General features: G+C 28.1%; 48 protein-coding genes and 2 pseudogenes (2 of these 50 cut by a window edge). 34 read left to right on the top strand and 16 right to left on the bottom strand.

Annotation, left to right across the window (positions count from 1 at the left end):
- The 7 genes and pseudogenes from BFL38_RS01620 to BFL38_RS01595 all read left to right on the top strand — a co-directional run.
- Positions 1-565, top strand: partial view of a hypothetical protein gene (locus tag BFL38_RS01620; RefSeq protein ID WP_069725421.1) — the 3' end only. Its footprint begins 584 nt before the window's first position; the window shows 565 of its 1,149 coding nt (coding positions 585-1,149); the start codon falls outside the window, past its left edge; its stop codon occupies positions 563-565.
- A 201-nt stretch (positions 566-766) separates the two neighbouring features.
- The gene (locus BFL38_RS01615) at positions 767-3,328 is read left to right on the top strand and encodes a polysaccharide pyruvyl transferase family protein (protein ID WP_256097166.1); all 2,562 of its coding nucleotides are present in this window, start codon (positions 767-769) and stop codon (positions 3,326-3,328) included.
- Positions 3,304-3,366 (top strand): annotated as a pseudogene (locus BFL38_RS15895) (hypothetical protein); the annotation flags it as partial. The gene BFL38_RS01615 and the pseudogene BFL38_RS15895, both read left to right, overlap by 25 nt.
- A gap of 108 nt (positions 3,367-3,474) precedes the next feature.
- Positions 3,475-4,395: a hypothetical protein gene (locus BFL38_RS01610; RefSeq protein WP_069725420.1), complete on the top strand. Its 921-nt coding sequence runs from the start codon at positions 3,475-3,477 to the stop codon at positions 4,393-4,395.
- Between the two features lie 71 nt (positions 4,396-4,466).
- Complete coding sequence (locus BFL38_RS01605; protein WP_069725419.1) at positions 4,467-5,297, top strand: hypothetical protein; 831 nt, start codon at positions 4,467-4,469, stop codon at positions 5,295-5,297.
- Positions 5,298-5,383: 86 nt separating this feature from the next.
- Positions 5,384-7,096, top strand: a complete 1,713-nt coding sequence (locus BFL38_RS01600; protein ID WP_069725418.1) for a hypothetical protein — start codon at positions 5,384-5,386, stop codon at positions 7,094-7,096.
- 129 nt (positions 7,097-7,225) lie between these two features.
- Positions 7,226-7,600, top strand: a complete 375-nt coding sequence (locus BFL38_RS01595) for a hypothetical protein (RefSeq protein WP_069725417.1) — start codon at positions 7,226-7,228, stop codon at positions 7,598-7,600.
- Between the two features lie 309 nt (positions 7,601-7,909).
- Here the strand turns inward: BFL38_RS01595 and secA are convergent, their stop codons facing one another.
- The 6 genes from secA to mrdA form a co-directional block, all read right to left on the bottom strand.
- Positions 7,910-10,852 carry a preprotein translocase subunit SecA gene (gene secA / locus BFL38_RS01590; RefSeq protein ID WP_069725416.1) on the bottom strand — a complete coding sequence of 981 codons (2,943 nt, stop codon included), beginning with the start codon at positions 10,850-10,852 and terminating at the stop codon, positions 7,910-7,912.
- A gap of 349 nt (positions 10,853-11,201) precedes the next feature.
- Positions 11,202-11,927 carry a periplasmic-type flagellar collar protein FlbB gene (locus BFL38_RS01585; RefSeq protein WP_069725415.1) on the bottom strand — a complete coding sequence of 242 codons (726 nt, stop codon included), beginning with the start codon at positions 11,925-11,927 and terminating at the stop codon, positions 11,202-11,204.
- Positions 11,928-12,150: 223 nt separating this feature from the next.
- Complete coding sequence (locus tag BFL38_RS01580; protein WP_069725414.1) at positions 12,151-12,768, bottom strand: acetate uptake transporter; 618 nt, start codon at positions 12,766-12,768, stop codon at positions 12,151-12,153.
- Between the two features lie 159 nt (positions 12,769-12,927).
- Positions 12,928-14,079 carry a SpoIIE family protein phosphatase gene (locus BFL38_RS01575; protein WP_069725413.1) on the bottom strand — a complete coding sequence of 384 codons (1,152 nt, stop codon included), beginning with the start codon at positions 14,077-14,079 and terminating at the stop codon, positions 12,928-12,930.
- 11 nt (positions 14,080-14,090) lie between these two features.
- Positions 14,091-15,407: an FtsW/RodA/SpoVE family cell cycle protein gene (locus BFL38_RS01570; protein ID WP_069725412.1), complete on the bottom strand. Its 1,317-nt coding sequence runs from the start codon at positions 15,405-15,407 to the stop codon at positions 14,091-14,093.
- Positions 15,400-17,400, bottom strand: coding sequence for a penicillin-binding protein 2 (mrdA, locus tag BFL38_RS01565; RefSeq protein ID WP_069725411.1), 2,001 nt, complete (start codon positions 17,398-17,400; stop codon positions 15,400-15,402). Before mrdA ends, BFL38_RS01570 begins: the two co-directional genes overlap by 8 nt.
- A gap of 331 nt (positions 17,401-17,731) precedes the next feature.
- On the opposite strand from mrdA, the gene gatC reads away from it, so the two are divergent.
- Complete coding sequence (gene gatC / locus BFL38_RS01560) at positions 17,732-18,055, top strand: Asp-tRNA(Asn)/Glu-tRNA(Gln) amidotransferase subunit GatC (protein WP_008726241.1); 324 nt, start codon at positions 17,732-17,734, stop codon at positions 18,053-18,055.
- Between the two features lie 36 nt (positions 18,056-18,091).
- Complete coding sequence (lepB, locus tag BFL38_RS01555) at positions 18,092-18,823, top strand: signal peptidase I (protein WP_069725410.1); 732 nt, start codon at positions 18,092-18,094, stop codon at positions 18,821-18,823.
- 46 nt (positions 18,824-18,869) lie between these two features.
- Here lepB and BFL38_RS01550 read toward each other — a convergent pair whose 3' ends face one another.
- Positions 18,870-20,627: a hypothetical protein gene (locus BFL38_RS01550; protein ID WP_069725409.1), complete on the bottom strand. Its 1,758-nt coding sequence runs from the start codon at positions 20,625-20,627 to the stop codon at positions 18,870-18,872.
- Positions 20,628-20,975: 348 nt separating this feature from the next.
- On the bottom strand, positions 20,976-22,229 hold the full coding sequence (trpB, locus tag BFL38_RS01545) for a tryptophan synthase subunit beta (protein WP_069725408.1): 1,254 nt from the start codon (positions 22,227-22,229) through the stop codon (positions 20,976-20,978).
- 165 nt (positions 22,230-22,394) lie between these two features.
- On the opposite strand from trpB, the gene BFL38_RS01540 reads away from it, so the two are divergent.
- The 7 genes from BFL38_RS01540 to uvrC all read left to right on the top strand — a co-directional run bounded on the left by BFL38_RS01540 (position 22,395) and on the right by uvrC (position 31,862).
- Positions 22,395-24,449 (top strand): tetratricopeptide repeat protein, encoded by a 2,055-nt coding sequence (locus tag BFL38_RS01540; RefSeq protein ID WP_069725407.1) that lies wholly within the window; start codon positions 22,395-22,397, stop codon positions 24,447-24,449.
- A gap of 52 nt (positions 24,450-24,501) precedes the next feature.
- Positions 24,502-24,819 (top strand): hypothetical protein, encoded by a 318-nt coding sequence (locus BFL38_RS01535; RefSeq protein ID WP_069725406.1) that lies wholly within the window; start codon positions 24,502-24,504, stop codon positions 24,817-24,819.
- A gap of 39 nt (positions 24,820-24,858) precedes the next feature.
- Positions 24,859-25,665: a DUF4037 domain-containing protein gene (locus tag BFL38_RS01530; RefSeq protein ID WP_069725405.1), complete on the top strand. Its 807-nt coding sequence runs from the start codon at positions 24,859-24,861 to the stop codon at positions 25,663-25,665.
- Positions 25,666-25,774: 109 nt separating this feature from the next.
- A complete protein-coding gene (pheS, locus tag BFL38_RS01525) occupies positions 25,775-26,794 on the top strand; it encodes a phenylalanine--tRNA ligase subunit alpha (protein WP_069725404.1) in 1,020 nt (339 codons plus the stop codon).
- Between the two features lie 114 nt (positions 26,795-26,908).
- On the top strand, positions 26,909-29,332 hold the full coding sequence (pheT, locus tag BFL38_RS01520; protein ID WP_069725403.1) for a phenylalanine--tRNA ligase subunit beta: 2,424 nt from the start codon (positions 26,909-26,911) through the stop codon (positions 29,330-29,332).
- Between the two features lie 26 nt (positions 29,333-29,358).
- Positions 29,359-29,757, top strand: coding sequence for a phosphoribosyltransferase (locus BFL38_RS01515; protein WP_069725402.1), 399 nt, complete (start codon positions 29,359-29,361; stop codon positions 29,755-29,757).
- Between the two features lie 263 nt (positions 29,758-30,020).
- On the top strand, positions 30,021-31,862 hold the full coding sequence (gene uvrC, locus BFL38_RS01510; RefSeq protein ID WP_069725401.1) for an excinuclease ABC subunit UvrC: 1,842 nt from the start codon (positions 30,021-30,023) through the stop codon (positions 31,860-31,862).
- A gap of 23 nt (positions 31,863-31,885) precedes the next feature.
- Here uvrC and BFL38_RS01505 read toward each other — a convergent pair whose 3' ends face one another.
- A complete protein-coding gene (locus BFL38_RS01505; RefSeq protein WP_069725400.1) occupies positions 31,886-33,004 on the bottom strand; it encodes a radical SAM/SPASM domain-containing protein in 1,119 nt (372 codons plus the stop codon).
- Between the two features lie 104 nt (positions 33,005-33,108).
- On the opposite strand from BFL38_RS01505, the gene BFL38_RS01500 reads away from it, so the two are divergent.
- The 13 genes from BFL38_RS01500 (at position 33,109) to BFL38_RS01440 (ending at position 49,617) form a co-directional block, all read left to right on the top strand.
- The gene (locus BFL38_RS01500) at positions 33,109-34,146 is read left to right on the top strand and encodes an ABC transporter substrate-binding protein (RefSeq protein ID WP_069725399.1); all 1,038 of its coding nucleotides are present in this window, start codon (positions 33,109-33,111) and stop codon (positions 34,144-34,146) included.
- 20 nt (positions 34,147-34,166) lie between these two features.
- Positions 34,167-34,940 (top strand): ABC transporter permease, encoded by a 774-nt coding sequence (locus BFL38_RS01495; protein ID WP_069725398.1) that lies wholly within the window; start codon positions 34,167-34,169, stop codon positions 34,938-34,940.
- Complete coding sequence (locus tag BFL38_RS01490; protein ID WP_069725397.1) at positions 34,934-35,725, top strand: ABC transporter permease; 792 nt, start codon at positions 34,934-34,936, stop codon at positions 35,723-35,725. The genes BFL38_RS01495 and BFL38_RS01490 overlap by 7 nt, the downstream gene beginning before the upstream one ends.
- The gene (locus BFL38_RS01485) at positions 35,707-36,477 is read left to right on the top strand and encodes an ABC transporter ATP-binding protein (protein ID WP_069725396.1); all 771 of its coding nucleotides are present in this window, start codon (positions 35,707-35,709) and stop codon (positions 36,475-36,477) included. Before BFL38_RS01490 ends, BFL38_RS01485 begins: the two co-directional genes overlap by 19 nt.
- A 22-nt stretch (positions 36,478-36,499) precedes the next feature.
- The gene (locus BFL38_RS01480; RefSeq protein WP_014488308.1) at positions 36,500-37,243 is read left to right on the top strand and encodes an ABC transporter ATP-binding protein; all 744 of its coding nucleotides are present in this window, start codon (positions 36,500-36,502) and stop codon (positions 37,241-37,243) included.
- 6 nt (positions 37,244-37,249) lie between these two features.
- Complete coding sequence (locus BFL38_RS01475) at positions 37,250-38,746, top strand: sulfatase (RefSeq protein ID WP_069725395.1); 1,497 nt, start codon at positions 37,250-37,252, stop codon at positions 38,744-38,746.
- 21 nt (positions 38,747-38,767) lie between these two features.
- Complete coding sequence (locus tag BFL38_RS01470; RefSeq protein WP_069725394.1) at positions 38,768-40,111, top strand: sulfatase family protein; 1,344 nt, start codon at positions 38,768-38,770, stop codon at positions 40,109-40,111.
- 82 nt (positions 40,112-40,193) lie between these two features.
- Complete coding sequence (locus BFL38_RS01465; RefSeq protein ID WP_069725393.1) at positions 40,194-41,105, top strand: helix-turn-helix domain-containing protein; 912 nt, start codon at positions 40,194-40,196, stop codon at positions 41,103-41,105.
- Positions 41,106-41,447: 342 nt separating this feature from the next.
- On the top strand, positions 41,448-43,649 hold the full coding sequence (gene fliD / locus BFL38_RS01460; protein WP_069725392.1) for a flagellar filament capping protein FliD: 2,202 nt from the start codon (positions 41,448-41,450) through the stop codon (positions 43,647-43,649).
- A 67-nt stretch (positions 43,650-43,716) separates the two neighbouring features.
- On the top strand, positions 43,717-44,487 hold the full coding sequence (locus tag BFL38_RS01455; protein WP_069725391.1) for a patatin-like phospholipase family protein: 771 nt from the start codon (positions 43,717-43,719) through the stop codon (positions 44,485-44,487).
- Between the two features lie 197 nt (positions 44,488-44,684).
- Positions 44,685-47,780, top strand: a complete 3,096-nt coding sequence (locus tag BFL38_RS01450; protein WP_069725390.1) for a DEAD/DEAH box helicase — start codon at positions 44,685-44,687, stop codon at positions 47,778-47,780.
- A gap of 242 nt (positions 47,781-48,022) precedes the next feature.
- A complete protein-coding gene (locus BFL38_RS15060; RefSeq protein WP_069725389.1) occupies positions 48,023-48,817 on the top strand; it encodes a restriction endonuclease subunit S in 795 nt (264 codons plus the stop codon).
- Between the two features lie 17 nt (positions 48,818-48,834).
- Entirely contained in the window at positions 48,835-49,617 is a 783-nt protein-coding gene (locus tag BFL38_RS01440) for a hypothetical protein (protein WP_069725388.1), read from the top strand.
- On the opposite strand, the gene BFL38_RS01435 is transcribed toward BFL38_RS01440, so the two are convergent.
- Complete coding sequence (locus tag BFL38_RS01435) at positions 49,550-50,176, bottom strand: variable surface family protein (RefSeq protein ID WP_256097186.1); 627 nt, start codon at positions 50,174-50,176, stop codon at positions 49,550-49,552. The genes BFL38_RS01440 and BFL38_RS01435 overlap by 68 nt on opposite strands.
- A 59-nt stretch (positions 50,177-50,235) precedes the next feature.
- Here BFL38_RS01435 and BFL38_RS01430 point away from each other — a divergent pair.
- The 3 genes and pseudogenes from BFL38_RS01430 to BFL38_RS01420 all read left to right on the top strand — a co-directional run.
- Positions 50,236-50,670, top strand: a pseudogene (locus BFL38_RS01430) (terminase TerL endonuclease subunit); the annotation flags it as partial.
- Positions 50,671-51,190: 520 nt separating this feature from the next.
- Positions 51,191-51,412, top strand: a complete 222-nt coding sequence (locus tag BFL38_RS01425; RefSeq protein WP_008727272.1) for a DUF6290 family protein — start codon at positions 51,191-51,193, stop codon at positions 51,410-51,412.
- 136 nt (positions 51,413-51,548) lie between these two features.
- A complete protein-coding gene (locus BFL38_RS01420) occupies positions 51,549-52,019 on the top strand; it encodes a hypothetical protein (protein ID WP_069725385.1) in 471 nt (156 codons plus the stop codon).
- Positions 52,020-52,022: 3 nt separating this feature from the next.
- Here the strand turns inward: BFL38_RS01420 and BFL38_RS01415 are convergent, their stop codons facing one another.
- Genes BFL38_RS01415 through BFL38_RS01405 form a run of 3 tightly spaced genes read right to left on the bottom strand, consistent with a single transcriptional unit; the run spans position 52,023 to position 55,305 of the window.
- A complete protein-coding gene (locus BFL38_RS01415; protein ID WP_069725384.1) occupies positions 52,023-53,273 on the bottom strand; it encodes a DNA cytosine methyltransferase in 1,251 nt (416 codons plus the stop codon).
- Entirely contained in the window at positions 53,270-54,181 is a 912-nt protein-coding gene (locus BFL38_RS01410; protein WP_069725383.1) for a hypothetical protein, read from the bottom strand. Before BFL38_RS01410 ends, BFL38_RS01415 begins: the two co-directional genes overlap by 4 nt.
- A gap of 14 nt (positions 54,182-54,195) precedes the next feature.
- Positions 54,196-55,305 (bottom strand): ParB N-terminal domain-containing protein, encoded by a 1,110-nt coding sequence (locus BFL38_RS01405; RefSeq protein WP_069725382.1) that lies wholly within the window; start codon positions 55,303-55,305, stop codon positions 54,196-54,198.
- A 158-nt stretch (positions 55,306-55,463) separates the two neighbouring features.
- On the opposite strand from BFL38_RS01405, the gene BFL38_RS01400 reads away from it, so the two are divergent.
- Together BFL38_RS01400 and BFL38_RS01395 are read left to right on the top strand one after the other, a co-directional pair.
- A complete protein-coding gene (locus BFL38_RS01400; RefSeq protein ID WP_069725381.1) occupies positions 55,464-55,772 on the top strand; it encodes a hypothetical protein in 309 nt (102 codons plus the stop codon).
- A complete protein-coding gene (locus BFL38_RS01395; protein ID WP_069725380.1) occupies positions 55,773-56,195 on the top strand; it encodes a hypothetical protein in 423 nt (140 codons plus the stop codon).
- Positions 56,196-56,238: 43 nt separating this feature from the next.
- On the opposite strand, the gene BFL38_RS15305 is transcribed toward BFL38_RS01395, so the two are convergent.
- The 3 genes from BFL38_RS15305 to BFL38_RS01385 form a co-directional block, all read right to left on the bottom strand.
- Entirely contained in the window at positions 56,239-56,367 is a 129-nt protein-coding gene (locus BFL38_RS15305) for a hypothetical protein (RefSeq protein WP_008729085.1), read from the bottom strand.
- Positions 56,367-57,296: a tyrosine-type recombinase/integrase gene (locus tag BFL38_RS01390; RefSeq protein ID WP_069725379.1), complete on the bottom strand. Its 930-nt coding sequence runs from the start codon at positions 57,294-57,296 to the stop codon at positions 56,367-56,369. Before BFL38_RS01390 ends, BFL38_RS15305 begins: the two co-directional genes overlap by 1 nt.
- A gap of 78 nt (positions 57,297-57,374) precedes the next feature.
- Positions 57,375-57,671, bottom strand: the 3' portion of a protein-coding gene (locus BFL38_RS01385; protein WP_069725378.1) for a single-stranded DNA-binding protein. Its footprint extends 90 nt past the window's final position; only the last 297 of its 387 coding nucleotides appear in the window; the start codon falls outside the window, past its right edge; it ends in the stop codon at positions 57,375-57,377.

Here is a 57,671-nt window from a genome sequence, read left to right as displayed (position 1 = left end):
TTTATATACTGTATCTAGTATATTCGATTGGGGGGATGAATTTATAGCGCTATTTATATCTTTAATGATGTTATATCAAGATATTTATAATAATTTAATAATTGCTTCAGATGAGTTTATTGCCCAAGATTCTATAATGGTACCACATGGTTCAAATCCTATATCAAACAAATTTATTAAATCTAACTGTTTTAATCTTATTACAGATGGAGAATTTTTAACTAGAATAGATAAAATGAACGTTATAAAAGATTGGAAATATGCATTAAATAAACTTGATGCATGTGATTCTTACAGATCAAGAGAATACAAATTATGTGGTAGATGCAAAAAATGCATGATAACAAAATTAAATTATAAAATAATTAATGCTGATGTTAATTTTAATGATATATATGATTATCCTAGTTTTAATTTAGATGACTATTCTTCTTTAGGCGAATATTTTAATATATTTTATAGAGAAATATTATATTATGATAAACTTCATAGTAATGTTCCTAAATACATTATTAATAACCTAAATAATATATTAAGCCACAAAAAAAATATCAAAATCAGATGAATTTATAAAAAAATTAGCTTGGTGGATACCAATAAAAAAACTAAGAGATAAGTTTAGAAATTATTACTTAGAACAGAACAGTGAATAAATATAGTTGCAATAATATAATAGTATTTAATAAATTTCAATATTTAAATATGAAAAATATTTGTTTAATTATATTTTGCAATATAAATAATAATTATATATTAAGAGTTTATCATGAAAAATAATAATATTGATATACTATCTAAAAGTGAATGTACTGGATGTTCAGTTTGCTATCATATATGTCCGCATAATGCAATTAATATGATAGAAAGTGAAAAAGGATTTTATAATCCATCTATAGATAAGGAAAAATGCACTAATTGTGGTATATGTGTAAAACAATGCCATGCTTTAAATGATAATTTTAATACAGAATATGAACAAGAAATATATGATGTAAGAGCTAATGATTACATAAGAATGAAAAGTTCATCTGGCGGAGTATTTACACTTATTTCTAATTACATATTAGAAAACAATGGTTATGTATGTGGTGCTAGCTTTACAAATGACTGGCTTGAAGTTGAACATATCATAATTAATGATAAAAAAGATCTTGATAAATTAAGAAAATCAAAATATATAGAAAGTAATTTAAATAATACATTTCTAGAAATAAAAAAATTACTTAAAGAAAAAAAGAAAGTTCTATTCACAGGATGTCCATGTCAGGTATCAGCTTTAAATTTTTATCTAAATAAGAAATATGATAATTTAATTACAATTGATATACTTTGTAATAGTGTACCAGCACAAAAAATATGGAAAAAATATTTAAAAGAATTATTTAATGATGAAGATATAAGAAATATTGAGTATATAAGTTTTAGAGACAAATCGAAATTTGGTTGGAATATAGATCATAAAATATATATAAAATTAAAAAATGGGGAATATTTAGTAAAAGGACTTGAAAGCATATATTTAAAATTATTTTTTAATCATATTTCTATTAAAGATCAATGTATAACATGTAAATATAGAAATTATAAAAGAGTTGGGGATATTACTATAGGAGATTACTGGTCTGTAGAAAATAATGATAACAAAGGAGTATCTTTAGTTTTAATTAATACAGAAAAAGGAAAAAGTACATTCAATAATATAAAAAAAGACTGTATATATAAGGATATAACTGAATATAAAAAAACAAAATATGAACAATTAAATTGGGCATTATATGGAAAAATAAAAAAATCTGAAAATAGAAAATATTTTTTTCAAAATATTGACAATAAGTCATTAAATGATATTTATGATAAATATGATGTTGGTCTTATTGGATTATGGTTCGTAAGTAATTATGGGGCAGTACTAACTTATTATGCATTATATAAATTACTAAAAAAATTTAATTTATCAATTTTAGTTATAGATTCTATGGAAAATAGCTGTAATGTAGATTGGTGTATAAATGGTTTTGCTAGAGAATTTGCATCAAAATATTATAATGATATAGAACTATTAGATGAAAAAACAAATGACAAATGTTCAACTTTCATAACAGCTTCTGACCAATTATGGAATATATATACAATGGAAAAACAAGGAATAGTAACAAATCTTGAAAAATATAGATATTTTTTAGATTTTGTAGATAATGATAAAAAGAAAATTGCTATTGCAACATCTTATGGAGATGATAATGACAATTTAATAGATAATGAAAATACTAAAAAAAGACTGTTAATAAATCACTATCTTTCACAATTTGATTACTTATCAGTAAGAGAAAAAGAATGTGCAAATTTTATTAATGAAAATTTAAATTTAAAAGCAGAATTTATATTGGATCCTGTTTTTTTAATTGATAAAACAGAATATATTAAATTAATAGAAAATACTGAAAATAAAATTCTAGAAAAAGATTATATACTAGCATATTATTACAAAGTAGAACATATTGAAGCTACAAACAATATAGCAAATAAATTAAATAAGAAAATAATATACACTACATTTAAAGAATCTCCTGAAGAATGGTTATCATTAGTGAATAATGCATCATTCATAATTACAGATGGGTTTCATGGCATATGTTTTTCAGTAATATTTAATAAGCCATTTGTATGTATAAGGGATGATTATTATTCTTCACAACTTTATAGAATAAAAACTATATTAGAGTTACTAAATATATCTGAAAGATTAATATCTGACACTAAAATTTTAGAAAGTAATATATACAACTTTTTATATCTTGATTTTAATGAAATAAATAAGAAATTGAATTTAGAAATAGAAAGATCATTAAAGTGGATAAAAAATGCCTTAGATAGTGAAAAAATATTGAAAAAAAATTCATATAAAAATGATTTATTAAATTTGTTAATATCTGAAAACAAAAAATTAATTAATATAACTAATAATATATATTCTAATATAGATAAAATTAGTAATGGTATTTATTCGGATATGGATAAAATTAGTAATGGTATTTATTCGGATATAAATAAAATTAGTAATGGCATTTATTCGGATATTGATAAAATTAGTAATGGTATTTATTCGGATATGGATAAAATTAGTAATGGTATTTATTCGGATATGGATAAAATTAGTAATGGTATTTATTCGGATATAAATAAAATTAGTAATGGCATTTATTCGGATATTGATAAAATTAGTAATGGTATTTATTCGGATATTGATAAAATTAGTAATTTTATCCATATCCGAATAAATACCATTACTAATTTTGAAATAAAATACCTTCAGAATTTGAAGCTATAGAAAAACATGGTGATTATGATTTTTATGAATATGATCCTATAGGTTATGTAGAATCAGATGGTTCTGTTGTTTTATATCCAGATTATCAACAGGAGTTTGTACTCGCTCCTACTGAATACGCTCCTAAAGTTCATGGGTATTCTTCTATGGCTACTCATACTTCATCAGGAAAAGGACATTCACCTTATTATGTTATGTCTGATGCAGAAGCAGGTGAAGATGATCAGCAAAAATATAAAGATGATATTAAAACTTTAAATGAAAAAGTATATCAATGGCGTGATTACAGCGGATACGAGGCTACTTCTCCTAGCAGTAAAACACAGATTAATTTAGAAGATTGGATTAATTCAGGATATGCAGGAAAGAGTCTTATATTATATACTTACAGTATAAGTGATAATGGTGAAAAAATAACAGTTTCACAGAAGGAATTTCAAAGCAGCAGTATAAATATCAGTAAGGATTATTCTTTAAGTAAAATTACATCATCAGAGCAAGCTGTATATACAAATGCAGATGGTTCTTCTTTATATGTAAAAATTACAGAAAGTAACAGCAAAAAGACAATTTCTGTAGACGGAAATATATTAGATGAAAATTTCCAAGATTACGGACCAATATTTGTGGATAGAGTAAGAAATGCTAGATTTGAATATAATAGTAAATATTTACCAGCAGGTAATACTTATATTCCAGGTATTATTGGAACTATGTTTGGCGGAACTATTGAAAAAATAGTATATAAGTTTAATGCTGACGGTACTTCATTTACTTTAACTTATAATTATGATGGAAAAGAATATAAATATGAAAATAAGTTAGCACGATTTGATTCTGATGCTGAAAATACTTGGACAGCTAAGTATGAAAGTACTCCAGATGGTAGTATGGGAGCTTATACAAGAGTTGTATTGAGAAATGGAAGCGGAACTTCAAATCCGGGGCCTGATGAAATAGGTACTGTTATACGCTCTAGTATGACTTTACATGGAATAGATTTATCTACTGATGATCCTACTTCTAATTTGGGGCTTGAGATGATTGGTAATATAGTGCAACCTTAAAATAGTTAATATAAAATAATTAAGCAGTAGAAATGTAAAATATTTCTCTGCTTTTTATATTTGAGTTATATATGAAAAAAATACTAATATTTATCATTTATTGCTTTTGGGCAATATTATTATTAAGTTCTTGCGGAGGGAATTTCTTTAATCCTAGATATTATTACAATAAAAAAGAAAGACAGGATTATGTTGAAATAAACGGAGGATTTACAGATTATGTTTCTTCTAAAATATTTAAATACAGAGATACTTCTCAATGGACTTCTTCTTATCCATTAGATGATAGTTATAGTCCTGATGTAAGAAGTTTGATATTGAAAACTTACACTTTTTCAGAAGGAGGTAAAACTCTAGAAATTAAAGAAGAAACTTGGAATAAACCAGAAGCTACTAAAACAACAAGTTATAATTTAACTCAAGCTAATGATAAATCAGCTAGTTATACAGGTAATGGAGGAACTATATCATTAGGAATAAATTACAGCGGAAATTTAGTTCAAAATGATACTGTAGTTGGAATAATAGCCTCTTCATTTGTAGATAATGGTCCTATATTCCCAGACAGAGTTAGAGGAGCTGTATTCAAAGATGGGTATATAATATATACATTTAATGAAGATGGTACTTCTCTTACATTGCAATTTAAATATTTGTTTAGTATAGTTAGACATACTTACAAATTAGTGCGTTTAGATAATGATATTTCTATGAATTACACTGGTATATATCATGATTTAGATTGGTGGACACAATTGACTCCTTATAAAAGGTTAAAATTGAATAAGGATGGTAATGACAATACTATAGTTTCTAGTACGCAAGGTGGTATTATAAATGGTCTTGGAAGTGCTGATTCAGATTTTGGTCTTGGTATTAAAGCTTATAGAGTAATTAGGTAAACAGTTTATAATTAAAAAATCAATCGGTGAGGGAATTAAAAAACTCTCCCCGCTTTTTTGCTAAAAATTTAATTTAAGGAAAATGTATGAAAAAGAGTTATTTATTATTTTTAATAATAATATCTGTTTTTATGATGTCATGCGGAGGGCATTTCTTTAATCCTATGTATTATTATAATAGAAGTGCTAATAAAAGCAGTAGTGAAACAAGCATACCAGATACAGCTCCTGAAAAACTTCCTGATGAAGTTCCTGCTGAGAACGATCCTTTTAAAATTCCTGAAGAATATAATGATCCTAATTATCAGTTCCCTGCTGATAATTTTAAGAGCTGGTTATTTAAAGCTAGTTTCCAAAAGAATAAGCTTCCTATATATAATTTCTTTAATGATAATACTAGAAATTGGATATCAGGAGGAGCTGATTGGAATAGTATAGCAGCTGATTATTATGAAGGTAAAGATGGGGAAACTTATGCTGGAAGTATAGTAGGAAATGTTGATATTACTGATTTAAAAGTTTATAGATATACTGCTAATAACCCTCTCTACAGCAGTTTAGGATATTTAGCTGGAAGAATGGATAGATTTAATTTTTATTCTATACATGGAAATGCTTCTGTGGCCGAATTAAAACAATATCTGATAGCAGTAGATACTTATTCTAAGTTTATATTTGCTTTCGGAGCTATTACAGCTACAAAAAGTATAGCAGGAGATGAAGTGCCGATTGCATTTGAGGCTGTAGAAAAATATGGGGATAAAGCATTTTATGAATATGATCCTATAGGTTATGTAACAGCAAGTGGCTCTGTTATTTTATATGATCATTATAAAACTGAGTTTGTGAATGCTCCTACTAAATATATGCCTTCAGATCATGGATATCCTACTATGGCACAGCCTACTCCTACAGGTCAGGGTTATTCTCCTTACAGACCTTTGAGTTCATCCTCTACAGAACCTGCTTCAGAAGAAGACCAGAAAACTTTTAAAGATAATATAAATATAATTAAATCTAATAATTCAAGCGGATTTAAATACCGTAATTATTCTGGATATATGGTTGACAGCAAAAATCAATTAGATTTAGATTTATGGAAATCTGGTAATTACGGTGGTCTTAGTCTTAAATTATATACATATACATTTGAAAATGGTACTGGAACAGATGTAAATGTACCTGATATAAAAGTTGTAGTAGAAACATATAATAATGATAGTGCTAGAGAAGAAAAAACATATAAAGTTAAAACTATAACTTCTAAGTATAAGGCTATATATGAAAATATTACAGATCCTAATGAAACTGTAACAGTATCATTAATAAAAGTTAATAATAAAGACTCTATATCATTTAATGGTACTTCATTAGATCCAGACTTCATAGATTATGGTCCTATATTTACAGACAGAGTTGCAGGTCTTACATTTACTAATAGTGAAAGTAAGTATTATTTCTTTTTAGCACAAACAATTTATGATGTAAAATATGAATTTAGTGCAGATGGAAGTGAGTTTACATTATCATATATGGTTTATAATTTGTTTACAGCAGACCATAAAGAAACTTATAAATATAGACTTGCTAGATTTGATGATTCTCTAAGTCAGCAATTTACGGCTATATATGAAGTACCAGAAGAATCTGGTGATGATAGATATGGACGTGTTAATGTATATAGTGAGAATGGTAAAACTGATAATAGAGTAAATACAAGTCAAGTTTTATTCTATATAGGTGCTCTTGGTACAGCTGATACTGAAATTGGTTTAGGACTTGATGCCTATAGAGAGTAGTTTATAATAATTAATAAAATTAGTGTGGAGGGAATTAAAAACTCTCTGCACTTTTTATTAAAAATTACTATTTACAAAAACTATATTTTTTATATAATATATATACTATATAATGTTAGGATGAATAAAATGTATAAAAAAATTATTTTATTATTAATAGCTTTGTTTTTATTTTCATGTAGTTCTCCTTATGGCTCTTCAGGAAGTACCAAATTTAAAAGCAGAAAAGGTATTTATCAAAATGAGGCTCAGAATGTTGCTGTAGAAATTACTGATAAGGATAGTAATAATTTAACTGTTAAAGTTACTGGAAATACTCCTATTGATGAAACTTTAACTCTTAATTCTGAATCTGCTGGGACATATTTTACGGTTAAATCTGCAAAATATACAGGTTATGTTTATGATATGAATTTTGGTAATAGTCTAAATACTATATTTATTACTATAAAAGACGGACAAAATAATAATGTTGTATTTAATGAGAAATTATCAAAACAATAGTAAAACCTTATATTATAAAAATAAGCTATTTTATTGATTTTTTGGGCAGGGAAATAAAATTATTTAATTTCTCTGCTCATTTTTATGATTCTTTATAATATTCTATATTAATAATAAATGATTAATCATATTCTATTAAAGAAAAAAACATATATAGATGCATTAATATAAATATTATTGTCATAATTTATTTATTAATGATTTTTCTTATAACTTATTTAAATTGAATATCTAGTATAAGATAAAAGGTATATATAAAATTAATTATATATACCTTTTATTTTTGCATTAATTATTTGTTTCTTTTACTCACTGCACATTATCCTTTCCATGACAATGCTTGTATTTTTTTCCGCTTCCGCAAGGACAAGGATCATTTCTTCCTATTTTCTGAGTCATTTTTACATTAGCCTGAGCAGTTTTTACTTTGCTTTGTATGTTTTGAGTATTGTTTCCATTCATAGCACTAGCACTGCTTTTCTCTTCAACTCCTCCATCAAAAGCACTTTCTCTCTCCATAGCATCAAATGAATTAGGTATAATACGAACTCTCATAATTAAGTTTACAAGCTCATTATGTATTACATTCATAGTAGCTACAAACATTTTATAGCCTTCAAGCTTATATTCAGTAAGCGGATTTTTTTCAGCATATCCTCTTAAACCTATACCTTCTCTTAAACTATCCATAGCAAATAAATGATCTTTCCATCTGTTATCTATTATTGATAGGAATATGTTTTTTTCTACTTCTCTGAATATTTTTTCATTTACTTCCAAAGATTTTTTTCTATATGCTTCTAAAAGTAAATTAGTAAGATTTTTCACAGCATTATCAACACCGCCTTCTACAGCTTTATTTGCTGCATCTTCATCTATTGATATTAAATAACTGTTAAACCATTTAGTTACTTCCAAAGGATCAACATGTTTTTTATTGTCGCTTATATCTTTAATAGTATCTTCTGTTACTTCAGCTATGATTTCTTCTACCCTAGGAGATATATCATCAGAATAAAGTATATAATCTCTCTCTCCATAAACTGCCATACGCTGCTGATTCATAACATCATCATACTCAAGCAAATGCTTTCTTATATCAAAGTTTCTGCCTTCTACTTTTCTCTGAGCATTTTCTATGGATTTATTAAGCCATTTATGACCAAGTTCTTCTTCTTCACCCATTCCCATAGCAAGCATCATTCTTGACACTCTCTCTCCTCCAAATAAACGCATCAAATCATCTTCAAGCGATAAGAAAAATACGCTAAGTCCCGGATCTCCCTGTCTTCCGCTTCTTCCTCTAAGCTGATTGTCAATTCTCCTTGCCTCATGTCTTTCGCTTCCTATAACATGCAAACCGCCTGCTGCAAGCACTTTTTCTTTGTCTGCTTTAGATTTTTCATTTATTTGAATAATTCTGTCAATTTTTTCTATCATTTCATCGGCATTATTTTTTTGAGCCAATTCTTTAGCTTCATCTATTTTTCCAGAAATAACACTCCTTACAAATGCCTCTTTATAAAGGTCTATTGCTTTAACTTTTTTTGTTAATTCTTCTTTTTTGTAAGGATCTCTTTCTTTAAATGCTTTGTCTTTCATAAGTACAAGCACCTGTTCTATTTCAGCTACACCTTTGGCAACAGGGTTTCCTCCAAGTACAATATCCGTACCGCGTCCTGCCATGTTTGTAGCAAGAGTAACAGCTCCCGGTTCTCCAGCCTGTGCTATTATTTGAGCCTCTCTTGAGTGGTTTTTAGCATTTAATACTTCATGATTAATTTTATGCCTTTTGAATACTTTAGAAAGCTCTTCGTTCATCTCCACTGATACAGTACCAACAAGAGCAGGCTTTCCGGCTTCCTGAAGTTCTTTTATATATTTTGCTAACGCTTCAAATTTTGCCTTTTTAGTTCTGTATATTTTATCTGATAAATCCTGTCTTGCTATAGGTTTATTAGTAGGTATAACTGCTACATCCAATTTATATATTTTATAAAACTCTTCTGCTTCTGTTTCTGCAGTACCTGTCATACCAGAAAGTTTAGGATACATTCTAAAATAGTTTTGGAATGTAATCGTAGCATAGGTTTGGGATTCATTTTGTATAGCAACTTTTTCTTTAGCTTCTATTGCTTGGTGAAGTCCATCGCTGTATCTTCTTCCTTCAAGAACACGCCCTGTAAACTCATCTACAATCAAAACTTCTCCGTCTGTAACCATATAATCAACATCTTTTTTGAATACTTTATGAGCCTTTAAAGCCTGATTAACATGGTGAACTATTGTACTGCTTTGAGCACCGTACAAGTTTTCTACATTAAGGAGTTTTTCTACTTTATGTACGCCTTCTTCTGTAAGATATACATTTTTATCTTTTTCATCAAGTACATAATCACCTGTTCCCGCAACCTCACGCATTCTCTCATCAACTTCAGCCTGTTTAAGCATAGGTATTATTTTGTCAATTTCATAATACATTTTTATGTTTTTCTCAGCTGGTCCTGATATTATAAGAGGAGTTCTAGCTTCATCTATTAAGATACTGTCTACCTCGTCCACTATTGCAAAATAGAATTTCCTCTGAACTTTATCCTCTTTTCTTGTAACCATATTGTCTCTTAAATAATCGAATCCAAACTCATTATTAGTACCGTAAACAACATCACAGTTATAAACAGCTCTTCTTTCTGGGGAATGAGGTCTAGTATTATCAAGTATTCCAACACTTATTCCAAGCATAGAATATATAGGAGTCATCCACTCAGCGTCCCTTTTAGCAAGATAATCATTAACCGTAACTACATGCACTCCAAGTCCTGTTAAAGCATTAAGATACACCGCAAGAGTAGCAACAAGTGTTTTACCTTCACCTGTTTTCATCTCAGCTATTCTTCCCTGATGGAGTACAGCTCCTCCCATTACCTGAACATCAAAGTGTCTCATTCCTGTAGTTCTTATACTAGCTTCGCGTACTACAGCAAATGCCTCTGGTAATATTGCATCTAATATATCTTGAAGTTTTTTCTTATTTTCTTCTTTGCTTAAATCTAATTCCTCTGTTTTGCAGCCTATATGTTTTTCTACTCTTTCCCTGAATTCTTTTGTTTTATTTGTAAGTTCTTCATTGCTTAATTTCTTTATTTCTTCTTCAAATGTTAGTGTTTTTTCTGCTATAGGTTTTAATATTTTAGCATCATTTTGTTCTTTAGAGCCGAATATTAATTTAAATACTAAGTCCATTGCTCCCATTAGTAATAAACTCCTTAAAAATCTAATATCATGTAGAATGTTTTTTATTAAAACTTAATAATAACATAAAATGTAAATATAATAAAGTAGAAAATTATCATTTTAATATTCATATATCTGTAATTTAAATTAAAGAAATAAACTAAAATGAATTCTAAACATTAATATAAAAAATTAATAAATCTTACTTTATAGTTAAGAAAGATTTAAATATATTTTTTATAAGTTAATCTTTTTCAATATTTTATAATGCTTTCTAATTGCAATTAAATTTATTAAATACATTAAAATAAAAAGCTATTCCTAAAAATATTTAAGAATAGCTTATTATTTTTTAATCATTAAACTTTTATGTCCCCATGTCCATTATGCCTTCATTAAGCATAGCATCATTATTCATCCCATCAGGTAAATAATTAGGGAAGTCATTAGGTGAAGAAGGCACTGTATTATTTCCCGGATTAGATCTTGCTTCATATTTTTCTAATATTCTAGCAGCTACATTTGGATCCATTAAACTTAAAAGATAAGAAGTTGTACTGTTTCTGCCTTCAGCAGCAGCTATAGAATCCATTTCTAATAATACATCTATAATTAAATCATCAGAGCCATTAGCAGCCAACTGATTAAGTAATGCCACAGAGTTTTGAGGAGGCATGCTGTTAATTTTATTTGCTAAATCTGTTAATACTAATTGATATTGAGAAGATTCGTCCATAGTAGCCTGATAATTAGACCAAGCATTTAAAAGATTTTGTCTATCCTGTTCTATTAATTCAGACTGAGTATTTAATTCTATTGCTCTGCTTGCTATTAAAGATTCCTGAGCCTGTAAATCTTTTTCTCTTAAATTGAATGATTCTCTCATTTTATTTAGATCTTCTCTTGCCAAAAGAGTCATATCTTCTACTCTTGGTTTTTGAGTGAATCTTGTTAAGAATCCTGGTACATTTGGTGCTATTTTATTACGCATTAAAGTATAATAATTAACTACACCGAATATATCAAACATATATAATAGTGCTATAAATGCTATTAAGTTTACTATAGTTAAAATTCCTATTTTTAATTTCATAACCTTTAATCACCTTATTGCAATAGATAAATATATAATAACATCATATAGAAAAAACAATAATATGTCAACTAATATTTTGTTATCATAATTATTATCGTAATAATAAAATATTTAGTTATCATATTTTTTTTATTTTAAGCATTAAAAATTATTTTTTATTTTTTTAATAAAAAAGGGGCTATATTTTAATATAGTCCCCTATATTTAATCATCAATAATTTTAAGCTTGTTTTTTAAATATTCCTAAAGGTTTTCCTACAGGCAGTACAACTCTTCCTAAATTTTTATTTAATACACCAGCAGCAGCACCATAGAAACCCAATAATCCTGCCGCAAGCTCAGATATACCAGCAACAATCTGAGTTTCTTTAACAGCTATTCCTAAATAATTTAATGCCATAGCTACTAATAGAACATCTACAGCAACGAATATTAAGAATAAAACTTTATGAGCTTCAGCAGCACCGAAAGTTAAAGGACCTACAAGGAATAGATAAGCTATACATACAACTCCGAATTGTTTCATGTCAATAGAGCTTTTCATTTCTTCACCGAATACTCCTAAAGTAGTAAGCCAAATGAAAGCTACAGCTATCCAGAATAATCCGAAAGAACCGAAAACAGTAGCTCCGAAAACATTGTCTTTTTTGAAGTCAATAATAGCAGCAACAAATTGTGTTATACAGCCAAGAAATATAGCCCAAGGAATAAGTCCCGGAAAACCTGATGTAAGTCCCAATTTTTGCGTGGAAGCTACGAATGTTATTACTGCAAGCCCGAATAAACCAAAAGGTGCCGGATCTGCAAGAGTGTGTGTTACTTTTACTTCATTGTTCATATAAATACTCCTATACTCTATTTATTAACCTAGTATAGAAAAATATTTTTACATGTCAAATAAATATGTAAATAAATTTTTGTTTTTTTACAAAAAATTACAATTATTGTGAATTTTTTTTGTATTATATTAATGAATAATGTTTGATTTGTATTTTTATCAATTAGTTCTTCTTAGAATTATCATGCTTATATCATCTGATAATACATTATTTGAAAATGATTTTAATTCTTTTATTATATTGTCTTTTATTACATTAACATCTTTATGTGAATTTTTTATAAATATATTCTTTAATTCTTCATCTCCAAACATTTTTCCTTCTGTATCAAATATTTCATAGGCACCATCTGTAAATATAAATAATATATCATTATGGTTCATTTTTATATGAGCTTCTTTATAATCACTGTCCTCAGACATTCCAACCAATGGACCTTCTATATCAATATTTATGGCTGAATCTTTAGAACAATATATAGGTTTAGGCGATCCTCCAGATGAGCATATAAAATCTCCTGTAGTATTATTATATATAGCATAAAATACAGAAGCAAATAAGCTCTTATCAAAATTTTCTTCTATAAAAAAATTGTTTAGTTCCTTTATAAAGTTAGCAGGAGATGTATTGCAGCAATTAGTTATTATATGTGAATCAAAAAAAGATTTTATTAGTATTGTAAGCATACTAGCTGCTACACCATGCCCAGATACATCTGCCAAAAGTATAGCATACCAGCCATCATTGATACTTTTTATACCGCTGTAATCTCCTGATACTTCATTAGGGGCATAGTGAAAAATAGATATGTCATTTTTAGGTATTGAGGTATTTCCATAGGAAAGTATAGATTTCTGTAATTTTGATGCATATTCTATATCCTGTTTTAACATATTCATATACATTATATTAGATTCTATAGCTTTTTTTAATCTTATATATGACTTTATTTTTGACAGTAAAATATCTGTGTCTATTGATTTTGGAAAAAATCCGTCTGCTCCGCATTCATAGGCTTTAAGAAATTCTGATTTACTGTTAGTTGCTGTTAGAAAAAGTATAGTTGTGTTTTTAAGTATATTGTCATTTTTTATATGCTGAGAAAGGCGGCATGCTCCGGCATTGGGAAGCATATAATCCACTAGTATACAATCAGGTATTTTATCGTAGGATATATTAACAGCTTCTTTATAAGATAATGCTATATATGATAAATATCCGGATTCTTTCAAAAAATTTTGAATAAATTTAGCATAATCTATATTAGAATCTGCTATTAAAATTTTTTCTGTTAAAATATTATTTTTCATACTAACAACTTTTAATGAACATACCTTCTTGCTTCTACATTAAATATTAATCCTATTGATATACAGAAAGTCCATATAGATGAACCTCCGCTGCTTATAAAAGGCAAAGTTAACCCTGTAATAGGCATCATTCCTACAACCATTCCTATATTAATGATAACATGACATAAAAACATAGCTATTACGCCTGATACTATCAAGGCACCAAGTCTGTCTTTAGCATAATATGCAGCCATTGTACCCCTTATAAATATAACAGCATAAGCCAAAACCACCAAAGAACTTCCTATAAAGCCCCATTCCTCGCATATATTAGAAAATATAAAGTCATTTACTTGCTGAGGAATGAAATTTAATTGGGACTGACTTCCATTTAAAAAACCTTCTCCTAATAATCCTCCGCTTCCCACAGCTATAAGGGATTGAATAATATTATAACCCGAGCTTAATCTGGTTAATTGCGGATTCATAAATACCAATAATCTTTGTTTTTGATATTCTTTTAATCCTATATCAAATATAAGAGCTGCTCCCATACATAAAAATAATACAAAGAAAGTGAATGATAATAAACTTACATATTTACTGTTCATATAGAAATTTAATGTAATAAGGAGTATTGATACAAATAAAAATATTCCGGCTAAATATCCTATATATATTCTTTGTGAAAAGAAATTAAAGAGCATGTTGTCTATATCATCTGACATTCTTTTATATTCAAGAAACATAGGTATAGAAAGTCCTATAACTCCTATACTTATCAAAGCTATAATATATCTTGTAGGAACCCCTCCCACAAAAAGCATTATGAATACTATAAAACAGTATACAAGTACAGTACCTAAATCCGGCTGAAGCAATACTAAACCTATAGGTATAGAAATAAATAGCCCTGCTAAAGCAAAATATTTTATTTCTTTTATTTTATCTCCTATTTGATCCAAATAACCAGCTAAGAATATGATAACAACTATTTTTCCGAACTCTGAAGGCTGCATACCGAATAACCAACTGCTGCTGCCGTTTACAGTAGTTCCGACACCAGGTATTAAAACTAATATTAATATTCCAAGCATTGGTATATATAATGACATTCTATGTTCTGCTAATTTAGTATAGTTTATAAACATACTAATGAATATTAATACTATACCTGTTGCACAGAAGAATATAAACTTTAAAAACATCCAGCTTGTTTTTCCTGATTCAGGGGAGTATGTTGATGAATATACCGCAATAGCCCCTGCTGTCATTAAAAACATTACAGCTGCTAATATTTTCCAATCGAAGACAAATAGTTTTTTTAACTCTTTTTTATCACTCATATTTTATCCTCTCATCTTCTTGAGTTTTTTCTTCTTTTTGCTGTTCTCCCTCAATATTTTCTAAAGTTTCTCCGTTTTCCTGAGCTGCTCTCATTTGTTCTCTTGCAAGTCTTATCTGCTGATATATATACTGCATTCTAGCATATATAACATTTTTAGCTTCTAAAGCGTTTTCGCCTCCTAATATAGAACGAAGCATTGCTGTAGCTATAGGACCTGCAGTAGTACCGCCGCCGCCGCCGCTATGTTCAAGCATAACTGTAACTGCTATCATATCGTCAGTAGGTCTAGGATTATAAGGACCGAATATTGTAACCCAAGTATGGTCTTTACCCTGAGCATTTTGAGCAGTACCTGTTTTAGCTGCTAATTTAATATCAGGAGACCAAGCACCATTTCTAGCAGTACCTCCTGTTACAGCCATTCTCATACCTTCTTTTACTACTGTAAATATATTCTTATCTATATCCAATTTTTTGATTATTACTTTATCATTATTGTATATAACTTCATCTGTCTGAGAACTTCTTATTTCCTTAACAACATGAGGTCTGTACATTACTCCGTCATTAATTATAGCAGAAGTAGACATATGAACTGCTATAGGTGTAGCAGACATATAACCTTGTCCCATAACATACTGAATAGTGTCTCCATCCCACCAATATTCTCCGATTTTTCTTCTCTTCCAATCTGCACTAGGTACAACTCCGACTTTTTCTCCCGGTAAATCTATGCCTGTAATATCGCCGAATCCTAACATTTCAGCATATCTTTTAATGAAATTAGGTCCTAATTCATAAGCTAAGTTATAAAAATATGTATTGCATGAATATTGTATGGCTTTATACATATTTACATAGCCATGCTGACCTGTGCATCTGTAGAATCTATTTTCAAGAAGCATACCGCCGCCGCAGAATCTTGTTGTATTAACTCCTATTCTTTTTTCATTTAATGCTCCTACAGCAGTTACCAATTTGAATGTTGAACCCGGAGGATATCTTCCTCTTATGGCTTTATTCCAGAATGGATTAGCAGGATTATTTATAAGTTCAGCATATTTCTGCCTGTCTATTTTACCTATAAAGATGTTAGGATCATACCAAGGAGAGCTTACCATAGCCAATATTTCACCTGTTGTAGGTTTTGATACTATTATAGTTCCTACTTGTCCTTTTATTAAATCTTCTGCATCTTTCTGAATTTTAGAATCTATACTTAATATGAGTTTTTTTCCGGGTATTGGTTTTCCTATGGCAGGTGTTATAGTCTCTTTTACTCTGTTTCTTGAGTCTACTATCCACTGTTCATAACCATCTATACCTCTAAGCTCTTTATCATAGAACTGTTCAACACCTTCTTTACCTATAACACTGTTTCTTCTGTATCCCTCTGCCTGCTTTCTTTCAAACTCTTCCTGAGATATGTTGCCTATATATCCTAATACATGCGTCATAGTTTCGCCAAGAGGATAATGTCTTATAGATTTACTTCCATAATATACTCCCGGATATTCTTCAGATCTTTCAGCCAAATAACTCATTTGAGACATTGATATATTTTCTGATATTTCTACCGATTCATAGCTATTTTTTGAAACTTTTTCCAAACTTGATTTTATATGTCCTAAATCTATATTAAATACTTTAGATACTCTGTATAATAATTCTTCTCTTTCAAAATAATTTTTAGGTAAATAAACAGGGATCATATACATTGTGTATGTTTTGATATTTTCTGCTACTATAACACCATTTCTATCATAAATTTCGCCTCTGTAGGCATCTATAGGTATTATTTGCTCTTTATTATTCCTAGCTAAACTGTCATAATGTTCATTTTGTATTATTTGTAAATAGAAAAGCCTTATTAATAATAATGCAGCAACTAATATTGATATTATAAATACAACTATTAGCCTTTTTCTATATTTAAAATCTTCACTTATTATTTTTTTATCTTTATTTAATTCTATTTCCAAAAAATTCATAAATAAACCTTTTACCTCTTAAGAATTATTATTAATACTGCAATATTATATTAACAAAAAAATTTTATCAATGGTATAAATAACGGTATTTTTTAGTATATTTTTTACTTGTTAATTCAATATTATGTTAAGTAATTTTAAAAAAATGATACATTGTTTTATATAAAATTTAAATAGCTAAAATATAAAAATTATGATTTTATTGTATATTTTAGTGTTTTGACGAATAGAATTATTTATATAGCAATAAATTAAAAAAATATATAAACTATTGAAAAAATATTGATTATAGTATATTATTTTTGTAATTATAATTTTTAAGGATATAATAATGACTACAGACAGAGAAGAATTAGAAGCTCTTTTATATCAAACAAGATTAAGAATAGAAGAAAGTCAAAAAGATGAAATGTTAGATAGATTAAATAAAGATTTGGAATTCATAGAAGGATTATTTGAAGTTAATGTTGACGGCATTGATCCTTTATACCATGTTATAGATTTGCCTGAATATTTAAGAGAAGATGTTCAAGGTGCCACATTAAATAATGAAGTAATAATGGACTTATGCAGAAGCGGCGAATACGGATATATTGTAGTTCCTGCTGTTCCTGCTGCTTTGGAAAATAGCGAGCATCAGGCTAAAAAATCATAAAAAGTTATTTTTATTTACAGAGGTCATCAATTATAGATGAATTATTCTTATGACAGAGAAGAATTAAAAAAAGAAAAAATTAATGCACTCAAGTCTGTATTAAAACCTTTTATTTTCATATACTACAGAAGCAATAATCTGCTTTATAGGGTAGTGGCAAGATTGATATTAGGATTTATTATTGCTTTTGTTTTATTCGGTATTTTTACTTTATTTATAAGAATAGATAGAATGAAAAGTTCTACTATGATGAATACTATAGAACCCAATGAAATTTTAATCACTTCTAAATTAAGATATGGTATTACATTAAAACCTTTTGTATCATCTCTTACAGGAAAAACTATTGTTTTCTCAAGACCTAAAAGGGGAGATATAGTATTTATGGCAGATCCTAGAACTGAAAAGGAATTTTTTCTAAAAAGATTTGCTTCATATTTCGTATATTTTATAACATTCGGAAATGTAAATATATCCAATACGAGATATTTAATAAAAAGAGTTGTAGGACTTCCAAATGAAACCATAGAAATAAGAGATAAGGTTGTTTATATAAACGGAGAAGTTTTGAATGAGCCTTGGGCTAATGTAGAGTTTGACGGAAGAATATTAGATGCTGAAGTATCCACAAGAGATAATTTCGGACCTTATATTATAGGCTACAATGAATATTTTGTGCTTTCTGATAATAGAGACTATGGTTATGACAGCAGAGATTTTGGGAATGTTCATTTTTCTAATATAGACGGAAAAGTTATATCTAAATAAAAAATATTTTTAAATTAATAATTACTTTTATGAATTTTAATTATACTTATATATTAAATGTATAATGTGTAACTGCCTCATCAGGAAGGAAATAATCATTTCCTTTATCTTTGATAATTTTTAGCATGTCAGCCATAGTTTTATAATATAGAAAATAATAATCATATTTTTTAAAATCAGACATAGAAGAGTTTAAAAGCAGATTATAATATTTCTCTGCAAGATTCAAAGCCGTTTCATATTGATTGTTTAATTTAAATTGCCTATCATAATCAATCAAACGAACTATTTTATTATTAAAAGTAAATAAATCAGCTCCTCCGCTTTCCCATCCTATAGCAGAAGTTATTTCATTATTAGGAACAATATTAACCCAGTCAGATTCTTTAGCTTTATCCGGAGGCACTGAAGATACCTGCAATTGATAAGAGCCTGATTTTTTTATATGCTCTTCGGTAATAGTAAAATTAGTTTCAAATCTATCAACAGTTTCCATAATCTCTTTTATTGGAGGCATAGGATAAGTGCTGTTGAAGGTTCTGTAGTATTTGCCGTTTAACTCAGTGTAAGAAGGCTCTAAAGGCGTGCCATCTTCTTGTACCTCATATCCGCCTACTATATCAATTTTTTCACGATTAGCATCATAATAATAATTATCAAGTTTACTTACATCTATTGTTTTTTCTTCTTTCCAATTTATACCGTCTTCTGTTGACCATACTCCGTCTTTCTCACTAAAATCTTTATCTTTTACCTCTTTCCAATATCCGCCCTTATACTCATAATGCGAAGATATTCCGCCGTATATATATACTTTATCTAAATTATTTCTATCATATTTTATAAGAAACTGCTGTCTCTTTTCTGGAAAAGGAAATTCATGTTTATCCCAATTATTATTATTTAGAGTATCTTTTGTAATATCAACAGTATAGTAATTTTTCGAATCACATGTATATTGAGAGGCTAGAGGGTCTCTATATCCATTAAGATTATCATCAGCAAATGACTTTTGACCTGTAATAAATAATTTGCCTTTAATATAAAATAAAGCAGAAAAATCTAAAGTTTCCATGCCGTATAGACCCTGTACTCCAATATCATAATTATCTGGACCAGGAACATAATAATCTGCTTTTTCTATTTCATTAGGAGAATCAGACCAATTTATGAGACTTTGAGATTCTCTATATACAGCATAAATAATTAAGTCTCCATAGCAGGCGAAGTTATAATAAGGAGGCGGATTAGTATAATAAAAATTTGCTTTATCCAATCTGCGAGGATATTGCGGGAAATTTATAGTTTTTTGTCTTGCCTTTGATGAAGGTATTGTTACTTTATCTGCTTCTATAATCAATTTTTTTGAGTTTAAATTTACCCAATATTCGGTATTTTCTAAGTCATCAGCTAATGATAAACTATGAATTTTAATTATTGTACTTCCGTCATTATTAATTTTTAGTAATGCACCTTTTCCTGAAGGAGTAAGTTTTTTGGTGTTAGGGTCATATTGATATTCATTAGTAGCTAAAACATACCATTCATTTTGAAATTTGAATCTTCTTCCGTACCCCCCAAAAACAGTACCATTTGCAACTATTTCAGGATTTATTTCTATATAACTTTCCTCTATATTTTCTGGAGGTATAGGCGAAGGTACTATATAATCCGGCATTTCTCCTGAAACTGGAAATTCTGTAGGAGGCGGTATATATGTAGGGCTTAACAGATTGATTTTTTTGCATGAGATTATTAAAAATATAAAAATCAAAGATATAATGAAATAAACTTTATTTTTCAATATAAAAAATCCTCAAACTAAATACTATGATTTTATAAAAACAATAGTATTTAATTAAAATCTAGCTTTATTTTATAATAAAATATATATTTTTCAAGGACATAATTAATTTAAAAAGTATTATTAATAAAAACCGCATCATAGAGTGATAATAATTATCATTTTTATATAAATATGCAGTTTCGTATAGAGATTGTATGCTTTAGAGGGTTAGTAGAGTAACTATAAATAAAATTAGTTTTAAAACAAGTATAATTTATATAAATTACGAGTAAAAATAAAAAATAGGTTTTTGAATATTAATAAATAATAAACAAAAACCTATAAATAAAAAATATATATCGGAGGCTAAAATTTGTGAATGTCTATGTTTTTTTCTAATCTTTCTAATTCACTTTTTAAAAATTCTTTCCATTTGTCTGCTCTGAATATCGGAGAAGTTATGAATATATCTTTATCTCCTCTTCCGGACATATTAACTATAATTACATCATCTTTTGTGTATTGTTTAGCATATTCTATAGCCTTAGCACCGGCATGGGCACTTTCTAATGCAAATATTACTCCCTCATTTCTAGCAAATTCTTTAACTGCATTAATTGCTTCTTTGTCAGTAGCATAAGTAAACTCTATTCTTCCAGATTCTCCCAAATATGCAAGCTGAGGACCTACACCGGGATAGTCCAAACCAGCAGATATAGACATAGTTTCTGATATTTCGCCGTTTTCTTTTAATATAAATTTGCTCATATACCCTTGAGCTGCAACATCTTTGGCATAAGGGTTTTTCATTCTAATGGCATTTTCGCCGAGATTCATGCTTATACCGCCTGCTTCAACGGCTATTAATTTTGGATTTTCTCTTTCTATAAAAGGTTCAAAAAATCCTATAGCATTAGAACCGCCGCCTACGCATGCTATCATAGCTTTAACATTTAAATTCTTTTCTTGTATTTGTTTATCCAATTCTCTTCCTATTACCGATTGAAAAGTCCTGACAATATCAGGGTAAGGGCTAGGTCCAACTGCACTTCCAAGCAAATAGTGAGTATCTTTTAAATCTTTAACCCAATCTTCTAATGCCGCATCAACAGCATCTTTAAGTCCTCTTCCTCCTCTGGTAACCGACACTACATTAGCTCCGTATAATTCCATAGATGCAACATTAGGCTGCTGTCTTTTTACATCTATCTCGCCCATATATATAGAACATTCAAGTCCTAGCTTGGCACAGGCGGCAGCGGTGGCAAGTCCATGCTGACCTGCTCCCGTTTCTGCGATAATCTTCTTCTTTCCCATCTTCTTGGCTAAAAGTGCCTGACCTATTGAATTGTTAATCTTATGTGCACCTGTATTTGCTAAGCCTTCAAGTTTCACATATATTTTAGCACCGCCTATTTTTTCTGATAGGTTTTTAGCATACATTAAAGGAGTAGGTCTTCCTATAAAATCAGCTCTTAATTCCTCAAGCTCGCTTAAAAACTCTTTGTCATTAATATAATGTGCAAATGCTTCTTCCAATTCGATTAATAATTTTTCTAATGGTTCTGGTACGAATCTCCCGCCGAATTTACCGAAGAACCCTTTATTACTGTTTTTCATAGACATAAATCCTTAAATTAAAATATTTTTCTTAGTAATATTACTTTATATAGTAATATTAACATGCATAAAAAATTTGTCAATAGTATTTTTATATAATTAAAGAATTTTATATAATTAAAAAATAGTTTATAATAAATAATAGTAATTATTGGAGAACTTTTTATGCTGAAAGATAGAATAGAAAATATGTTTATTCAGGCTAGATTTTATTTTAATTTGGAAAAATATTCTTCAGCACTTAGAATATATTTAAAGATTATAAGTTATTTTGAAAATAATAATGAGGAGCTTGATAAAAATTATATAGACAGATATTTTGCAAGAAGCTGTTATAAAACTGCATTAACATTATATTATTTAAATAGATATGAAGAGGCTATAGATTATTACAGCAAGGCTATAGAGATTAATCCTATTTATGAAAAGGCTTTTATCAATAAAGGTATAATACTTGCAAAGTTAATGGCATTCGATGAGGCTTTATATGCATTTAATATGGCATTAGAAATAAATGATAAATCTGAGATATCATATTTTAATATAGGAGTTATATATTCAAGACTAGAGCGATACGAGGATGCATTATTTTATTTTAATAGGGCTTTAGAACTTGGATATGATTATGCTTATTTGAATGTTGCTATAGTATTAGAAAAGATCGGCAAAATAGAAGAGGCTTTTGCTGTATATGATAAAGCTGTAAGTATAAATAAGTCTTTGGAGGTGATTTATTTAAATAAGGCTAGTCTTTTTATCAATATAAAGAAATATAAAGAGGCTATAGAATGTTTGGATAAGTCTTTATCGATTTTAGATGAAAATAATTCAAAAGGCGATACTATTATAAAAAATAAGGATTATATAGAATATATAGAAATAGGCATGATAGAAAATGATACTATATACGATAGAATATATTTTTTGAAATCTGAAGCTCTTATAGGTTTAGAGCAGTATGATTATGCTTTAAGTCTTATATTGAATATTAAAGATTCTAAAAGTCTTAATATATTCGGTATTATATCAAGGTTTATAGAGTATATAGGCATAGAAAAAATTATTAATATAATATTAAAAGAAGATAGTTTTTGGACAGAAGAAAAAGAAGAATATTTTAATTTTATAGTAAGAGATATAGATATTAATAGCAGGATAAAATTAAAAAAGCTATGGATATTGCAATATGTATTTTTATATTTGGTATCAGTAAAAGATGATGATAAAATTAATGAGATATCCCATTATACAAGTATTGAAGTATTTGACGATATGGCTTTTGATAAGAGATACGATAAATCAGACAGCTCGAAATATAATACATACTTGAAAAAAAATAAACTTAGAATGACAAGCATAAAAAATGCAAATGATCCTAAAGAAGGAAAGATATTGATGCAGCTTCTTAGGAATAATAAATTAAATTCCAAATACGGAAATATTAATAATTTTATTGCATTACAAACATCATTCAGCAGATGCAAAGACTCTCTTACTATGTACAGACTATATGGAAAATCTGATAATAAAGAGGGTACAGGCTGCTGCTTAGTATTTGATAAGTCATTTTTTGATACTTCATTTAATAATTTAAATAGCAGCATAGTATTTTCATTTTCTTATGATAAAAATAATTATTCTAATATAGAATTTTATAATGAACAGACTTTGCCTTTATATTTTGTTTTATATTACAATTCTAAAAATAATGAAATAATATTCAATCCCTGCGAATCGGATTATGATAATATTATCATTGATTTAAATAAAGAGTATAATGTTTGGAGCTATGATAAAAAAGTTTATGAAAAATTAAAAAACAATATAGGATATGTATTTTATTCTATGTTTAAGGTGATAAAAGATTTTAATTCAGAAGAATCAGCATTATCGTATCAGCTTCTTATGAATATGCAGTATTTGATAAAAGATGCTTCATTTATAGAAGAGCAGGAGATGCGTATAATACAGCTTGTAGAATATGGAAGTAATCCTTTGCATATAGATGATAAAATGAAACGCTCTTATAAAAATTATCTTTATATATTTGATAATAAATCATTGAAAGAGGTAATACTAGCACCCAAAGTGGAAGATGCTGACTTTCTAGTTGAAAAGTTTAATGACAGACTTGCAAAAGCTACGAGTATATATAATTCAAAAAATATGAAAAATAAATACAAGATAAATGTTTATATATCTAATTCTCCTATATCTTGACAAATATATATTAACAATTATAATTATACAAAAAAATATGGAGTATTATGTTATGAAAAGTATTATATTTTCTTTAGTTATTATTTTATCATTATTTAGTTTTTCATGTGAGAAAGATAAAAGTGCAGTGGATAAAGCAGCAGATTCCATAAATAAAAAAATAGATAATGCTTCAAAAAAATTACAGGATGGTGTGGAAAAAGCAGGCGATACAGCAGAAAAAGGATTTGATAATTTTTCAAAAGCTGTAGAAAATATTGACCCTTCCAAAGCTATAGAAGATGCTTCTAAATCTTTAGAATCAGAATTGAAAAAGGCTGCTGAAGAATTAGATAGAGTAAAAGAAGGCATATCAAATTCAATAAAGTGATTATTTTTAAATTAAAAAATATAATATTCGGAAGTTTTTATGTATTTAAATGATATATTAAATGATTATATAAAAATAATTACTGAAAATAATAATAATATTGATTCTATAGTTTTATCAGGATCAAGGAGCAGTTTGATAAATGATGATATGTCAGATTATGATATTTATGTATATTCCAAAGGTTTATTAAACAGCAGCGAAGATATAGAGCTGAGAAGAAAGTTTGCTGAGAAACATGCTTCTTATTATGAAATAGGCAATGATTATTTTGAGCATGGCGATGAGATGATATTAAAAGACATCGGTATATGTTTAGATTTTATGTATAGAGATTTATCTTGGGCTGAAGGAGAGCTTGAATATGTATGGAGAGGCTGCAATGCAAAGATAGGGTATACTACTGCTTTTTTATACAATATAAAACATTCTAATATACTTTATGATAAAGGCGGAAAATTTAAGAAGTTTCAAGATGAATTAAGTGAAGAATATCCTAAGAAATTAAAAAATAACATAATAGAAAAAAATTTTAATGTTATGTACGGCAAGAAAATAGCATCTTTTTATGATCAGTTAGAAAAAGCAGTAAAAAGAAATGATATTGTTAGTATTAATCATAGGATTACGGCTATATTATCATCATATTTTGATATTTTATTTGCATTAAATGAAGAGCTGCATGTAGGTGAAAAGAAGCTTTTAGATTATGTATTTAAACTATGCCGTAAAATTCCAAATAATTTTGATAAAGATATAAAGAATATTTTATTCTGTAATAAAAATGATGAAAATGTTTTAGAAAGAATTAAAATTCTTATTGAAAATATTGAAAAAATTTTTTAAATTATTATAAATAGAATTCATTAATATATTATATCATTTTTTTATTGTATTGAAAATAATTTTATGGTATAATATAATAGTATTCAATTTTATGTTATAGGAAAAATCAATGGATAATCTCGAGGAGCTTCATAGCTTTTTAAAAAACAGTATAGAAAATGCTAATACTCAGGCTGAAATAGATGATATAAGAATTCATTATTTAGGCAGAAAAGGAAAGATAACAGAGCTTTTAAAAAGTTTATCCTCTATAGATAATATTGAGGAGAAGAAAGAGTTTGGAAAAAAGATTAATGAGATAAAGAGTTATTGTGAGAATTCTTTATTAGAGAAGAAGAATTTAATATCAGAACGTGAATTTTTATCTTCTTTAGAGAAAAATAAAATAGATATAACTATGCCTGGAAGAAGACCAAAATCTGTAGGAGTTAATCTTCTTACTAAAGTGGAAGAGGAAATAGTTTCGATTTTAACAGAAATAGGTTTTAGAGTTGTAGAAGGTAATGAAATAGAAGATGATTTTCATAATTTTGAGGCATTAAATATACCTTATTATCACCCTTCAAGAGATAGTCATGACTCTTTCTTTATATCTAAAGATCATGTACTTAGAACCCATACATCAGGCATGCAGATAAGAACCATGATGGAGACGCCTCCTCCTATAGCAGTTGTTTCACCGGGTAAATGTGCCAGAAGAGATGCTATAGATTCAAAACATTCACCTGTATTTCATCAAGTTGAAGGGATTATGGTTGATAATGGAATAAGTTTTAATGATTTAAAGGGGATATTAGAGCTATTCTGTAAAAAAATGTTCGGTGATAAAACACAGATAAGATTAAGACCGGATTATTTCCCATTTGTAGAGCCGGGGGCAGATTTGAGTGCTACTTGTGTAATATGCGGAGGAAGCGGATGTAAAACTTGCGGAGGAGAAGGCTGGCTTGAACTTATGGGTGCTGGTATGATTCATCCTAATGTATTTAAACATGTTGGATATGATACAAATAAATATACAGGTTTTGCATTCGGAATGGGTATAGAAAGAGTAGCTATGATTAAATATGGAATAACTGATATAAGAATGTTTTATGAGAATGATATAGATTTCTTAAAACAATGGTAAGATAGTAATAATATTTAATTAAATAAGTATAGAGGCTGAGATACATAACAACAAGATAATAACAACAATAATAAAAAAATAATTTTTTAATAGAATTAAGTTGAGGATATGATAATGAGAGTTCCATTAAGTTGGCTAAAAGAATTTGTTAATTTAGACGGATTTAGTGTAGAGGAAATTGCTGAAAAAATAACTTTAGCAGGAAGTGAGATTTCATCTATAGAAACTACAGGAGGTGATATACCAGGTGTTATTATTGGTAAAATAACATCTGTACATAAACATCCTGATGCGGATAAATTAAGTGTATGTAAAGTTGATGTTGGTGATGGAGATACACTCTCAATAGTATGCGGTGCTCCTAATGTAAAAGAGGGTATATATGTTCCTGTGGCTATGATAGGTGCTAAACTTCCAAACGGATTAACCATAAAAAAGGCTTCTATAAGAGGTTTTGAAAGTAATGGTATGCTATGTTCCAGAACAGAATTGGGTTATGAAGAATTAGAAGGCGTATATGGTATATGGATATTAGACGAAGACATTGAAAAAGTTAATGCTGATAAAGACAGTATATTAGGAAATTCTCTTTCTACTATAGTAGGAAGCACAGATCATATATTTAATGTTGAAATCACAGCAAACAGAGGAGATTTGGTAAGTATTATAGGTTTTGCCAGAGAATGTTCTTTGGTTTTAGAAAGAAGAGTGAGTATTCCATCTGTTAATACTTATGATGCTGCAGGCGGAAATATAGACATAACAATAGAAAACACTGACAGCTGCTATAAGTATGTTGGAAGACTTATAAAAGATATAACTGTAGGACCTTCTCCTGATTGGATGCAGAAAAGATTAATAATGTGCGGTATAAATCCTGTTAATAATATAGTTGATGTTACAAATTATGTTATGCTTGAATACGGACAGCCTTTGCATGCTTATGATTTTGACAAGATAAAAGACGGTAAAATTATAGTTAGAAATGCAAGAAACGGAGAAAAAATTACTTTGCTTGACGGCAGAGAAATAGAACTTACAGATGAAGTTTTGGTAGTAGCTGACAGTGAAAAACCTATGGGGCTTGCCGGAGTTATGGGAGGCGATTTCACTAAAATTGAAAATGATACTAAAAATATTTTAATAGAAAGTGCATATTTTGATCATATAGCGGTGAAAAAATCTACAATAGCAACTAAGACTAAAACAGATGCTTCATACAGATTTGAAAGAGATATAGATCATACTCTTACACTTGCCGCTTTGAATAGAGTTGTTGATTTGATAGTTACTTTAGATAATTCATGCAAAATAGCTTCAAGATCTAAAGAGGTAAATGTTAAGCAGTTTGATGCGAATATAATAGTGTTTGACTGCGGACTTGTAAAAAGATATTTAGGTCTTAATATGAGTAAGATGGAAATATCTTCTATATTTAAAAGATACGGATTTAAAGCTGTAGCTTTAGGTGAAAATAATCTTAAAGTAGAGATCCCTTATTACAGACATGATCTATCAATAGCTGAGGATTTGATAGAGGAAATAGCAAGGGTATATGGTTACAATAATATATCTACAAATGTGCCTCATATAAAATGTAATCCTATAAATACAGATTATGCTGAAGTGAGCTTTGTTAAGCATAGAATGGCTTCTTATGGTCTTTATGAAACTAAGCAGTATTCTATGGGAGACAGCAATGTATTTAAGGCTATGGGAATAGAGGAAGAAAAATTGATAAAAGTGGTAAATCCATTAACTAATGAAATGGATGTTTTAAGACCTACAACTTTAGCTTCTCTTCTTAATAGTGCAGCTTATAATCATAATCATAGACATAAAAATGGGGCTTTATTTGAAGTAGGAAATATATTCTATAAAGAAAATGAAAACTTTATAGAAGAAAAGCATTTATCTGCTGTTATGTTCGGGCTTTATCAGGAAAAATTATGGAATAAAGAAGCCAGAGCTTATGATTTCTTTGATATGAGCGGAGTTATAGAAGAGCTTTTAATAAGAGATTTAAAATGCACTGATTATAATTTAGTACCTAAAGAGCATAAATGGTTTATACCTACTATGTCTGGTGAGATTGTTATATTCGGAGAGAAAATAGGTATTATTGGAAGGCTTCACCCTAAACTTCTTAAACTTTTTGATATAAGCGGTGAAGTATATTTCTTGGATATTGATATAAGAAAAACTTTGAAGTTGGTTAAAGAGAGAGTTAAAAAACAGAAATTAAAAGATATAGGAAAATATCCGGCAGTATTTAGAGATTTAGCTTTGGTTTGCAGTAATGATATAGAGTTCAGCAAGGTTATTAAATCTATAACTAAGTTTAATAATATTATACAGAATGTAAGTGTAGTTGATAGATATGTAGGCGAACAGGTTGAAGAAGGAAAACAGTCCATAGCAATATCTATAACATATTATGATCCTAATAAAACTTTAAGAGAAGAAGATATTAATAGTGTGGAAAAATCTTTGCTTGAAATGCTTAAAACTAGATTTGATATTAATTTAAGATCTTAATTTGTGAATATTAAAGAAGGTTTATAATGGAATATGATATAATCACTTGGGAAAATATAGATGAAGCTATAGAAGTATTAGCAAAACAAATAGAAGATTCAAAGATTCATTATGAAGTTATTTATGGATTAGCAAGAGGCGGATTAGTACCTGCAGTTATGCTTTCTCATAGACTTAAAATTCCGATGGTTTTAAATATGGAAGAAGTTTGGAGATTAAAAGTAAAAAATAAGTCTGCTTTAATTGTAGATGATATATCAGATACAGGAGAAACTCTAAAATATTTTGATGATCAGAAATTTGATATTGCGACTTTATTTGTTAGAGAGCATACAAGTAAAATAAAGCCTAGATACAGTTATAAGAATATTAATCATGATAATTGGCTTTTATTCCCTTGGGAGACTAAAGCATCTAGTAAATAATTATATATATATGTTTCACTTTTACAAACATTTTCTTATTTTTTATAGCAGTATGTTTGTTTTTTGGTATTTAAATTAACTTACTTTAAAAGCTTTATAATATACTTATTTCTAATTAAAAAATATTAAATTAAAAAACTAAACATATTAACAAATCAGGTTTTGAAATAAGTCTAATCTTGAAAATTATACAAATCAATATATAGTATACTTTTTTGACAAAGTTTATTATTTTATGTATAATTAGTAAAAAGTTAAGAATTATGAATCAGGAAGTTAAAAGTTATATACATGAAAAATTAAAAATTATTCCAGATAAGTCCGGAGTATATTTTATGAAGGATTCCAAATCTGAAATAATTTATATAGGTAAGGCAAAATCTCTAAAGAAAAGAGTTTCGTCATATTTTAACAATTCAAATAAAGATGCAAAAACAACAGCATTAGTAGAGCATATAAGGGATATTGAATATATACTGACGAAAAATGAAGTTGAGGCTTTGATATTAGAAGCTGAAATGATAAGAAAGCATAAGCCTCATTATAATATACTTCTTAAAGATCAGAAATCATTTCCTTTTATAGCAATTACAAATGAGCATTTTCCAAGAGTTATAAAGGCTAGAAATGTAATAGATAAAGATAATGCAAAAAAATATAAAAAATATTACGGACCTTATGTTGCTGCTGAAAAGGCAGACAATATAGTAAAGTTTATAATTGATAATTTCAAATTAAGAAGATGCAAATATGATTTTCCTCTTAAAAGACCTATAAGACCTTGTCTTTATTATCATATAGGAAAATGTACTGCTCCTTGTGCCGATTTGATAAATGAAGAAGATTATGATAAAACTATAGAAGATGCTGTAATGGTTCTTGAGGGAAATGTTGATGAATTAGTTGCTAGATTAAAACAGGAGATGTTTGTTCATGCTGAGAAGTTAGAGTTTGAGGCGGCTAAAGATTTAAGAGATAAAATTGACTTGCTTAAATATATAACAGTAGAGCAGAGCATATATATTCCTGAAAGCGATGATATTGATATAATAGGAGCTTACGGAGAGAAAGGAAATTATATAATAGTTATTTTATCAGTTAAGGGAGGTAAACTAGCAGACAGAAAAACTTTCAGTATGCACTCTCCGAATGATGACGAATATTATGCAGAAAAAGGTGTATCAAAATATTCTGAAATACTTTCTGCTTTTTTTACGCAGTATTATACTCATGCCAATTTAATTCCTGCTTCAATATCAACGGATTTTAATATTGCAGATATTGATATAATAAAAGATTATTTAAAGCAGGTTTCTGGAAGAGATGTTGATATAAAACTCGATAAAAGCAGAAAAGGTTTAATAAGCATAGCAAATGAGAATGCTAAACATTTATTTAAAGAAAAGGCATTGATAAGAGAAATACCTTTAGGAATAACAAGGCTTCAGGAAATATTTAAACTTAAAAAAGCACCTTCTGTAATAGAGTCTTTCGATATAGCACATATTCAGGGAAGCTATACTATGGCTGGTATGGTAAGATTTGTTAATGGGGTATCAGATAATAAAAATTACAGAATATTCAATATGAAAACAGTTACAGGCATAGATGACTTTGCTTCTATCAAAGAGGCGGTTTACAGAAGATATAAAAGACTTAGAGATGAAAATCTTACTTTCCCAGACTTAATACTTATAGATGGAGGAAAGGGACAGCTTAATTCAGCAATAGAGGCATTGAAAGAACTTGATATAAAAGGACAGCCTATAATGGCATTAGCTAAAAAGTTTGAGGAGATATATTTGCCTAATAGAAATGAACCTGTACAATTAAGCGATAATGAACCTGCCAGACTTTTTTTACAGAAGGTTAGAGATGAGACTCACAGATGGGTTAATAGCAGTCATGGTAAGAAAAGAAGCAGAGAAATGGTAAAAAGCGAACTTGAAAGTATAGAGGGTATAGGTAAAAAAACTATAGAGAAATTGTATTCTCATTTTATAAATATAGATAATATAAAAAATGCATCTTTTGAAAGCATTAGAAATATACCGGGAATAAGCTATAAAGCAGCGAATAATATATACGAACATTTTCATAAATAAGTTATTTATTATTATAAACTCATTTATCTTGATATCATCTTCCATATTATCATCATATCATTTATAGCATAATCAAGAAAATCTTGAAATCCGCAGAACTTTCCGCCTTCATCTATGTACATATTACTTTCCATTCTTTTGCATCCACAGTTACATACTCTTAAGTATTTACAAGAGCGGCATAATGAATGGCTTTCATTATTTATTCTGTTTGTTTTTTCATTTATAAAGTCTTTTGCTTTGCTGCTTGAATAAATATCAGCCAAATCTTCCTCTGCTATATTTCCTATTTTATAATCATCTAAACAATAAAAATCGCATGGAAAAACATCTCCACTGCTTTCTATTATTATTTGATTTGTGCATTTTCCGTTTATACCGCAAGTTATAGGAGGATAGCCTCCAAAAAATAATGGAATGATGTTATCAAAGAACTGTATACTATAATAATTATTATTAAAAAAATCTTCTTTCCATAATGAAAATATTTCTTTATAGAAGTATGAAAACTCTTTTGGTTTTATAGAATATTCATTATTGCATGAATTTATTTCAGATAGGCATGGTATGAACTGAGTATATTTTATATTTAGCTTTTTTATTTTTTTGTATACATCTTTAGGGTATTTTGATAATTCAGATGTAAGAACTGTAAGTATATTGTATTCCACATTAAATGCATCAAATAATTTTTTAGTTTCTAATACTTTGTTATATGTATCATTATTATTTTTATCTATTCTATAATTATCATGTATGTTTTTTATCATATCAAAAGAAAGTCCGACTAAAAAATTATTCTTTTTGAATAACTCGCACCATTTATCATCTATCAATAATCCGTTAGTTTGTATGCTGTAATTTATATTGATATTTTTTTTATTGCTTTTATTAGCATAATCTATAAATGACTTAAAATATTCGAGTCCTGCTACAGTTGGTTCCCCGCCCTGAAATGAAAACAATGCATTTTTATCAGCATTTTGAAGAACTTTATCTATTATAGCTTTCACAACATTTTCAGTCATAATTCCATTATTTTCTATTTTTCTGTTTTTAGCTTCGTCTATATAGAAACAATATTTACAATTTATGTTGCATAAAGATGATGAAGGCTTAATTAATACTGATACATTATTCATTATCTTATAATAATATGAAATGGTATAAATTTCAATATATAGTTGCATTTTAGGTATTTTTTTACTATACTGATTTAGTAATATAAATGTACGAGGAGTAGCATATGAGGAAATATATTCTTGCTTTGTTATTGTTGGTTTCTATTTTAATATCATGCGGCACAAAATCTTCTTCTTCAAAGAAGATACGCGTCGGTACAATGGTAAATACTGTTGCGTTACCTATAGCTTATGCTTTAGAGAAAGGCATGTATTCTAATGAAGGTATTGAAATAGAAATTCTTACTTTTGCAAGCGGAGCACCAATAAATGAAGCTTTTGCTGCTGGAGAAATAGATATAGCCGCTAGCGGTTTAGCTTCTGTATTTGCATTAGCACAAGGTAATGCAAAATGGATAGGAGAAGTTAATACTACAGGCGGTATGGGAATATTTGTAAGACAAGATAGCCCTATAGCAAAAGAAGTTGGAAAAGTTGCTGGATATTCAAATATTTTAGGAAGTGCTGAAACAGTAAGAGGATTGCAGATACTTGGTCCTTTGGGTACTACAGCACAATTTAATGCTATAGGTTATGCTAAGAAATTTGGTCTTGGCGGAAATGATATAAAAATGATACATATGGATAATGGTCCTGCATATCAAGCATTTATAGCAGGTGAAGGCGATGCTATAGCTGCTAGCCCTCCTCATTCTTTCCAAGCTAGAGAAGAAGGTTATGTTCTAGCTGCTACTTTTGAAGATGCTACTGATGTTGTGTCTATGGATGGAATATATGTAGGTACTAAATTTTTAGAAGAAAGAAGAGATGATGTTGTTAAATTTATAAGAGCAACTTATAAAGCTTCTGAAATACTTTCTGACTATCAAACAAGATACGATTTTGAAAAAGATTGGTTTGAAAGAAATGGAAGAGTTTATGATGACAAAACTTTAGATAATGATATCAATTATAAAGTTTATGTTACTCCTGCTATGATGCAAGAAGAAACTTATATATTTGGCGATGGTATGACAGGAACTGCCGAATTCTTCTATGAAGATAATAAAATATCTGAAGACACATTACCAAATGTTCAAAAATCTTATGATGTATCTGTTATAAAAGATGCTTTGGGAATAGATGTAAAAGTTGATCAGTAAATAAAAATGAGAGGGTGTATATGAAAAATGCAAAATATGGTTTAATATCAGCATTATCAATATTTTTATTATTATTTATATGGTACTTGGTTACTGATGTAATGAAAATATTTACACCATCTTTACTCCCTAGTCCTATAACAGTTATAAAAACTTTTATAGTAAAATTGTATGACAAATCACCCGATGGAGCTACTATGATAGAACATATGGCTTCTAGTTTGCAGATAACTTTAATAGGTTATTTTTTAGGTTTAATCATAGGAATTCCATTGGGTATATTAATGGCTTGGTATAAGCCTGTAGACATGTTTGTAAGACCTCTTTTTGATTTGCTTCGTCCAATTCCCGGAATAGCTTGGATACCTCTTATGATAATATTCTTCGGTATAGGAATAATGTCTAAGGCTATGGTAATATTTTTATCGTCGTTTATAGCATGCGTAGTTAATTCTTATAGCGGAATTAGGCAAACTAAAGATGTTCATATATGGGTAGGAAAGACATCGGGTGCTTCTAATTGGCAATTATTATATATGATAGCTATACCTACTTCTGTTCCTATGATTTTAACAGGTGTTAGATCTGCTTTAGGAGCTTCTTGGACTGCTTTGGTAGCTGCAGAATTATTAGCTTCTACTAAAGGACTTGGTTTTATGATTCAGCAGTCAAGAGGTATGTATAGAACTGATATTATTATAGCAGGAATGATAGCTATAGGTATTATAGGTTCTGTATTAACATATTTAATAGGTTTGATTGAAAAGATAATACTAAGGGGAGCAAAATGGTGAAGAAAGGTAGTAAATTCAAAGATATGTATCTATCATTTTTTACTGCGGTAATATCTATTGTAGTTTTTATAATTATATGGCAGTTAGCCGTTTCCTTCAGCGAGCTTGGAAAATTAATGCCTGGTCCTTTTACTGTAATATATGAGTTTTTTTATACATTAGTTAAGCCTATAGGTAAATATTCTATTATAGGACATGTAGCATGGAGTTTGTCTAGAGTTCTAATAGCTTATGTCGCTGCTGCAATATTAGGTATTACTTTAGGAGTTTTAATGGGTTGGAATAGATATATTTGTGCAATATTTGATCCTATATATCAATTAATAAGACCTATACCGCCTATAGCTTGGATACCAATAGCTATATTATGGTTTGGACTTGGAGAGCTTTCTAAATATTTCTTAATATTTTTAGCTGCTTTCAATACAATTACTTTGAATGCATATTATGGTGCCAAGAGTGTTGATAGGACATTAATAGGTGCTTCAAAAATGCTTGGTGCTAATGAAATACAAACTTTGTTTACTGTAGTATTACCTTCATCTGTACCTGTTATATTTGCAGGTTTGCAGGTTGCAGTTTCTGTTAGCTGGGCTACTGTTGTTGGTGCTGAGATGGTGAGATCTTCTGAAGGTGCAGGATGGGTTATAATTAATGGACAGGAAACTAATAATACTACACAGATATTAGTTGGTATAATGGCGATAGGTATTGTTGGATATATTTTGGCTATCATTATGAGAAAGGTAGAGGATAAATTATGCTCATGGAACAAGAATTCGTAAAATACATGATAGAACTGAAAGATATTTCTAAGACTTTTGTAACTAAAAATACAAATTTTGAAGTAATAAAATCTTTAAATTTAAAAGTTAAAGAGAATGAATTTTTAGCTTTTTTTGGTCCAGGTCAATGCGGAAAAACTACAATTGTTAACATAATTGCAGGACTTGAAAAACCAACTTCAGGAGAGGTTATAGTTAATAATAAACCTGTTAAAGGACCCGGAATAGATAGGGGTGTTGTATATCAAACTATATCTTTATTCCCCTGGTATACAGTTATGGGTAATGTAGAGTATGGACCTAGAATTAGAGGTATTGATAAAAAAACAAGAAGAGAAAAAGCTCAGTATTATATAGATTTGGTTGGGCTTAAAGGTTTTGAAAATTCTTATCCTATTCAAATTTCAGGCGGTATGAAACAGAGAGTTGGTATTGCTAGGGCTTATTGTAATGAACCTGCTGTTATGCTTATGGATGAGCCTTTTGGGGCTTTGGATGCACAGACTAGGTATCTTATGCAAGAAGAATTAATTAGAATATGGGAAAAAGAAAAGAGGACAATAGTATTCGTTACAAATAATGTAGAAGAGGCTATATACCTTGCAGATAGAATTATTGTTTTAGATGAATGTCCTACTTCTATAGATAAAGAGTACATTATTGATTTGCCTAGACCTAGAAGCTATGTAGATAGTAAGTTTCTAAGTTTAAGGAAAGAATTATCTGCATTGGTATCTGATAGAATAGTTTAATTATTATTAAGAGTTGTTTTTTATGGAAAAAGAAATAAAAGTAAAAGTTAATAATTTAGTTAAAAAATTTGGAGATTTGTTAGTTTTAGATAATATTTCATTCAATGTTAACAAGGGTGATTTATTATGTGTTGTAGGGCCTACAGGATGCGGGAAGACTACTTTCTTGAATAGCTTAACTAAACTTTATGATATAACATCTGGTGAGATACTTATTGATGATGAACCTGTAAATTTGAAAAAACACAATATAGCATATATTTTTCAAGAAAACTCTACTATGCCTTGGAGAAATGTGGAAGAAAATGTTGCTTTTAGTCTTGATGTGAAAAAAATTCCAAAAGAAGAAAAGAAAAGAAGGGTAGATGAATTTATAGAAATAGTAGGGCTTAGTAAGTTTAGAAAATATTATCCTTATGAGCTGTCAGCTAGCATGCTTCAAAGAGTTGTTATAGCAAGAGCTTTTGCTATGTATCCAGAGCTTTTACTTATGGATGAGCCTTATGCTCAGTTGGATATCGAATTAAGATATAAACTTGAAGATGAATTAGTAAAACTTTGGCAGAGAACTAAAACTACAGTTATTTTCATTACACATAATATAGAAGAAGCTGTTTATTTGGGTGAAAATATTATGGTTCTTACTAATAAACCTACAAAAGTGAAAACAATAGTAGAAAATAATATGCCTAGACCTAGAGACATTGCTGATAAAGAATTTGTAAGACTTAGAAATTATGTAACTGACTTGATTAAATGGTGGTAGTATTATATGAAGCTTATAATGCTGATGTTTGATTCTCTTAATAAACATTTTTTAGAACCTTATGGATGCACTTGGACTAAAACTCCTAATTTTAAAAGATTAGCAGAAAAATCTGTTGCATTTGATAATTGTTATGCGGGAAGTTTGCCTTGTATGCCTGCAAGAAGAGAACTTCATACAGCAAGATACAATTTTTTGCATAGAAGTTGGGGACCTTTAGAACCTTTTGATGATTCTGCTATAGAAATATTAAAAAAAAATGGAATATATACTCATTTAATAAGCGATCATCTCCATTATTGGGAAGATGGCGGGGCTACATATCATAATAGATATAATAGCTGGGAAATAATAAGGGGACAAGAGGCTGATCATTGGAAAGCTGATTTAGGTTTTTCTGATTTACCTGAAAAGTATTTAGGTATTATTAATAAACAAGATCAAATAAATAGAGAATATATGAAAGATGAAAACTATCATCCTTTAAGTGAAGTATTTCAGTCAGCATTTGATTTTTTAAATAATAATATAAATAAAGATAATTGGTTTTTGCAGATAGAATGTTTTGATCCGCATGAGCCATATTTTACTTACGATAAGTATAAAAATAATTATGATTTCAATTATGGTGATTTATATTTTGATTGGCCTAATTACTCTAAAGTAGAAGAAAATAATGATGAAGTTGAGCATTGCAGATATATGTATGCTGCTTTATTATCTATGTGCGATAATTATCTTGGTAAGCTTTTAGATTATATTGATAATTCAAAAGAAGATATTATTTTAATAGTTAATACAGATCATGGATTTTTATTAGGAGAGCATAATTGCTGGGGAAAAAATATTCATCAGCTTTATAATGAAATAGCAAATATACCATTATTTATATATGAAGCTAAAAAAAATAATGAAGATAATACGAATAATATGAGAAAAGCATTGGTTCAAACTATAGATATACCTGTTACTATTTTAGATTTCTTTGGTATAGAAAAGACAAAGGATATGAAAGGTTTTTCTTTAAAAGAGACTATAAAGAATGATAATGAAGTGAGAAAGTATGCTTTGTTTGGAATGCATGCCAATCAAATATGCATTACTGATGGAAGATATGTTCTTATGAAAGATTATAGAAATAAAGAAGATATACCTTTATATAATTATACTTTGATGCCTACTCATATGATTGATTTTTTTAGCATAGATGAGCTTAAAACTATGGAGCTTCATGATGGTTTTAGCTTTACTAAAGGCTGTAAGGTTATGAAGATAAAATATTTAACTTTACCTAAAAAAATGACTCTTATAGATGAATTAGATTGGGTTTTATATGATTTGGAAAATGATCCTCATCAGGAAAATCCTATAATAGATGATTCTATAAAGAATGAAATGATTAAAAATATGATTTTGCTAATGATAGAAAATGAAGCTCCTATAGAAGAGTATATAAGATTAGGAATTTTAGAAGATTATAATAAATATAAAAATATGCATTAAATATTATGGAGGAATATAACTATGAAAAAAAATATTTTATTTGTTTTTTCAGATCAGCAGAGATGGGATACAATGGGGATATATGGTCAGGAATTAGATGTAACGCCAAATTTAGATAAATTAGGAAAAGAAGGAACTATTTTTGATAATGCATTCACCTGTCAGCCTGTATGCGGTCCTGCTAGAGCGTCTTTGCAAACGGGGTTATATTCTTCAAAGGTTGGAGTATTTGTTAATGCTATATCTTTGCCTGAGAATATCACTACAATAGCAAAATTATTAAATGAAAATGGATATCAAACTGCTTATGTTGGTAAATGGCATTTAGCTACTGACGGACTTGGAAGAGATAGTTCTAAAGAAGACTATATATTTAATCCTATACCAGAGAAAAAAAGAGGGGGATATAAAGATTATTGGGTAGCATCAGATGTACTTGAGTTTACTTCAGATGGTTTCAAAGGATATTTATTTGATAAAGATATGAACAAAGTAGAGTTTGAAAAATACAGAGTTGATGCTGTTACAGATTATGCTTTAGATTTTTTGGATAAAAGAACTAATGATAAGCCTTTCTTCTTATTTATATCATATTTAGAGCCTCATCATCAAAATAATAAAAATAAATATGAGGGACCTCTTTATTCTAAAGAAAAATTTGGTAATTGTAAAATACCAGAAGATGTTAAAGCATTGGGTTATGGTGATTCTAAAGAAAATTATGCCGATTATCTAGGAGCATGCAATTCTATAGATTATAATTTCGGAAGAATAAGAGAAAAATTAGAAGAAAAAAAATTATTAGATGATACAGTTATAATATATACAAGCGATCATGGTTCTCATTTCAGAACTAGAAATAAAACTTTACCAGAACATGGATATGATGATTATAAAAGAGCCTGCGAAGATGCAGCAATACATGTACCGCTTATCATAAAAGGCGATGGTTTTAGTTCTTCAAAAAGAGAGGAAAAGATAATAAGTTTGATAGATCTTCCTCCTACTATATTAAAAATTGCAGGAATAGAAAATAATAATATGGATGGCGAAGCTATACAGGATATTATAGCAGATAATAATCATGAAAATATTGCATTCCTTCAAATAAGTGAAAGTTTTGTAGGCAGAGCAATAAGAACTCCTGAATATACTTATGCTATTTACGATCCTAGTAAAAATCCTGCTAAAGATAAGGATAGTTTGAATTATCAAAGTTATATATTATATGATTTGAAAAAAGATCCTTTACAATTAAATAATGTTGTTAAAGATCCTAGTTATGCTGAAATTATAAATAAATTAAAAAACATTATAAAAGATAAAATTAAAAAAATAGAATCTTTAGATGTTGCTATTGATTAATTTATAAAAAGATCATTAATATAAACTTATAATCTATTATATTTTTTGTATATAGTATAAAGTTTTTTTAAGGTGTAATGTAATGAAAAATAATAAAAACTATTATACTATAATACCTTCTAATGTAAGATATGATAAGAGATTAAAATCATTATCAAAACTTATTTACGGAGAAATAGCAGCACTTACAAATGATAAAGGCTACTGTTGGGCTAATAATAATTATTTTGCAGAAATCTATTCTGTGAGTAAGGATACTATTTCAAGGTCTATAAAACAGCTTGAAGAATATAATTATATAAAATGCGTATATGATAAAACTAAACAAAATAATGAAAAAAGAAAAATATATATAAAAAAATTTAATTCAGTATCAGCAAAAAAGCCTATACAGTGCAGTAAAAAATTCTGTGACGGTATAGATAAAAAAGACGAAGATAATAATAAAGATAATAACTTAAATAATAAAGATAATATAAATAATAATGCAGATGCAAAAATCGGCTCTCCCTCTGCTTGTTTAGAATTTGATATATTTGTAAATGAGCTTATTAATACTTTTAATTTTCTTACAGGAAATAAAGCTAGTAAATTATATCAAGTTCATTCTTTTAAGACTAAATACAGTCAGGAAGAAATTAAATTAATTTTTGAAGATAGGAAATACGATTGGAGGGACTCTATTAATTTGGCAAAACAAAAAGTGAAGTATAAAGACAATTTATCAGGTATATGGCTTGATTTTATTAGCTATTTAAAAATATATTTAATGAAAGGAGACAGAGAAAACACTATTAAAAGACATTACAGCAAAGCGGAATTGATAAAAAGAGAAGAGCGGCTTAAAGAAATAGAGTTAATTAAAATGCAGAAAGAGAGTGAAGAGAAATTAAAATTGCTTGAGGAAGAAAGAAGGCTCGGTTTTGATAAGATGACTGAAGATGAGATTATAGAGTTCACCAAAAGAAATTTAATGTTTTTAAAAAGGGCTTAATATTAAGTATGTTTTACTAAAACTAATTTTATTTTTTGTTTTAATGATACTATGTATGTTTGTTATGATAATCAAAGCAGTGTATTTATACTTTATATTGCAGAAAGTAATGTAAAAATAATCAAAAAAGTTAATGAAGTTATAAAAATATTGAAATAAAGGTTTTGAATTATAGAAGCAACAGATTATTAAAGTTTAATAAAAAAGGACTATCTTATAGTAAAAAATATTGTTCTTATTATTTTTTTCATTGTTCCGATAATTTAAAAATAGATTTATTTTACAAATATATCAAAATTTTAGTTTTTATTAATATATATTATTATAAGGAGAGGTGTGTATATGGCAACAAGTGAAGCTTTTCTTGATGAAGTATATAAAAATGCAGTAGAAGCAGAGGTAAATAAAAGAAGCACCACGCTTTCTAATTTGGCAGATAATGCAAGGGATTATCAAAGACAAATATCTGCTTATGAGGATTTAAAAGCCAGATTAGATACACTATCTACAGCCTCAAAAGAGCTTTACGGCTTTCGTTCTCCTTTCAAAAATTATGTAGGTACGGGGGAAGGCATACCGGATTATTTTACAGTAACAGCCAATAGATTAGCAAATACCACCACTTATGATATAGCTATTAAGGATATAGCAGCAAGCCAGAAATTCTCATCAAAGGCTTTCAATATGACTGATACTCTTCCTGCGGGAAAAATAGTTCTGAAAATAGGAGAGGAAGAAACTACTATAGATTTTGCAGGCGGAAGTTTGGTAAATTTGCAGAAAGCTATAGATAAGGCATTCGGTAAGAAAATAAAAACTACAATAACTCAGAAATCAAGAAATTTACAAGTTCTTACTATGGACTTAGTAAAAACAGGTTCTAAAAATATAGTAGAAGTTGTAAGCGATGATTCTGGTATATTGAAAGAGCTGAATATGTTTACTAGACGCCCTTATAGGCATTTGGGACATATATTTAATGAGCAGCTTTTGAATAAATGGGAAGATGAATCAGATAATTTAACTACTAATTATATGGTAAAAAATGATTTTATAGTATTAAAGGGCGAGAATAAATTATCACTTCCATTGCATAGAGAGGCAGAAGCTAATGAAAATATTACTTTATCTATAACAGCGAGAGTTTCTGATACTTTAGATGATGAAGAAGCTCCTATTATGCCTCCTACAGTTGATTTGTCTATACCTGATACAGGCATAACTTTCAATAAAATAGACAGCGTAATATATAAAGATGTTGAATTATACGGAGAAGGTTTATCGCCTGCAGACAGTTCCAGAACTTTTGAAGATATAAAGAAATATAAAGAAGCCTTAGAAGAAGAAAGAAAGGCAAAAGAAGGACTTGAAGCGGAAGCCCCTGAGCCGATAGATGCTACAGGCTTTAACTCTGAGATTATTGGCGTAAAATATATAAATAAAGCAGGAGATGAGGCAGAAAAATTCTTTGCTTTACCTACTATAAGTGCCTCATGGCAAAGACTTAATATTCCTATAGGCGGACAGTTTGAACCGGGCGATGTAATAACAGAGGTTGTTCTTATCAATAAGAATCCGGGATATAATGTATTTTATAAGGATTTATTAGTTGAGGATATGGGCAAGGAAGAAGATGCTCCTAATTATTTGGTTTCAGAGGCTACAGATGCTAGGGCTTCTATAGACGGGGTTGATGTATTAAGTGAAAGCAATGAGTTTAATGATGTAGTTAATGGACTTAATATCACAGCTAAAAAAGTTACTCCTGAGGCATTTGCTACCACTATTGAAGTTGATAAAGAGGGGGTAGTTAATGCTATAGCTAATTTTATAAGGGCTTATAATGAGGTTATAGATCTTCTTAATGATACTACGCAAAGACCTTTATCGAGAGATATTAGAGACGGACTTGAAGCTATGAATAGAACCGACTTAAATGATTTGGCTACAACTTTGGGAATAGAGTTTAATTATGATATGACAGATGATGCTTTGAGAAAGAAACTTTATTATGTAGGAGTATTCAGCGGAAATACTCTTGTAAGCACTTTATCTCAAAGGGTGAGAATGATAGTTGCTGATGCTTATGAAACAGAGTACGGTGAGGAATTGGCACTTCTAGATCAGATAGGAATAAACAGAGGAAATGCCGGAGAGGAATGGTCTAAAGTAAAAAAAGGTTTCTTACAAGTAGATGAAGAAAAATTTATGAATAAAATAGAAACGCAGATGGACGGTATAGAAGAATTATTTTCTAATGATACCACAGGCGATGATGTACCGGATACAGGAGTTGCTTATACTATGAGCGATTTTATAACTCCTTATTCTCAAACAAGGGGTATTGTTGAAAATAGTATTGCTATGACTAGAAGCCGTTTAGATGATAATAAAAGAAGAATGGACGATGAAAAAGATCGTATAGAACAATACAGACAGCAGAGATTAGCTTCATATTATCAAATGCAGGCGGAATTGCAGCAGGCTGAAAGAGAAAGAAAGAGACTTGAGTCTTCACTTAATCAGAATAATGGCGGTAATTAATTATTAATTTAATATAATACTATTGTGTATTTAATATGCAATAGTATTTTTTTATAATAATCAGAATATGAAAAAAATCGGACTTGTATTAGGCGGCGGAGGGGGAAGAGGTGCTTATCATATAGGCGTTTGGAAATATTTAATAGAATCTGGTATATATGATAAAGTGTCTGCTATTTCCGGAACTTCTGTAGGTGCTTTGAATGCTTGTCTTATGGCTATGAATAATTATGATACAGCTGTAAAAGTTTGGAAAGAAGAAATAGAAACAAAAATTCTAATGTCTAAAAAGATTAAGGATTATTTTAAAATTGATAAATCTTCTATATTCGGTATGTTTTCAAGAGAAGGATTAATTGAAATTATAGATAAATATATAGATATTAATCTTTTGTCAAATTATCATTTTAATATATATGCTTCCTGTACAGAATATAATGCTCCATTTTTTATAAAATCAAAATACTTCAAATTAAACGGCAATTCTAATGAAAGAATAAAAAAAATACTTTTAGCTACTTCTGCACTCATAGCGGTATTTCCAACAGAAAAGATTGATAATAAATTCTATCTTGACGGCTATTATACAGATGATTGTCCTATAGAGCCCCTTTATCTTTATGAAAATTGTACAGATATAATAGTTATACATTTGGATTATAAAAAGCCTGTAAAAAAGAAAGATAATGTTAATATTTATGAAATGTATCCTTCCAAAGACTTAGGCAATTTCTTTTACGGTGTGCTTGATTTCTCTCCGAAAGGTGCTGAAAGAAGAATAGAGCAGGGTTATAATGATGCCCAAAATTATTTCAAAGATTTGAGTATATTGCAATAGAATAATATAAAAAACAACTATAAATGCATATTGTGTTAACATAATTTAGTTATCATAATATATTAAAATCTATTCTTTTTTACATATTATCAAAAATCATGTTTTTTTATACAATATATAATATTGACTTTTTTAATAATTCTATTATTATAAAAGCCATTAAAAATGATGTGTAAAAATATAGTAAGGTTATGGGAATGAATACTAGGGGTAAGTCTAAAAAGAAAATTAAGGAAAATGATAATCCTTTTTTAAATTTAAATGCTAATGCTAAAGAAAATGATGAGCTTGCAAAGGCTTCTATCAAAACTATAGCAAACAGCGTTGTTATTACAGAAAGCGATAATAAGAGAATAGACAGAAATAAAAAAGAGGAAAACTCTCAAATAATAGATCCTTCGCGTAAGAATTGGCTTTATTATACAAGATCTCCTTTAATGGATAATTACAGGGATAATCTTTATAGGGAGTATTATAGTTTATCGGTGTTATTATCTTTAAGGGGCGACAGCAATAATGAAAGGACTTTGGGGCTTTCATTGAAATTGATAGACTTGGAAAATAAGAAAGAGTACAGGGTAGGGGAGCTTGAGAGCTTCTTATTTTCATGCGTTATTGGAGATAAGCAGAACATAGAAGATATTGAAAAAACTATAGAGCTTGAAGATTTCAGCAAGACAGAGGCTAGATTAATAAGATTTTTAAATAACTTGTATGCTGAGGCTAAGCAAATACAGGAAAACGGTAAATTATGGTTTAAGGACTATGATGCTTATCAGTGTCTTATGCTTTTAAAAGATGTTCCTAATATAAGGCTTGAAAGCAGAGTTATAACATTCAGCGATGATATTTTAAATTTACAGTTGGAAAGCTATTATAACGAAGAAAAAGATTTAGTGCTTAATCTTAGTATAAAAGATGTTGATTTAAATAGAGTATATACATTCGGTGAGAATTGTGATTTTATACTTTATAAAGATATTTTTTATGAAACTAATCCTTCATACCCTAAAATCAAAAAGAATATTTTTAAAGACAGTATAATAGTAAAAAAAGATTATATAAAAGATTTCTGTTCAAGGGTGCTTCCTAATCTTAAAAAAGACTTTGATAATATAGAGCTTCCTGAAGATATAAAAGAAAATGATATATTAGCTTTTCCAGCTCAGGCATTGGTATTTTTGGATTATGACGGCACTAATGTATTTTCAACTATAAAGTTCAAATACGGTTCTTTTACTGTTGACCCTTATTCCGGAAAGTTTACAAGCAGCAATATGTTTGATAATGAAGTTACAGAGATTTATAGGGATAATGAAAAGGAAGAATATTTCTGCAGAACATTATCAAAATATTTGGAGAAAGTAGGAGATTATACTTTTGCTACTTCTGATGATGAGAAGATATTTTATTTATGCTACAAAATACTTCCGGCACTTCAGGACAGGGGTTGGACTTGTTATTATAGTGAATCTTTTAAATCATTAAAATTGAATGTTAAGCCTCTTAAAATGAGAGTTTCTTTAACTAAAGATATTAACTTTTTTGAGATTAATTTTTCTTTTGAGGGCGTTAAAGAGCTTCATGATTTATCTGAAATTGTAAGGGCTGTAAAAGTAGAAAATAAAGAATATATAAGACTTCAAAACGGTTCATTTGTACCTATAGATTTGGAAGTAATTGATTATATTGCCAAGATGTTTAAAGAAAATCCTATAGAACAAAAAGAGGATAACAGATACTTGCTTCCTATGTTCAGTGCTCCTTATTTTGCTGATATGCTTGAGAAACATAGCGGTATAGAGCTTGATTTGGATGATAATGCTGTGGATACTATAGCAAATATAAAAAGGGTTGAGTATGATGAAACACCGCCTAAAGATATAGTCGGAGAGTTTAGAAGCTATCAATTAGTAGGTTATAAATGGCTTAGAAAATTGGCTGATATGTCATTAAACGGAATACTTGCTGACGATATGGGGCTTGGTAAAAGTTTTCAGACTATAGCTACAATATTAAAAGAAAAAGAAAATGGAAATAAACTTACTTCTTTAGTTGTTGCTCCTACTTCATGCGTTGCTAATTGGGAATGCGAGATTAAAAAATTTGCTCCTTCTCTTGAAGTAATAGTATTATCAGGCAATTTAAAAACAAGAATGAAAAAGATAAAAGCTGTAAGTAATTATGATGTTGCCGTAATATCATATTCTACATTAAGACGCGATGTAAAAGCATTGAGTGAAAATGAGTTTAACTATCTCATACTTGATGAGGCTCAGCATATAAAAAATGCCAATACTCAGAATGCAAAAATGGTTAAAAGTTTAAAATCGTTAAAAAGACTTGCTTTAAGCGGTACGCCTATAGAAAACAGTATAAGCGAGATGTGGTCAATGTTTGATTTTCTTATGCCTGGATTTTTGGGCAAGCATAAGGATTTTGTTGAAGATTATGAAGCTCCTATACTTGCAGGGTTGGACAGTTCAAGCGAGGCTTTGGATAATTTAAAGACTAGAATAGCACCTTTCATATTAAGAAGATTAAAAACTGATGTACTTACAGATTTGCCTCCTAAACATACCGTTGTAAGCTACTGCGATTTAACTAAAGATCAAAAAGAACTTTATATGTCTATACTTGAAGCGGCAAGAATAGAAATATTTGAAACGGTAAAAAGAAAAGGTTTTGCTCAGTCTCATATAGAAATATTTTCAGCATTAACAAGATTAAGACAGGTTTGCTGCCACCCAAGATTAATGCATGAAGATTTACGAGGCGAGAGTCATACAAGCGGTAAGTTTAATATGTTTATAGAGATGATTAAAGAAGCTATTTCAGGCGGACATAGTGTATTGGTATTCAGCTCATTTACTAGAATGCTTAATCTCATGCGTATTGCTTTTAAGAAATTGGGAATAGATTATTTTTATTTGGACGGCTCTACAAAGGACAGAATGGATTTAGTTCATAGATTTAATGCAGGAGAAGCACCTATATTCTTACTTAGCCTTAAAGCAGCAGGAACAGGACTCACCTTAACACAGGCTGATACTGTGATGCATTATGATTTATGGTGGAATCCAGCAGTAGAAGATCAAGCAACAGACAGAGCATACAGAATAGGACAGAAACGCGTTGTAACTAATTATAAGCTCATCACAAGAGGCACCATAGAAGAGAAGATATTAGAACTTCAGAATAAAAAGCGTTTATTGATTGATACTGTAGTGGGCGATTCTATGGGCGACATAAATAAATTAAGCTGGGACGAAGTAAAGAATCTGATAAATTAATAATAATTTTGAATTTTTTATATATCATAGTATAATATTGTTAAGAACTACATATTATATTTAATAGAGGCATATTTATGAAAAATCTACCGCTTCCTCAATGTTTAGAATACTTTAAATTAGATTTTTTTATTAAAAATTTTGCAGGGCTTTGCCCTACGAAGTACACAGCGTGCCGCACCCCACTTCTTTTGTTGACACAAAGAAGCAAAAAGACTGCAATAGTATGAAAAGGAGGCATAATGAACCACTCACTCCCTACAGGTTGGACTTTAAAACGTCTAGGCGATATAACAGAAAGAATTACAAGAAAAAATACAATTAACAATGATAATGTATTAACAATTTCAGCAGAATATGGATTTATAAAGCAAGACAAATTTTTTAGTAAAATTGTAGCTAGTAAAGATTTATCAAAATATATTTTATTGTACAAAGGAGATTTTTGCTATAATAAAAGTTATTGTCGTGGTTATCCATATGGAGTTTTTAGGAAATTAAAAAATTATGATGTTGGGGTTGCTACATCATTGTATATTTATTTTAAAATAACTGAGGGTAATAGTAATTTTTTTGAATATTTATTTGATGTAGGTATTTTAAATAGACAATTAAGTATTATTTCTCAAGAGGGAGTCAGAAATCATGGACTATTAAATGTTCCTATAGAAGATTTTTTCAATATGATAATTCCATTCCCGCCCCTAGACGAACAAAAGCGTATAGCCGAAGTTTTGTCATTATGCGATGATGTTATAGAGAACCTTACTAAACTAATAGAGAAGAAAGAGCTTTATAAGAAAGGCGTAATGCAAAGAGTGTTAAGCGGTGAAGTTCGATTCAAGGGTTTTAAAGATGAATGGAAAATAAAAAAATTATCTGAAATTAGTAAAAGTATAAAAACAGGAAAATTAGATGCTAATGCTATGGAAGAAAACGGACAATATAGGTTTTATACTTGTGCTAGAGAATATTATAGAATAAATGAGTATGCTTTTGATGGAGAGGCTTTATTAATATCCGGCAATGGTGCTTAAGAAAGAATTATAAAGATTTGGAAAATAGTATAAAAGAAAATATTTCTAATACAGTTTATGCTTCAGTTAATGAAAATAATTCCAAATACGATGAATTAATAAATCAATTAGGAGTAAAAACAGAAGATAATAAAAAAGAAATAGACAGCCTAAACACTAGATTTGAGGAAGTCAGAGAAGAACAAACTAAATTCTTAAAAGAAGAGAAAGAGAATTTAAATAATCTCAAAGAAGAATTATCAAATAGTGTAGATGAAAAGATAGATGAAAAAATAGAAAAAAATAATACTACTTATAACAGCATAGCGTTAGAACATAATCTTAAGACTTTTAAAGAATTGTATGGCTTAAAAAAAGTACAGAAAGATTTAGAAGATTCTATCTTAGTAAATAATTCCAAATATGATGAATTAATAAATCAATTAGGAGTAAAAACAGAAGATAATAAAAAAGAAATAGATATTTTAACTAATAAGCTAGAAGAAAGCAGAGATGAACAAACTAAATTCCTAGAAGAAGAAAAAGAAAATTTAAATAATCTCAAAGAAGAATTGTCAAATAGTGTAGATGAAAAGATAGATGAAAGAATAGAGAAAAATAATTCTAATTACAATAGTATAATGCTGGAGCAGAATCTCAAGAATTTTAAAGAGATATCAGATTTAAGAAAAAATTATAAAGATTTGGAAAATAGTATAAAAGAAAATATTTCTAATACAGTTTATGCTTCAGTTAATGAAAATAATTCCAAATACGATGAATTAATATATCAATTAGGAGTAAAAACAGAAGATAATTAGCAGTTATACCCAATACAGCAGCAACTGATACTTTATAAGGATTTTTTTCATATATATCTGATTGTTTACCATTTTTTAATATAAATCTAGCATCACCAATATTCTCAGCTGTATATGTGTAGTTACCATTAACTACTCCGCCTTTTAAAGCAGTATCAAATGCAACTTTCAAATAAGGATTAACTGTTACATTTCCTATTTGAGTATTTAAGAAGTAGAATCTTGTTTGGAAGCCGAAAATTTCTGTAGTCTCACTATTATCAGAATTTTTATCTTTAAATGTAGAATTTCTATAATAGAAATATAATCTTACAGCATTGAAAGCATCTATGCCTGTATAGTATCTTAACTGTATATTATTGAAAGCTACGCCTGTATATGTTACTTTATTATTACCAGAATCATAATCTTTTACAGCTACTTGTATAGGTATAGCTATTCTTAAATTGTTATTTAAAGCATTAAACATAAGTACAGGAGTATGTACGCCTATCTGTCCGTTTAACAAAGTATAGTTATAACCAACACCTATACCAAAAGCATCAGAAGTGTAGCCTATACCAGCAGAAATAGTTGAATCTAATTTAACATCTCCGGTATTACCGCTAAGTATATTATATAATAGATTTTGATGTTATAGAATCCTCAATACTAAATGATGCGAAAGATTTTGAAATTATAAAAATAGCTTATGACCCTTGGAAAGCTATTGAAATAGTAACACACTTAGAAAGTGAGGGCTTCAAAATGGAACAGGTTAGGCAATCTTTTGCAGTCGGCGGTTTATCTGAAGGAACTTCTTTATTTGAAAAAACTATAGATGAAAGAAAACTACTTCATGGTAATAATGCAGTTCTTAATTGGATGATAAGCTGCTGTAAAGTAAAAACGGATGGGAGGGATAATTATTTGCCTGTAAAACCTGACAGAAGAAGATCATATAAAAGAATAGATGGTGTTGTAGCCTCAATTATGGCTCTTCATAGAGTGATTAAAAATCATTTTGAAGATACTAAAAGTATTTATGAAACTGAAGGCGTTTTTATATTATAATAATATCACTAATTTTATCAGTACCCCCTAATAAAAAAATTATCGCCATGCACAAAAGACTCCCCACTCGTTGCACCGAGTAAAAGCCTGCAGAGATTTTATCCCCCCCCCCCGCCAAGCAAATATAAATCAGTTATAATTCAGATAAGAAAAAAATTAAAATAAACTATTATTTTTTGTAGAAAAAGTATTGACAAAATCATCAAGTGTGGTATAATATAATTAATCCTAAAGAAATGAAGGAGGTAATTATGGAAGTCTTAACTTTCATAGCTACAATTATTGATATCCTGACACTTATCGTAATTGTGGTTAAGCTAATAAAAATTAAAAAATAATTTTTATTAGTTACGAAAGGGAGCTAAGTTAGCCGACTTGGCTCCTGACTTCCATAGTTAATATTATATACATTATGAAGGAGTTGTCAAGATGTTAACAACTGTAAATGCAATATTATCTGTAGTATCATTATCACTTAATATAGTAGTATTAGTTCTTTTATTAAAAAGAGGTCATAATAATGGATAATAAAAAAAATAGCTGGGGTGGTGCTAGAGCAAATACAGGCGGAGCTCGTGAAGGTTCAGGCAGAAAAAGAATAACAGAAGATAGGCTTGACATTAAATTATATATGCGTGTTAGTGAAAAAGAACAGCTCCTAATAAAAGAAAAAGCAGAACAGAATAATGTCAGTGTATCTCAGTACATTAGAGATGCTGTATTAAAAGAATTAAATATATAATTTATTAATTATAGGTGTTGCGATAATAAAGGTTATCGAAATAGTTATCTATTCATTCACATTAAATTAAAATTTGTTATTTTTTCTTAATTATACTAAAATAAATAATTATAAATTAATTTTAAGGATTTATCTTATGATAGAATTAAATGAACTCCAAATAATAGATACAGATAATTACAATATACCAAATAATGTAAATATATCAAATATTATATTCAAAAATAAGGTTACATTTATTGGAAAATATGAAAATATATCATTTAAAAATTTAATATTTGAATATGATGTAGAATTTTCAGCTACATTTATAGGAAATATAATTTTTAAAAATATAGATTTTAAAAAGAATGTAACATTTAAACGTGCTTATTTTCAAACAAATAAAAATAATCAAATTAATCAAGCATGTTTTAGTAATGTTTATATATATGGAAATGCTGATTTTAAAGATTTTTCTCACCAAATGGAATTTAAAAAACTTAATATTACTGGTATTAAGTTTAAAAATAAACCAATTAATTTAAAAAAAACAATTAAACTACTTGGAGATTCCTATAATGAACAAGTAGATGAAATAAATAATAGGAATTATCCTAATTTTTAGATATTAACTTGTTATATATTTCATTATCTGATAGACTATATCTACATTAACAGCATTACCTAATGCTTTAAATGCTTTCGAATAATCTTCTGGTAAAATAAAATTATTTGGGAAAGATTGTAATGCTAATGCTTCTTCTGTAGTTATGTATCTAAAATTATTTCCATCACTAGAGACTATAGGTATCTGTGTTAAATTAATAGATACTAAAGATGGAAATCTATCTTTTTTACTAACTCTAATACCTGATGGTCTAAATTGTATTATATAGTCATGCAGATTTCTGGAATCATTATTTTTTATGTTCCATTCTAATTTCTGATGACTTAAACTTAATTTACTTAATTCATTTATATATTTAGAGAATACATTATTATTTTTTAAACAATAATCTCTACTATTTTTTATAAATCTTATTTTCCAATTTGGAAATTTTTCAGAATTAGTTCTAGCATATTTAGGTAGTAAATTTATTTGTTCATTTTTTGTTAAATCTTTTAAACTAGCACCATATATTCCATTATAATTGTTTAGTTCTGAACTTGAATAATTTATGGTAGCTTTATCCATAAATGGATATGTAGCCATATATTCTGTACTCCATAATGGACTATAAATATTTTCATCTTTTGGTAATTCATTAATAATATTTTGCCATAACTTTAATATAGATAATTTGCTTTCTTCAACGTACTTTATATTATGATATTTAATTTTATAAAAATTCTTCTTTACTTTTTTGTATTGTAATTTATTGATATCTTTTATTATGGAATTAGTTATTTTTTGACCAATTATAAATATTCTAGGTCTATGTTGTGGTATACCCAATTGATCTGGAGATACTATAATATATTGTATATTGTATAAACTTTCTACTTTGTTAGTAAAATCTTTTTTTAATTTAGATTTACCAAATCTTTCTACATTTTCTAATATAAAAAAAGATGGTTTATGATTTAATATTATTTTTTCAACATAATTTAACAATAACCCTCTTGCATCTTCTGTTTCTTTTCTTTCACCAGCTTTAGAAAAAGGTTGACATGGAAATCCCGAACATAGAATATCATGTTCAGGTATATCTTTTAAACTAATATTTGATATATCTCCATAAGGAATAATACCAAAATTTTTATTATATGTATCTTGTAAAATAGTATCTATTTCAGAAGCAAAAACGCATTCATATCCTAATTTATTTAATGCTAAATGAAATCCACCTATACCTGCAAATAAATCTATAAATTTCATTTAATCCACTCATATTTTTGAATAATATCATAAGTTTCTTTATATTGTTCTTTTAATTTAGTTTCATCTATAAATTGAAGTAAACAAATTCTATCAAATATTTCTCCTGCATCTCCTAAGGTACTTCCACCCAATTCATGCCTTTCTCTTGTAAGATATATATTAGGTATAGAAATCATTTTTGAATGAGTATACAAATCACCCATATATCCTTTCCAATGATCTATATTAATATCTTTATCTTTTTTTTGATAGTTCTTTCCAGCAGCACACTGAACTAATATTATATGGCCTCTCAAAGCATTTTTATGTGTTTTTCTATATGCTATTAAATCTACACCAGCATCTTGAGCATTTTTATTGAGTCTATCTATACTATGAAAGCATATTCCTAGTTCATAGCATATTTTTTCAAGTTCATTTCTTACATTTTCTATTCTTTTTATGTTATAGTCTGGTCTGCTTTTTTTTAATGCTATTTCTGTTATATGTTCAAAATATTTTCCAAAATCATCTGAAATTATATTTTTTTCCTTATCTATACCAGCACCATTTTTTGCAAGATATAAACAAAATAAATATGATTTATTCGGTATATTCTTTACATTATATTCCAATATATCATCTTTAAAATTAAATGGTAATTTATAATCGAAAACTTGTATTAAATTATATAATTCTTCTTTTAGTTGAGTCTTTTTTAATTCAATATCGGATAAGAATACATTTTCTTCGTCTTCTTCATTAAAACTATTTAAATCTTCATTAGCCTCAAATTCACTAGTACTGTAAATATCTAAATCTATAATCAAATCATCAATAGTTTTAAATAAATTATTTTTACTTCTATATATTAACAATTCTAATTCTAATATTTTTTCATCATTTAAAATATCAAATTTTGGCATTTTTTTATCCAGATTTAATTAGTAGATACTATATTTTTTATATTATCACAATATCTATTTATTTCTTCTATTGTTTTAGAACTTAAATTATTTTTCTTCTCTTTATAAATATACATTAATTGAGTTATTTTATTATAAGTTTCTTCAAATCTAACTACTAGATTAGAATCAACAGCTATTCTATTATAAGCTTCTACTAATAGATTAGGTAATTCAGAATTGGCATCTGTTCTACTCTTTAAATAATCTGTTGCTTCATTATCACTGAGTACGGCTGATAATGATACAGGATTAGTTTTTCCACCTGTTATTTGTCTTGAATCTACAATAATTCTATTATCAGATAACCATAGACATAAATAGAGCATATTATCATATTCTTTACTACCTTTTCCATATTTTCTTACATTATAATCTATAGTATCCCATTTATCATTAATATTTAAAAAATTCCTTATATTGCTTTGTCCTAATGCTAAATTTAAAAGAGAGAATTTATTTTCAAATAAATTTTCTAAATCATTTCTTCGATTTTCCTCTGATTCTATTAAATATTCTAACCAAAAATATGAATATATTAATGCTCCTATTGTATTAGTTTTACTACCTATAATTTTAGTAACATTTTTTATATTATTTTCTTTTTTATATAAACGAATTGCAAACTCTGCTTTTTCCTTAGCATCCCATTTCTTAATACCGCTTATATGTCTAACAGCTAATGCATTTTCTATATCTTCTTTTTTATCAAATATATAACATGGTAACTCTTTAATTTCTTGATTTTTATATGGAGACAATTTATCTGCAAAAAAAGAATCATTTTTATATTTTTTATCAGTTAATAACATAACAGCAGATAATCTACGGTTACCTTCAACTACAATATATTTATCATTTTCATCATCTTTTTTTACTACCATTAATGGTTCTGCTGGAATAAAACCATTTTGATCTATTGATATTATTAAATCCTCTAAAGAAAAACTTTTCCACATTCCTTTTAAAATATCATAATCATCTTTATTCCTATCTTTTTTTGCTATTCTTGGATTTTCTTTATCTAATTCAAGTTTATCTATAGAAATAAATTTATATAGTTCTTCTTGTCTATCTTTTTCCATAAAAATTATACCCAATATTATTATTTTTGTATTATATTAAAGAATTGCATTTTTGTCAAAAAATATATTTTTATTATCGGTTTCTTATATAAACTATTGACAAAATATAAAATATTAATTATACTATAGATTATAACTAATATTTTAGGAATATAATAATGATAAACATCATTTTTTTGCAATTATTAAAATTAACTTTAAAACAATTATTATTATCTTATGAAAAGATAATAATAGAAAAAGATAGAGAGAATTTTAATATAAAAATAAATGATACAGACAATATATCTTTTAAATTATCTTCTGAATATATTAAAGATATTAATAACGAAAGGGATATAAAAAAAGAAGATATATTAAAAATGAGAAGTGAAGGAATGACTCAAGTTTCTATAGCTTCTATAACAGGTTTATCACAATCTTATATTTCTAAAGTTTTACAAGAAAAAAATAAAGGAGAAAAATAAATGAACAATAAAGATATTGCAGATGCATTTGACAGAGGTTATATTTATCCTAAAAATATTGGAGAACCTATAGGAATTGCAAGAATGAAAGAATGTCAAGATATACATAATATGGAAAAATTAAAAGAAAAGGCATTCAATACCTTAAATGATTCAAGTTATGATAATGCTACATTAACATTAACAAAAAAATCCTTAGAACTAACTATTAATGATAATAATAATACCCATACATATAAAGAAAAAATATTTGGTAATAGTGTTATTGAAAAAACATGTATAGATTCAAATAATAATGTTACTAAAACTGAACTAATAACAAAAGTTAAAGAACTATATAGAGATGATTATACTCAAGATCAAATAGGTAAATATATTAATATTTCACAATCTCATGTTTCTAATATTATAAATGGAAATTAATAAATAAAGTGTTGCGATAACAGTAATTATCGCAACACTGTATCTAATTGATATAATCTAAAATAAGTTTTTTAATATACTTACGTACGCTCATATTGTTTTCTTTAGCTAATCTTTTTAATAACTTATATTCTTTATAATTAAATCTGCAAACTACTAATCTTTTTTTCATTATTCTGCCTCCAAACTTTTTAAGTATATTCCTGTTATAGCTATACTGCTATGATTTAATGCCTGCCTAATGAGTTCTATATCTTTAGTTTGTTTGTATAAAGTAACAGCAAAATAATGCCTTATATCATGTATAGAGTAGGCAGCTTTTATTTTGCCTTGTTTATATAAACGCTTTGAACTCCTATAAAAAATGTTTCTTATCACTTCAGAACTTTTATTTTTGAAAGGACAATTAAAAGAAATATTATTCTGTTTTAATAATTTAATAACTTTATCTGTAACTTTCCAGCTTATTTCCTTGCCTTTTGAATATGAATAATATTTGTTATTTCTTATTTCTAGTTTAGGTAAAGCACCAACACGTACTCCGCATTCCATTATAAAAATGATGGCCACTTTTATAAGAGGATCTGCTATATCTTTAATTATTAATTCAATTTCTTTTTTAGTAGGTACTTCCAAACGTTTTTTATTTTTCACAGGCGGACAAGTTTTTGTACCTCGAAAAGGATTTTTCATAAACGGATATCTTCTCTCTAAAAAAGAAAAGAAAGAGGAACATGAAGAAACTAATGCACGTATACTTAAATTAGAAAGTTCACTTGAATTGACTTCCGTTATAAAATCATCAGCTTCTCTTGCTTTAATAAATAAAATATTCTTATTATTCATACTACAGTATTTCTCTAGTTTATTAAGTCCGTTTCTATATTGTCTTTTTGTGTGATTGCTTTTTGTTTTTGAACATTGCTTAAAAAAGTTTTCTTTTTCTGTTTCATAATCTATCTGTTTAATAAGCTGCTCTTCTTTCATATAGTCAAGTATATTTAAGTAGTTAGCTTGCTTAATGAGAAGTTCCGCTTGTTTTTCTGTTATTATATTATTATTGTTTTGTGCTATTAATTTATTATTGCTTTTAGAAGCCATGTTTATACCTTTTTATTAAATTAAAGACAAAAGCCTTCATTTAATAAAAAGAATATAAACTTTTATAACTATGTATTATTAAAACGGTACCTCCTCATCATCTTCCTGACTATTATTTTCTACTGCATTATTCACATCTTTTTTATCAGCAAGCATCTGCATTGACTGCATAATTATTCTCACTTTAGATTTAGTAGTGTTTGTATTTTTATCCTGCCATCTTTCCTGCCTTAGTGTTCCGCATATCAAAACTTGCTTTCCTTTTATAAGATATTTACTTACTGTTTCTGCTAATTTTCCAAAAGCTACTATATCAAAATAATTTACTTCTGTAGTGTTTTTTGTACTTACATAATAATTGTTTGCTATAGAAAA

Origin of the sequence: Brachyspira hampsonii (genome assembly GCF_001746205.1) — a bacterium.
Taxonomy (GTDB): domain Bacteria; phylum Spirochaetota; class Brachyspiria; order Brachyspirales; family Brachyspiraceae; genus Brachyspira; species Brachyspira hampsonii_B.
Note: the sequence above shows the minus strand (reverse complement) of the source record. Positions and strands in the feature narration are given on the sequence as shown.

What these genes read in the sequence shown, in the direction of transcription:
- BFL38_RS01500 (WP_069725399.1), top strand. Translation starts at nt 33,109, where the DNA reads ATGAGGAAATATATTCTTGCTTTGTTATTGTTGGTTTCTATTTTAATA.
- BFL38_RS01490 (WP_069725397.1), top strand. Translation starts at nt 34,934, where the DNA reads ATGGTGAAGAAAGGTAGTAAATTCAAAGATATGTATCTATCATTTTTT.
- BFL38_RS01405 (WP_069725382.1), bottom strand. Translation starts at nt 55,305, where the DNA reads ATGGAAAAAGATAGACAAGAAGAACTATATAAATTTATTTCTATAGAT.
- BFL38_RS01390 (WP_069725379.1), bottom strand. Translation starts at nt 57,296, where the DNA reads ATGGCTTCTAAAAGCAATAATAAATTAATAGCACAAAACAATAATAAT.
- BFL38_RS01420 (WP_069725385.1), top strand. Translation starts at nt 51,549, where the DNA reads ATGATAGAATTAAATGAACTCCAAATAATAGATACAGATAATTACAAT.
- BFL38_RS01595 (WP_069725417.1), top strand. Translation starts at nt 7,226, where the DNA reads ATGTATAAAAAAATTATTTTATTATTAATAGCTTTGTTTTTATTTTCA.
- lepB (WP_069725410.1), top strand. Translation starts at nt 18,092, where the DNA reads ATGAATTATTCTTATGACAGAGAAGAATTAAAAAAAGAAAAAATTAAT.
- BFL38_RS01475 (WP_069725395.1), top strand. Translation starts at nt 37,250, where the DNA reads ATGAAGCTTATAATGCTGATGTTTGATTCTCTTAATAAACATTTTTTA.
- BFL38_RS01600 (WP_069725418.1), top strand. Translation starts at nt 5,384, where the DNA reads ATGAAAAAGAGTTATTTATTATTTTTAATAATAATATCTGTTTTTATG.
- BFL38_RS01530 (WP_069725405.1), top strand. Translation starts at nt 24,859, where the DNA reads ATGTATTTAAATGATATATTAAATGATTATATAAAAATAATTACTGAA.
- BFL38_RS01615 (WP_256097166.1), top strand. Translation starts at nt 767, where the DNA reads ATGAAAAATAATAATATTGATATACTATCTAAAAGTGAATGTACTGGA.
- pheS (WP_069725404.1), top strand. Translation starts at nt 25,775, where the DNA reads ATGGATAATCTCGAGGAGCTTCATAGCTTTTTAAAAAACAGTATAGAA.
- BFL38_RS01485 (WP_069725396.1), top strand. Translation starts at nt 35,707, where the DNA reads ATGGAACAAGAATTCGTAAAATACATGATAGAACTGAAAGATATTTCT.
- BFL38_RS01410 (WP_069725383.1), bottom strand. Translation starts at nt 54,181, where the DNA reads ATGCCAAAATTTGATATTTTAAATGATGAAAAAATATTAGAATTAGAA.
- BFL38_RS01450 (WP_069725390.1), top strand. Translation starts at nt 44,685, where the DNA reads ATGAATACTAGGGGTAAGTCTAAAAAGAAAATTAAGGAAAATGATAAT.
- BFL38_RS01495 (WP_069725398.1), top strand. Translation starts at nt 34,167, where the DNA reads ATGAAAAATGCAAAATATGGTTTAATATCAGCATTATCAATATTTTTA.
- BFL38_RS01415 (WP_069725384.1), bottom strand. Translation starts at nt 53,273, where the DNA reads ATGAAATTTATAGATTTATTTGCAGGTATAGGTGGATTTCATTTAGCA.
- BFL38_RS01455 (WP_069725391.1), top strand. Translation starts at nt 43,717, where the DNA reads ATGAAAAAAATCGGACTTGTATTAGGCGGCGGAGGGGGAAGAGGTGCT.
- pheT (WP_069725403.1), top strand. Translation starts at nt 26,909, where the DNA reads ATGAGAGTTCCATTAAGTTGGCTAAAAGAATTTGTTAATTTAGACGGA.
- BFL38_RS01580 (WP_069725414.1), bottom strand. Translation starts at nt 12,768, where the DNA reads ATGAACAATGAAGTAAAAGTAACACACACTCTTGCAGATCCGGCACCT.
- BFL38_RS01585 (WP_069725415.1), bottom strand. Translation starts at nt 11,927, where the DNA reads ATGAAATTAAAAATAGGAATTTTAACTATAGTAAACTTAATAGCATTT.
- fliD (WP_069725392.1), top strand. Translation starts at nt 41,448, where the DNA reads ATGGCAACAAGTGAAGCTTTTCTTGATGAAGTATATAAAAATGCAGTA.
- trpB (WP_069725408.1), bottom strand. Translation starts at nt 22,229, where the DNA reads ATGAAAAACAGTAATAAAGGGTTCTTCGGTAAATTCGGCGGGAGATTC.
- BFL38_RS01465 (WP_069725393.1), top strand. Translation starts at nt 40,194, where the DNA reads ATGAAAAATAATAAAAACTATTATACTATAATACCTTCTAATGTAAGA.
- BFL38_RS01425 (WP_008727272.1), top strand. Translation starts at nt 51,191, where the DNA reads ATGGATAATAAAAAAAATAGCTGGGGTGGTGCTAGAGCAAATACAGGC.
- BFL38_RS01395 (WP_069725380.1), top strand. Translation starts at nt 55,773, where the DNA reads ATGAACAATAAAGATATTGCAGATGCATTTGACAGAGGTTATATTTAT.
- BFL38_RS01470 (WP_069725394.1), top strand. Translation starts at nt 38,768, where the DNA reads ATGAAAAAAAATATTTTATTTGTTTTTTCAGATCAGCAGAGATGGGAT.
- gatC (WP_008726241.1), top strand. Translation starts at nt 17,732, where the DNA reads ATGACTACAGACAGAGAAGAATTAGAAGCTCTTTTATATCAAACAAGA.
- BFL38_RS01515 (WP_069725402.1), top strand. Translation starts at nt 29,359, where the DNA reads ATGGAATATGATATAATCACTTGGGAAAATATAGATGAAGCTATAGAA.
- BFL38_RS01505 (WP_069725400.1), bottom strand. Translation starts at nt 33,004, where the DNA reads ATGAATAATGTATCAGTATTAATTAAGCCTTCATCATCTTTATGCAAC.
- BFL38_RS15305 (WP_008729085.1), bottom strand. Translation starts at nt 56,367, where the DNA reads ATGAAAAAAAGATTAGTAGTTTGCAGATTTAATTATAAAGAATATAAG.
- BFL38_RS01575 (WP_069725413.1), bottom strand. Translation starts at nt 14,079, where the DNA reads ATGAAAAATAATATTTTAACAGAAAAAATTTTAATAGCAGATTCTAAT.
- BFL38_RS01480 (WP_014488308.1), top strand. Translation starts at nt 36,500, where the DNA reads ATGGAAAAAGAAATAAAAGTAAAAGTTAATAATTTAGTTAAAAAATTT.
- secA (WP_069725416.1), bottom strand. Translation starts at nt 10,852, where the DNA reads ATGGGAGCAATGGACTTAGTATTTAAATTAATATTCGGCTCTAAAGAA.
- BFL38_RS01540 (WP_069725407.1), top strand. Translation starts at nt 22,395, where the DNA reads ATGCTGAAAGATAGAATAGAAAATATGTTTATTCAGGCTAGATTTTAT.
- uvrC (WP_069725401.1), top strand. Translation starts at nt 30,021, where the DNA reads ATGAATCAGGAAGTTAAAAGTTATATACATGAAAAATTAAAAATTATT.
- BFL38_RS01610 (WP_069725420.1), top strand. Translation starts at nt 3,475, where the DNA reads ATGGCTACTCATACTTCATCAGGAAAAGGACATTCACCTTATTATGTT.
- BFL38_RS01535 (WP_069725406.1), top strand. Translation starts at nt 24,502, where the DNA reads ATGAAAAGTATTATATTTTCTTTAGTTATTATTTTATCATTATTTAGT.
- mrdA (WP_069725411.1), bottom strand. Translation starts at nt 17,400, where the DNA reads ATGAATTTTTTGGAAATAGAATTAAATAAAGATAAAAAAATAATAAGT.
- BFL38_RS15060 (WP_069725389.1), top strand. Translation starts at nt 48,023, where the DNA reads ATGAACCACTCACTCCCTACAGGTTGGACTTTAAAACGTCTAGGCGAT.
- BFL38_RS01400 (WP_069725381.1), top strand. Translation starts at nt 55,464, where the DNA reads ATGATAAACATCATTTTTTTGCAATTATTAAAATTAACTTTAAAACAA.
- BFL38_RS01570 (WP_069725412.1), bottom strand. Translation starts at nt 15,407, where the DNA reads ATGAGTGATAAAAAAGAGTTAAAAAAACTATTTGTCTTCGATTGGAAA.
- BFL38_RS01605 (WP_069725419.1), top strand. Translation starts at nt 4,467, where the DNA reads ATGAAAAAAATACTAATATTTATCATTTATTGCTTTTGGGCAATATTA.